The organism is Streptomyces sp. NBC_01317 (genome assembly GCF_035961655.1).
In the GTDB taxonomy this organism is placed as follows: Bacteria; Actinomycetota; Actinomycetes; order Streptomycetales; family Streptomycetaceae; genus Streptomyces.
This window is the reverse complement of sequence record NZ_CP108393.1, coordinates 3,253,532-3,310,478: the sequence shown is the minus strand read 5'-3', so window position 1 is coordinate 3,310,478 and position 56,947 is coordinate 3,253,532. Positions and strand designations below refer to the sequence as shown.

The window sequence follows — 56,947 nt, the reverse complement described above, 5'->3', positions numbered from 1 at the left end:
CGCTCATGACCCGGAGCCTGCGGCTGATGAAGGCGTTCCGCCTGCGTTGAGAGGACCATGCCGTGGAGGACGATTCCGTGGATGACGATGCGGTGGATGACCATGCGGTGGATGACGACGTGGTGGACGACGGTGCGGGCGGCAGCGTGGACAGCGGCTTCGACTACGACGTCATCGTCGTCGGGTCCGGCTTCGGCGGGGCCGTCTCCGCCCTGCGGCTCACGGAGAAGGGCTACCGCGTCGGCGTCCTGGAAGCCGGCCGCCGCTTCACCCGCGCCACCCTCCCGAAGAACTCCTGGGACGTCAGGAACTACCTCTGGGCCCCCGCCCTCGGCCTCTACGGCATCCAGCGCGTCCACCTCCTCGGCCATGTGATGGTCCTGGCAGGCGCGGGCGTCGGCGGCGGCTCGCTCAACTACGCCAACACCCTGTACGTGCCACCCGCCGCGTTCTTCGAGGACCCTCAGTGGGCCTCGATCACCGACTGGGAGGGCGAGTTGAGGCCGTACTACGACCAGGCGCGCCGCATGCTCGGCGTCCGGCTCAACCCGACCGTGACCCCCTCCGACGTCCACCTGAAGGCGGCGGCGGAGGCGATGGGGGTCGGCGACACCTTCCATCTCGCCCCGGTCGGCGTCTACTTCGGGGACGGCGAGGACGCGGACGGTACGGTCACGGCGCGTCCCGGAGCCACCGTCGAGGACCCGTACTTCGGCGGCGCGGGCCCCTCCCGCCGGGCCTGTGTCGAGTGCGGCGAGTGCATGACGGGCTGTCGGCACGGCGCGAAGAACACCCTCAACGAGAACTACCTCTACCTGGCCGAGCGGGCCGGGGCCGTCATCCACCCCATGACGTCGGTCGTCGCCGTCACGGAGGACGGGACGGGCGGCCACCGGGTCACCACCGTCCCGACCGGCGCCCGGGGCAGGCGGGGGCGGCGGGCGCGTACCGTCCTGCGCGCCCGGCAGGTCGTGATCGCGGCGGGCACGTACGGCACGCAGACCCTGCTCCACACGATGCGGGACGAAGGACTGCTGCCCCGGATCCCGGCGCGGCTCGGCGAGCTGACCCGTACCAACTCCGAGGCCCTCGTGGCGCGCAGACCGACAACCGGCGCTACCGCGCGCGGCACGGCGCGCCCCGAGCCGACTTCACCCGGGGGGTCGCCATCACCTCCTCGGTCCACCCGAACGCCGACACCCATGTGGAGCCGGTCCGTTACGGCCGGGGCTCCAACGCGATGGGGGTGCTGTCCATACTCCAAGTCCCGTACAGCGAGCGGCGGGTGCGCGCGTGGCTCGGCAACGCGGCCACGCACCCGGTCCAGTTGATCCGTTCGCTCTCCAACCGCCGCTGGTCGGAGCGGACGATCATCGGGCTGGTCATGCAGTCGCTGGACAACTCCCTGACGACGTATCGCAGACCGGGCGGGACGGTCGGGAAGGGGCTGCTGACGGCCCGTCAGGGACACGGCGCGCCCAACCCGAAGCAGATACCGGAGGCGGCGCGGGCCGCCGGCCTCCTCGCCGAGGAGATCAACGGCTTCGCGGGCAGCAACGTCGGGGAGCTGATGGGCACCCCGCTCACCGCGCACTTCCTGGGCGGCTGCGCGATCGGCGCCTCGCCGGACGCGGGGGTCATCGACCCGTACCACCGGCTGTACGGACACCCGGGCATCTCGGTGGTCGACGGCTCGGCGGTCTCGGCGAACCTGGGCGTCAACCCGTCGCTGACGATCACCGCCCAGGCGGAGCGGGCGATGTCGCTCTGGCCCAACAAGGGCGAGCCCGACCCGCGTCCGGAGCAGGGCGCGGCGTACGTCCGGCTGGCGGCGGTCGCGCCCCGGTCACCGGCGGTCCCGGCGGAGGCGTTCGGCGCGCTGAGGCTGCCGTTCCTGGAGATGCCGAAGGTGCCGCCGAAGAAGGCCTGAGGCAGGCGTGGGCACGCGCAAAAGGCGCTGCACCCCCCTCCGAGTGCAGCGCCTCTTTTGTCAACGCATGCATGACCTGTGACACGACGGAATGGTTGTCGTCACGTTCACAGAAATTTTTAGTGTCGTACGTCACATCGCTGTGCCCCGGCGAGGACCCGGCCCGGAGGAGGGGCGGGGGCGAGGGGTGCGGAACGTACAGGACACACATCCGGGAGGCCGGCCGGCGCCGGGCGTCCCCGGGCCGGCCGGTCTTCGGTGACCGGGCTGCTGTCCCCTGCGTACCGGTCACGTGCGCCGGGGCGCGGTCCCACGACGTGCCGCACGGCACGCCACACGCCCCAGCAGAGCCACGCGTGGAGTCAACTCTTTCCTGCTCGGCCCGCCCCTGGGTGGCGCGGACGCACGGTCCAACGAAGTCCCGTACGGCCCGGTCACGCGCCGTACGGGTGAGGATGTGCCCGAACGCGTATACGACGGGCGGACACGACCACCTTCAGACACGGCCCCGGCTCAGTTCCAGCAACGTCATCGCCAGCGCCGTACCCGGCCTGCCCAGCGCGGCCCTGTAGCGGCCGAGGATCTCGTTCTCGCGGGACAGGTGGATCCGCCGGCCGCCCGAGGTCGTCCGGGCCCGCTGGACGGCGGCGGAGACCGCCATCCGTTCCTGGACCAGGCCGATGATCCGGTCGTCCAGCGCGTCGACGTGCTCCCGCGCGCCGCCGATGAGATCCGCCGCCCCGGGGGTCCTTGCGCCGGTGGTGTCCGCGCTCTCGGGGGAGGGAGTGGTGGGGTTCGTGAGCGTCATGAGGTCCTCGTTCGGGTCCTGCCCCGCCCGCACGGCCCCGAACGCACAGACGCCCCGGAGCCTGCCGGCCCGGGGCGCCTGGGAAGTCGCTTGTCAGTTCAAGCAGCACGACCATGGCAGCCGGACGGGCCGGTGCCATAGGTAAACATGAAGATCGACTGCTTGCGCATACGCGCATTCTAACGGGGTCCCGGGGCCCCGTTAGAATCGAGGGGAAATCGAGGGGAACCAGACCCCGCGCTCGTCACCGCCGGAAGGCCGCCCGTGCCCGCAGCACCCCCCGCCGCCCCCGACGTCGTTCTCGTCGTCGACTTCGGCGCGCAGTACGCCCAGCTCATCGCCCGCCGTGTCCGCGAGGCCCGGGTGTACAGCGAGATCGTCCCGTCCACCATGCCGGTGGCCGAGATGCTGGCCAAGAGGCCGAAGGCGATCATCCTCTCCGGCGGCCCGTCCTCCGTGTACGCGGAGGGGGCGCCGCGCCTGGACCGCGAGATCTTCGACGCGGGCGTGCCCGTCTTCGGCATGTGCTACGGCTTCCAGCTGATGGCGACGGCCCTCGGCGGGACCGTCGACAACACGGGGGCGCGTGAGTACGGCCGTACCCCCCTGCACGTCTCCCAGACCGGGTCCACGCTCTTCGAGGGCACCCCCGCCGAGCAGCCGGTCTGGATGTCGCACGGCGACGCCTGTTCCGCCGCCCCCGAGGGCTTCACCGTCACCGCGTCCACGGACGTCGTGCCGGTCGCCGCCTTCGAGAACGACGAGAAGAAGCTCTACGGCGTCCAGCACCACCCCGAGGTCATGCACTCGACGTACGGCCAGCAGGTCCTGGAGCACTTCCTCTACCGGGGCGCCGGCATCGAGCCGACCTGGACCACCACCAACGTCGTGGACGAGCAGGTCGCCCTCATCCGCGAGCGGGTCGGCACCAAGCGCGCCATCTGCGGGCTGTCCGGCGGCGTGGACTCCGCCGTCGCCGCCGCCCTCGTACAGAAGGCGATCGGTTCCCAGCTGACCTGCGTGTACGTCGACCACGGCCTGATGCGCCAGGGCGAGACGGAGCAGGTCGAGAAGGACTTCGTCGCCGCGACCGGCGTCCAGCTCAAGGTGGTCGACGCCCAGGAGCGCTTCCTGGGCGCGCTCGCCGGGGTCTCGGACCCCGAGCAGAAGCGGAAGATCATCGGCCGCGAGTTCATCCGGGTCTTCGAGCAGGCGCAGGCGGAGATCGTCGCGGAGGCGGGCGCCGAGGGCGAGGACGTCGCGTTCCTGGTCCAGGGCACGCTCTACCCGGACGTCGTGGAGTCCGGCGGCGGCAGCGGCACCGCCAACATCAAGTCGCACCACAATGTCGGCGGGCTGCCCGACGACATCGAGTTCCAGCTGATCGAGCCGCTGCGCAAGCTGTTCAAGGACGAGGTACGGATGGTCGGCCAGGAGCTGGGCCTGCCGGACGAGATCGTCCAGCGCCAGCCGTTCCCCGGCCCCGGGCTCGGCATCCGGATCGTCGGCGAGGTCACCAGGGAGCGGCTCGACCTGCTGCGCGCGGCGGACGCCATCGCGCGCGAGGAGCTGACCCTGGCCGGACTCGACCGGGAGATCTGGCAGTGCCCGGTGGTCCTGCTCGCGGACGTGCGCTCGGTGGGCGTGCAGGGGGACGGCCGGACGTACGGACACCCGATCGTGCTGCGGCCCGTCTCGTCCGAGGACGCGATGACCGCCGACTGGACGCGGATGCCGTACGACGTGCTGGCGAAGATCTCCACCCGCATCACCAACGAGGTCGCCGACGTCAACCGCGTGGTCCTCGACGTGACGAGCAAGCCGCCGGGCACCATCGAGTGGGAGTGAGCGGGGAGTGACGGGGCGGGAGCGGTGCCGCCCGGCCCCGCTCCCGTACGGTCCGCTTGCGCCCCTTCGTCCCGGTGGGACGATGAGGACATGAGTGATCCCAACGCACCGGTCATCGACGAGTTCCGCGCGCACCACGGAGTGCTGGGCGGTCACTTCGAGGGCAAGCACCTGCTCCTGCTGCACACGGTCGGCAGGAGGAGCGGCACCGAGCGGGTGACGCCCGTGGTGTACGCCACCCACCACGGCAGCATTCTGATCTGCGGCACCCAGGGCGGCGCGCCGGACGACCCGCAGTGGGTGGCCAACGTCGCCGCCGTAGACGAGGTGACGATCGAGATCGGCGAGCGGACGCTCCGGGCGAAGCGCACGGTCGTACGGCCCTCCGATCCGGACTGGCCCGAGCTGTTCGGCGTATGGGCGGACTACTGGCCGGACGCGCACGAGTACCAGAAGAAGACCTCGCGCAAGTTCCCGATCGTGTCCCTGGATCCCATCCACGACTGATCAGCCTGCGGGCAGCGGCGCGATCAGCCCTCGGACGGCGGCAGGTCCGCCGGGTCCATCGTGAAGTCGGCGAAGTCGAAGCCCGGCGCGACCACACACGTGACCAGCACGGGCTCGTCCCCGGCCGGCTCGGCCGACTGCCACGCCCCGGCCGGCACCAGCAGCTGAGGCCGCTCGCCCTTCTCCACGTCCGGCCCGAGCAGGTGCTCCTCGGCGCCCGACGGATCGTCCTGCGTACCGCCGATGTAGAGCCGCAGCGGCCCGCCCCGGTGCCACAGCCAGACCTCGTCCGAGCGCACCCGGTGGCGGCGCGACCGCTCGCCGGGGTGCAGCAGGAAGTAGATGCCGGTGGCGTGGGCGCGCGGTCCCGGATAGCCGTCGGGGGTGGCCGACCCGGTGGTCCGCCAGGTCTCTTTGAACCAGCCGCCCTCCACGTGCTTCTCCAGACCGAGCAGGGCGACCAGCGGTGAGTTGTCAGTCATGACGCCCATTGTGTCCCGCCGCCCCCGGCCGCACCGTGAACAACGTGACCGTCTCGTCACCCGCACCAACCGGCCCGAGGGCCCATCCTCACCCCTTTGTGCGGGACAATTCCCAGGCGTGGCAGGGAAGTTCACCGCATGGGAATTCACTGCACGGAAGTTCACTCCCGGGGAAGGGCGGCGTTCGGCGTGGCGGTGCAAGAGGCGAGACGGGGCGCGCACGGCGGAGGCTGTACGTGTGGTGATTGCCCGCACGGAGCACGCGAGGGCCACCGGCGGGCCGTGGCCGCGTTCCTGGCGAAGCGCGACGAACTGGCCGCCGGGCAGGGGCTGCCCGCCGCCGTCGCGCACTCCGCCGGCGCCTCCAGGCAGTGGGTCTCCGACGAACTCACCCAGTCCGCCCGTGCGGTGGCCGACCGCAGCCGCGAGGCGGGCGACGCCTGGCTGCACTCGGTCTGGCTGCGCACGCTCCAGGTCGTCTGGGGCGCCGTGGTGGTCCTCGCCCTGGCACAGACCGCGACCGCGATAGGCGCCGGCTGGACCGGTGCCCGTACGGCCGGGCTGCTCGCGGCCCTCGTGGCCGCCGGGCTCCTGACCGCCGCCGCCCGCCTGCACCGCGCCCGGGGCGGCCTGCTCGCGCCGCTGATCGGCGAGGACAACCGGCTCTCCACGTCCCGTACGGTCGCCTCCGCCTGGGTGCTGTTCGTCGTCTTCGCCGTCCTCGTCCTCGCGCTCCAACTCGCGGGCGCGTCCGGGACGTCCCGGCGCGACGACCTGATCGCCGGACTCGACCTGGCCCGGGGCGCGGGCCTGGTGACCGTGCTGGCCGTCGTCTGCGCCGTCGCCGTCCTCGTACGGCACGTCGTGTCGTCGCGGGTCCTCGGCCGGCGGCTCCAGAAGGTACGGGCCGAACGGCCGCGCCTGGCCGACCTGCTCTGTGACGACGCGGGGCGCGCCAGCTTCACCGACCTCCAGTACGCGCTGCTCAACGCGGTCGCCGTGGTCTTCTCCGCCGTCCTGCTGGCCCGGCGGCCGGGCCAACTCCCCGACCTGCCCTGGGCGCTCGCCCTGCTCGCCGCCGTCTCCGCCGCCACCTACTTCGCGGGCAAGTACGCGGAGGGCGGCCGGCCCGTCATCCTGTCGGTCGTCCGGGCCCGCGAGGCCGGAGACCTGGACGCCCCCATCCGTACCGGGGACGACATCGAGATCCGGGGCGCCGGATTCGTACCGCCGGGCGCGGGCACCCCGGACCGGCTGGCCGGGATGGTCGTCAGGATCGGCGCGGTCCACGTACACGTGCCGCTCGTCCCCGTGCCGGGCGGGTTCGCCAACCCGTCGGACACGACGCTGACCGTGCCTGTTCCGGTGGAGGTGGAGCCCGGTACGGTCGACGTGCAGGTCGTGACAGCGGCCGGGGTGGAGACCAACCGGGTGAGCGTCGAGGTCATGGACTGAGCGGGGCGCGGCGGTCTCCCTACGGTTTGTCCCTTTGATCGCTGAGTGCCGGGCGCGTCCTGTGCGTATGCATGTGCGAGGCGCGCACGGACATTCGTCCCTGCGGCGGCGGGACAGGGAGAGGCGGGACCGGCGATGGCACACAACTACCGGACAGAGAGCTACGGACGGATCGGCGGCATCGGCACGGGAGGCGGCGGTGACCGGCCGGGCGGCCTGAAGGAGCTGGCGACGCGCCACGCGCTGCTGCCCCTGAGGCTCTTCCTGGGCATCACCTTCCTCTACGCGGGCATCGACAAGCTCACCACCAGCGGCTTCTTCGCGGCGTCCGGGGCCGGTTCGGTCGGCGAGATGATGCACGGGGTACGGGACAGCGCGGCCGTACCGGCACTGGTCGACCTCGCCCTCAAGAGCCCCTCGGGATTCGGGTACGCGATCGCCCTCGGTGAACTCGCCGTGGGCCTGGGCACGCTGTTCGGCCTGTTCGGGCGGGTCGCCGCGCTCGGCGGTGCGTTCATCTCGCTGAGCCTGTGGCTGACCGTCAGCTGGCAGAGCACCCCGTACTACTACGGCAACGACCTCGCCTACCTCATGGCCTGGCTGCCGCTCGTGCTCGCCGGCACGCCCACCTTCTCGCTGGACGCCGTCCTCGCCGACCGCCGGCGCCGCATGCGGTAGTCGACCAGGGCCACCACCGCGGCCACGAAGAAGCCGCAGAAGAGGACGGGGAAGACCGCGAACCACGGGATCGGCCAGGCGCCCGCCGCGTCGCCCGCGTAGGCGACGGCCGCGCCGAGCACCGTCACGCCCGCCACCAGCCGTCCCGGCCTCAGCTCATGACGCGGCACGGGTCACCTCCACCTGTCCGAAACCGACATAGACGTCCAGCACGATCGTGCCGGCCGGGTCCGCGCCGGCCCGCGGCGCGAGCGTGCTGCTCTGTTTGTTGCCGAGGGAGATGTCCACGTCGTTCGGCGGCCGTCCCGGCAGCCTCAGGTCCCCGAGGCCCGCCTCGGCCCGTACCACCACCGTCGCCCCGCGCGGGACGACCACCTTCAACTGCCCGGCGCCGACCTCCGCGTGGGTACGGACCGTCCGCCCGGCCGGGACCGAGAGGCCGCCCAGATCGAGCGTGCCGACCCCGGAGCCGAGCTGGTAGCGGGGCTGCACGACGCTGTACGAGACCGGTGTCCAGGTCTCGCGGCCCCACTCCGTGGTGATGTCCTTGGGAATCGAGGCGGACGCGGCGAGCAGGCCGCCCGTGACCACCGCGAGGAACAGCGTGCCCAGGCCCGTACGGCCCAGGAACGCGCTCACCGCGAGCCCGGTCCCGAAGACCGCGAGCGCCGCCGACAGGCCGATCTGGAGGCTCGTACCGAGGGGCTGGGTGTCCCAGGACAGGCCCGTGCCGAGACCGCCCGCGACCAGCGCCAGCAGGAAGACCGCACCGCCGATGCCGCGCGGCCCAGGGGGACCGAGGGGGCGGGACGGGGCCGGGTCGTCCCGGCCCGGCCAGGGGGTCTCGGCCACGCCCTCCGGGCCCCACAGGTAGTCGCCGCCGACCGGACCCGTGGTGCCGTCCTTCACGATCGGGTCCCGCCACCAGGACGGACCGCCGGGCGAGGGCGGCGCCTTCGTCTCGGGCGGCGCCTCCGCCACCGTGTGCGCCGTCGCCGCGTCGAGCGGGCCGCCGGCGGGCGCGGCCCCCCGGCGCCGCCGGGACCAGACCGCCGAACCGGCGACCGCGATCGAGAGCATCGCCGCGAAGCCCAGCGTGCCCCCGTTGCCCACCATCGACAGGAACAGCCCGCAGCCGATCAGCGCGAGCAGCACCGCGATGAGGGAGGCGCCGTCGACCCGTCCTGACAGGAGCCTGCGGCCCTCGTTCTCGTCCTCGCCCTCCTGCGGGATCAGCAGCCACGCGAAGCCGTAGAAGATCAGACCGATACCACCGGTCACCGAGAGCACCCCGACGACGATCCGGAAGATGACCGGGTCGACGTCGCAGTACCGGCCGAGGCCCCCGCACACCCCGGCGAACACCTTCTGGCGCGGGCTGCGCGTCAGGTGCGGACCGGGCGCCGTGCCGGGGGACGCCGGGGAATCCGGGGACTCCGGGAATCCGGGAGACGCCGGAGAGCCCGGGGCGGACTCGGGAGGCGCGGCAGGCGCGGGAGGCGGCTGGGGCGGCGGCGGGGTCATAGCTCCATGGTGACCGCGCGCACGCCGTGCCTCCACCCGCTCCGACCCTGGCCTCTCCCTGATATTCGCGGCAGGGCTCTCCGCCGGGTACGGCTCGGGCCGCGTCCGGCCTCAGGGTCGGCTCAGGGTCCTGTCAGGGACCCGACCCTGATGCCAGGAGCCGCGCCGCCGTGTGACCATCAAAGGCATGCCGGCCGCCCCGCCCCGCTCAGCCCCGCCCTCGTATCCCCGCGCCCCCGCGCCGGAGGACCAGCCGACGCGCAAGCTCTACCGCAGCGCCGACGGCCGACTCCTCGGCGGGGTGGCCCGCGGGCTCGCCGGGCACATGGGGCTGCCGGTCGTGTGGGTACGGCTCGTCTTCCTCGGCCTCTTCTTCGCCCAGGGACTCGGCGTGCTGCTCTACGCGGTCTTCTGGATCGTCGTCCCGCTCGGCGTCGGCGGTACGGCGACCGAACCGCGCTCGCTCTTCGAGACCAGCCCCGACGGCCGGCGGCGGCTGCGCAAGCCCGACAAGGGGCAGGTCTTCGCGCTGGTCGCGCTGGTCATAGGCGCCGGGGTGTTCATCGGCAACGTCAACCTGGGCCGCAACCACGCCGACCGCTACATCTGGCCCACCCTGCTGATCGGCGCGGGCGTCGTCCTGGTCTGGCGCCAGGCCGACAACGCGCGCCGGGCGCGCTGGACCGAGGTCGGCCGCCGCCGCAGGCTGCTGCAACTGGCGCGCGGCTTCGCGGGCGTGGCCCTGGTCGGCCTCGGGCTGGCCGTCTTCATGGTGGTCAGGGGCGCGGCGGCCCAGCTCGGCAACGTCCTGACCGGCGCGATCGCCGTCGTGGCCGGGGTCGCGCTGCTCCTCGGGCCCTGGCTGGTCCGGATGACCCAGGACCTGTCCGAGGAACGGCTGATGAGGATCCGCGCCCAGGAGCGCGCCGAGGTCGCCGCACACGTGCACGACTCCGTCCTGCACACCCTCACGCTGATCCAGCGCAACGCGGACGAGCCCGGCGAGGTCCGCAGGCTCGCCCGCGCCCAGGAACGCGAGCTGCGCGCCTGGCTCTACAACCCGGAGGGCACGGGCAAGGAGGAGGCGGACGAACCGGCCACCCTCGCCGACGCGGTGAAGCGGACGGCGGCGGAGGTCGAGGACTACCACGGGGTCCCGATCGAGGTGGTCGTCGTCGGCGACTGCCCGCTGGACGACCGGCTGGCCGCGCAGATGCAGGCCGCGCGCGAGGCCATGGTCAACGCCGCCAAGTACGGGGGCGACGGCGGGGCGGTGCAGGTCTTCGCGGAGGTGGACGGGCGTACGGTCTTCCTCTCCGTACGGGACCGGGGGCCCGGGTTCGACCTGGACGCGGTGCCGGACGACCGGATGGGGGTACGGGAGTCGATCATCGGGCGGATGCAGCGGCACGGGGGGACGGCGCGGCTGCGGGCGGTACCGGACGGGGGCACGGAGGTCGAGCTGGAGATGGAGCGGGCGGACTGAGGACTGAGCGGACTGAGGGGGACACGCCCCGGCGGCGGGACCGTACCGTACGGACGAGGACACGAAGCAGGGCGACGGCGAGGGGACAGGGACGATGAGCAGCGAAGGCGTACAGGCCGAAGGCACCGCGGGGACGCCGGGGGGCCCGGCGGAGGGCGGCGGCGGGCGGCACGCGCGCGTGGTGCTCGTCGACGACCACCGGATGTTCCGTACCGGAGTCCGGGCCGAGATCGGCCGCACCGAACAGACCGGCGTCGAGGTGGTCGGCGAGGCGGCCGACGTCGACCAGGCGGTCGCCGTGATCACGGCGACCCGCCCCGAGGTCGTCCTGCTCGACGTCCACCTGCCGGGCGGCGGCGGCGTCGAGGTGCTGCGCCGCTGCGCGCCGCTGATGGCGGCGGCGGAGAGCCCGGTGCGGTTCCTGGCACTGTCGGTGTCGGACGCGGCGGAGGACGTCATCGGGGTGATCAGGGGCGGCGCCCGCGGCTATGTCACGAAGACGATCACCGGCGCCGACCTGGTCGACTCGATCTTCCGGGTGCAGGACGGCGACGCGGTCTTCTCGCCCCGGCTGGCCGGGTTCGTCCTGGACGCCTTCGCGTCCTCGGACGCGCCGCCGGTGGACGAGGACATGGACCGGCTGACGCAGCGGGAGCGGGAGGTGCTGCGGCTGATCGCGCGGGGGTACGCGTACAAGGAGATCGCGAAGCAGCTCTTCATCTCGGTGAAGACGGTCGAGTCGCACGTCTCGGCGGTCCTGCGCAAGCTCCAGTTGTCGAACCGGCACGAGCTGACGCGGTGGGCGACGGCGCGCCGGCTGGTCTGAGGACCGGCTGTCCGTACGCGGGTGTCCGCGGATCAGTCCGAGCACTGCCACTGGGTGACGTACGCGTGCCCCCGGGCGTCCAGCAGGACCCCGCGGATGCATTCGCCGGGCTCGGTGTCGAGGTGGCCGCTCAGCGCGGCGACCCCGTCGCGCGTGCGCCGCGTACCGAACCAGTCCGCGAACGCGGTGACGCGGTGGTCCTTGCGCTGGTAACCGAGGCGTACGGCGAGGCCGGGGCCGCCGTCGTGCTGGACGTACCGGGTGGTGAACCCGCCCTCGCCGCCGATCGGCCCCTCGATGCACAGGCGGCCCCCCGAGAGATCACCGCAGCCCCGGGGGGTGACGCCGACGGGCGCGAGGACGAAGAGCGCACCGGCGCCGAGAACCGTGGCCCGCACGGCGGCTCTCCGTCCTCGGCGTGTCACACGTATCACGGCTTCCCCTTCACGGGCTCACGGACCGGTTCACCGGCTCAGGGGCTCACGGACCGGTGGGCATCCGCGCTCATCGTGACCCGGGGGCGGGGGAGCGGCATCCCGGCGGGGGCCAGTCCGGCGACGGCGGGGTGGTCGGGGACGCGGTGAGTGCCGGTGAGTGCCTGGCGGGCCGCGCTACACGGGGCGGGTGGCGCCCGCGAACGGCATTTCGTCGATCGGGGCGATCCGGACGTTCGTGCCGGTCCGGGGGGCGTGGATCATCTTCCCGTCGCCGACGTAGATCCCGACGTGACTGATGCCCGAGTAGAAGAACACCAGGTCACCGGGGGCGAGCTGGGAGCGGGGGACACGCTGTCCCGCGTTGATCTGGGTGTACGTGGTCCGGGGGAGGGAGACGCCGGCCGCGGCCCAGGCGGCCTGGGTGAGCCCGGAGCAGTCGAAGGAGCCGGGGCCGGTGGCACCCCAGACGTACGGCTTGCCGATCGCCGCGTACGCGAAGGCGACGGCCGCGGCGGCGCGGCTGCTGGGCGCCTGCGAGGCGGGGCGGGAGGCGGAGCGGCCGGCACGGGTGAGGGCGCCGTCCGTCCGCGCGGCCCCGTACCGCACCTGCTGGTCCTGGGCCCCCGCCGACTCCTGCTCGGCGTACCGGGCGCGTTCCTGGGCGGTGAGCGTGTCCAGGAGGTCCTCGGCGGCGGTGAGGCGCTTCTGGACGGTGGTCTTCCGCGCGGCCACCTCGTTCTGACGGGCCTTGAGGTCCACGAGCCGGTCGTCGGCCCGGATCCGTAACTCCGCGATCGCCGCCAGTTCCTTGCGGATCCGCGTGACCGTCGAGGCCTGGTGCGCGGCGGTCCGTTCGGCGAGGGCGGCGGCCTGGAGGAACGTGTCCGGGTCCGAGCTGAGCGCGAGCTGCACCGTGGGGGTGAGGCCGCCGGCCCGGTACTGGGCGGTGGCGATCGAACCGAGCGCCGCGCGCGAGGTGTTGAGCCGCTCCGTCCGCCGCGTGGCCTCGTCGCGCAGCTCGTTCAGCGCGTCGCGGGCGTCGTCGGCCTTCTCCTTCGCCCCGTTGTACTTCTCGGTGGCGGCCTCGGCCTGCTCGTAGAGCCTGTCGACCTTCGACTTGACCTGAGCGGCCGTCAGGCGCGGTTCCGCGTGGGCGGATCCGGCCGCGGCTCCGGCCGTCGCCGTCGCGGCGCCCGCCAGGGCGAGAGTCGCGGCGGTACGGCCGGCGGGGCCGGTGAGCGGGCGCTGTTTGTGTTTCCGGTGCGCTGCCACGAGGGCGTCCACTTCCTTACTGGTCCAACATCGCACGTTTGGGGCCGTGCGGGCCGGGTGGCGGGGGGTCGGCCACCTGGAGAAGGACGCTAGGTGAAGGTCACGGCGCGGTGTCGGCATGGCGGGAATTGGCAGCGGGTGGACTTTTTGAAGCGTTTTATGTCCGTACGATCTGCCGCACGCGCCCCTTTTCCGATCAGGACCGGACGGAGCGGGTGGATCGGAGGGACCGGACAGATCAGGTGGAGCGGTCCGGTGTCGCGGCCTTCACGACGGCGGCAGTTGAATGGTGAGCCTGTCGGCAGGCACGTGCTCGATGCGGGTCCAGCCCCGCCAGCCGCGCTCCTCCAGGATCGCCAACAGCCGCGCGGCGCTCGGTGAGGACTCGACCACGGTCGCGTCCAGCAGGTCGGCGAACTGCTCGTCGACGGTGTTGTCGCCCCCCACCTCGCCGGCCTCCACCGCGCGAATCATCAGGCGCTCCATGAGGTCGGCGACCTCCACGACGCGCGGGTCGTCGGCCGGCCAGTCGAGCGCCCCGCTGAGAAGGCCGTAGAGCTTCACCATGTCGGGGTCGTCCAGCTCCTGGTGCTTCTTGGCGATCACGGAGTCGATCAGGTGCGGCACCTGCGCGGCGATCATGATCCAGGCGTCCCGCTCCTTCTCGATGTACCGCTCCTCGACGCCGAGACCCCGCACCCGGTCGAGGTAGTCCACGACGCTCCGCGGGAGCGCCAGGTGCTCCCCGGCGGCCAGCCGGGCGAGCCGGCCGCGGGTGTCCTTCAGCCGCCGGATCTCGGCGCGCAGATCCTTGTCGATCTCCCGCACGCCGTCGGCGAAGTCCTCCGGGCCGGCGTTGAGGAGTTCCTGCACCCTGGCCAGCGGCACGCCGGCATCGGCCAGGGTGCGGATCCGGATCAGCCGTACGACCGCGCCGGCGTCGTAGGTCCGGTAACCGGACCGGTCGCGTTCGGGCTCAGGCAGCAGGCCGATCCGGTGGTAGTGGCGTACGGCCCGCACCGTCACCCCGGCGTACGCCGCGAGCACGCTGATGGTGAGCATGGATCTCAGCCTGCCTCAGGCGATCTTCCGGCGATAGGCGGCCATCGCGAAGCCGTACGCCACGACCAGGATGCCGACGCACCAGAGGAGGGCGGTCCAGATGTCGTCGCCGACCGGCCGCTGGGCGAACAGGTCGCGGATCGTGTTGACGATCGACGTCACCGGCTGATGCTCGGCGAACCAGCGCACCGGCCCGGCCATGGTCTCCGTGGGCACGAACGCCGAGCTGATGAACGGCAGGAAGATGAGCGGGTAGGCGAACGCGCCCGCGCCCTCGACCGACACCGCGGAGAGGCCGGCGATCACGGCGATCCAGGTCAGCGCCAGGGTGAACAGGAACAGGATGCCGGCGACCGCGAGCCATTGCGGCACTCCGGCCCCCGTGCGGAAGCCCATGAGCAGCGCGACATCCACGACGATCACGAGCGAGATCAGGTTGGCGACCAGCGAGGTGAGGACGTGGGCCCACAGCACACCCGACCGTGCGATCGGCATGGACTGGAACCGCTCGAAGATTCCGCTCTTCATATCGGTGAAGAGCCGGTAGGCGGTGTACGAGATGCCTGACGCGATGGTGATCAGCAGGATGCCGGGCAGCAGGTAGGTCACGTACGAGACCGACCCGGTGTCGATCGCGCCGCCGAACACGTAGACGAACATCAGCATCATGGCGACCGGCGTGATGACGGTCGTGATGACGGTGTCGACGCTGCGGGTGACATGGCGCAGGGTCCGCCCCGTGAGAACGGCGGTGTCGACGAAGAAGTACGCGGTCATTTCTGCCCCCTAGCCGTTCGTGCCGACGGCGTCGCTCTTGTCGCCGGTCTTGTTCTCGTGCCTGTTCTCGTCCTTGGTGCCGTCCTTGTTGTCGTCCTTGCTGTCGCCGCCGATCAGCGCGAGGAAGATCTCCTCCAGGGTCGGCTGCTTCTCGACGTACTCGACGGTGGCGGGCGGGAAGAGCCGCTTGAGCTCGGCGAGGGTGCCGTGCACGATGATCCGCCCCTGGTGGAGGATCGCGATCCGATCGGCCAACTGCTCGGCCTCCTCCAGATACTGCGTGGTGAGCAGCACCGTCGTGCCCTGGCCGGCGAGTTCCCTGACCGCGTCCCACACCTCGACGCGCGCCTCGGGATCGAGCCCGGCCGTCGGCTCGTCCAGGAAGATCACCGACGGATTCCCGATGAGGCTCATCGCGATGTCCAGCCGGCGGCGCATCCCACCCGAGTACGTGGACACCTTCCGCGCGCCGGCGTCCGTCAGCGAGAAACGCCTCAGCAGGCCGTCCGCGATCGTGCCCGGGTCCTTGAGGTGGCGCAGCCGGGCGACGAGGACGAGGTTCTCCCGACCGCTGAGGATCTCGTCGACGGCCGCGAACTGCCCGGTGAGACTGATGGACTCCCGTACACGCGCCGGTTGTACGGCGACGTCGAAGCCATGGACGTCGGCCGTCCCCGCGTCGGCCTTGAGGAGCGTGGCGAGGATTCTCACGGTCGTGGTCTTGCCCGCCCCGTTGGAGCCGAGCAGGGCGAAGATGGTGCCCCGCGCCACGTCGAAGTCCACGCCGCGCAGCACGTCGAGTGCCCCGTACGACTTCTCCAGACCCCGCACGCGAATCGCCGGAGCGGCGATCGATCGGCTTGCCATGGTCATCTGCCTCCTTCGAGGAGCTTCCGCTCGACTGTGCGGAAGCTCCTGCCGGAAGGATGGAGGGTTGACCCCGCGTCAAGGTCAAGCCCGCGCCGGCCACGGCATCCCGGCGGGCTCCGTCAGGCGGGGCGGACGCTGCCGTGGATGGGCAGGTAGTAGATCGACTCCTCGCGGACGTTCGCGCCCGGCTCGGGGGCGTGGATCATCATGCCGTCGCCGGTGTAGATCCCGACGTGGCTGATGTCGTCGTAGAAGAAGACCAGGTCGCCGGGGAGCAGGTCCTGGGTGGTGATGTTCGTGCCCGCGCCGACCTGTTCCCAGGTGGTACGGGGCAGGTCCACGCCCGCGACCCGCCAGGCGGTCTGGGTCAGGCCGGTGCTGTCGTACGAACTGGGGCCGGTGGCGCCGGACACGTACGGCTTCCCGATCTGTGCGCGCGCGAACGCCAGGACCTTCGCGGCCTTGGTGGCGTACGTGCTGTCGGGCGCGGGGGCGGGGGTGGTGACGAAGGGCGTGGTGAGGGTGACGGGGTCGGGCTGCGCGGGGACGGCCGACAGGAGCGGGGCGAGAGGGGCGAGGGGCGGCTGGAGGGTCTGCGCCTGAGCTTCCAGGAGCTGCTGCGCCTGCGCCTGCTGGGCCAGTGCCTGGTCCAGGGCCTCCTGCGCCTCCGCGCGGGCCTGTGCGTCCAGCTGGGCCTGGGCCGCCCGGGCCTGGGCCTGGGCCTCGGCTTCCGCCTGGGCCTGGGCCTGGGCCTGCTGGGCTTGCGCCTCCAACTGCTGGGCCAGCTGTGCCTGTGCCTGCTGTTCCTCGCGGAGGCGTGCCGCCTCCTCCTGGGCCCGTACGTCCGCCAGGCGCCGCGCCTCCTCGTCCTGCGCGCGCTCCAGCGCGGCCAGCCGGGCCGTCTCCTCCTGGACCAGCCGCGACAGCAGCGCCCGGGCCGTGACCAGCTTCTCCTGGACGGTCAGCTTCTTGAGGCGCAGCGCCGCCTGCGGCTCGGCGCCCTGCGCGCGGGACGGTACGGGTGCCTGCGCCGGTACGGCCCGGGGCGCCCGCGTCGGCTGCGGCGGGACGAGCTGCGGCGGGACGAGTTGTTGCGGTACGGGCTGCTGCGGTACGAGCCGGGTCGGCGCCGGCCGGACCGGCGCGGGGCGGGGGACCTGGGGGCCGTCGGCGTACGTCATCGCCGCGGCAGGCCGTATCGCGTCCCCCTGGCGGGGCGCCGCGCGGCGCGGCTGCTGACGCGGCACCGCCTGCGCGGCCCGCGTCTCCCCGGTGGTCTCCGCCGCCGCTTCCTTGGACCTGGCGGCCCTGTCGGGCTTCGCGGTCTTCGCGGTCTTCGCGGGCTCCTTGGCCTGCTCGTACTGCCGCGTCGTACTGCCGGCCTGCCGGTACAGCGCGTCGACCTTCTTCTGCACGTCCTCCACGGACGGCTGCGACACGGCGGAGGGCGCGGCATCGGCGCTCTGGGCCGAGAGGAGCGTGACAGAGGCCAGCGCTGCCGTGGTGAGCCCGACGGCGGGGGAGGTGGAACGGACTCCGCCGGTGCCGCGGGACTTGCGATGCGATGCCAAGATCGGCATTCCTTCCGGTGGACCGCAGAGGGACGTGCGGATGCCTGGTCAAACACGCTAGCCAAAGTGTGGCGCTCATGTGAAGGACGATGGCCGATATGCCCGATACATTTTCGTGACCTTTGCGACGGCGACCGCATGAACCGCGTTCGAGTCGCTTTTCGGGAAGTGTACGATTACTTTCGGTGACTGTTCGACGGTGGTCGTCCGACCACCGGGCGCGGCCGGGTTCCCGAGGCGGACGCGGACTGTCAGTGCGGCGCTCTAGACTCAAAGAGCGATGAGCAGCCTCTTTGACGACAGCTTCCTGGCGGACCTCCAGCCCTCCGGGGACGAGCATCCGCCACCGCCCGAGGACCAGGACCGGCAGCCGCCGGAGCCGATCCCCGACGACCTCTTCGGAGGTGTATTCGACGTGCCACCGCCCCGCGACCCGTACCACCGTGACGGCGCCCCGCGCACGGTCGTGGACCCGGCCACGCTGCTCGAAGGGCTCAACGAGGAACAGCGCGCGGCCGTCGTGCACACCGGTTCCCCGCTGCTCATCGTGGCCGGCGCGGGATCGGGCAAGACCCGGGTCCTGACCCACCGGATCGCGCACCTGCTGGGCACCCGCAGCGTGCACCCCGGCGAGATACTGGCCATCACGTTCACGAACAAGGCCGCGGGCGAGATGAAGGAGCGGGTCGAGCAGCTCGTCGGCCCGCGCGCGCGGGCCATGTGGGTGCTGACCTTCCACAGCGCGTGTGTACGGATCCTGCGGCGCGAGTCCAAGAAGCTCGGGTTCACGTCGTCCTTCTCGATCTACGACGCCGCCGACTCCAAGCGCTTGATGGCCCTGGTCTGCCGTGATCTGGACCTGGACCCCAAGCGGCACCCCCCGAAGGCGTTCAGCGCCCAGGTCTCGAACCTCAAGAACGAGCTGATCGACGAGGAGACCTACGCCGACCGGGCCGCCGACGGTTTCGAGAAGACGCTCGCCGAGGCCTACCGGATGTACCAGTCGCGCCTGCGCGAGGCCAACGCGCTGGACTTTGACGACATCATCATGACCACCGTCCACCTGCTCCAGGCGTTCCCGGACGTGGCCGAGCACTACCGGCGGCGCTTCCGGCACGTCCTGGTGGACGAGTACCAGGACACGAACCACGCGCAGTACACCCTCGTACGGGAGCTGGTGGGCCCCTCCGGCGAGGGCAGCGACCCGGCCGAGCTGTGTGTGGTCGGTGACGCCGACCAGTCCATCTACGCCTTCCGGGGCGCCACGATCCGTAACATCCTCCAGTTCGAGGAGGACTACCCGGACGCGAAGACGATCCTGCTGGAGCAGAACTACCGCTCGACGCAGACGATCCTCAGCGCGGCCAACGCGGTCATCGAGCGCAACGAGAGCCGCCGGCCCAAGAACCTGTGGACCAACGCGGGCGCGGGCGCCCTGATCACGGGTTATGTCGCCGACACCGAGCACGACGAGGCGCAGTTCGTCGCCGAGGAGATCGACCGGCTGACGGACGCCGGCGACACCAAGGCGGGCGACGTCGCGATCTTCTACCGTACGAACGCGCAGTCGCGTGTCTTCGAGGAGATCTTCATCCGGGTCGGCCTGCCGTACAAGGTCGTCGGCGGAGTGCGGTTCTACGAGCGCAAGGAGGTCCGCGACGTGCTGGCCTATCTGCGCGTGCTGGCCAACCCCGAGGACACGGTGCCGCTGCGCCGGATTCTCAACGTGCCCAAGCGCGGCATCGGGGACCGCGCGGAGGCGATGATCGACGCGCTCTCGCTGCGGGAGAAGATCACCTTCCCGCAGGCGCTGCGGCGCGTGGACGAGGCGTACGGCATGGCGGCCCGCTCGTCGAACGCGGTGAAGCGCTTCAACACGCTGATGGAGGAGCTGCGTACGGTCGTGGAGTCCGGCGCGGGACCCGCGACGGTCCTGGAGGCCGTGCTCGAACGGACCGGCTATCTGGCGGAGTTGCAGGCCTCGACCGACCCCCAGGACGAGACCCGGATCGAGAACTTGCAGGAACTGGCCGCGGTGGCCCTGGAGTTCGAACAGGAGCGGGCGCAGGCCGAAGGGGCCGCTGCGGCGGACGCGGCGGCCGGTGACGGGACGGGCGGTGACGCGCCTGGTGGTGTGCCCGCCGCCGCCACGACCGGCACGCTCGCCGAGTTCCTGGAGCGGGTGGCGCTGGTCGCGGACTCCGACCAGATCCCCGACGAGGACGTGGACGGCTCCGGTGTCATCACGCTGATGACGCTGCACACGGCCAAGGGCCTCGAATTCCCCGTGGTGTTCCTGACGGGCCTGGAGGACGGCGTCTTCCCGCACATGCGGGCCCTCGGCCAGGTGAAGGAGCTGGAGGAGGAGCGCCGCCTCGCGTACGTGGGCATCACGCGTGCCCGCGAGCGGCTCTACCTGACCCGGTCCGCCATGCGGAGCGCCTGGGGGCAGCCCGCGTACAACCCGCCGTCGCGGTTCCTGGAGGAGATCCCGGGACACCACCTGGAGTGGAAGCGGACGGGCGCGCAGATCCCGGCGGGCCCGACGTCCGGGATCACGTCCTCGCTGTCGTCCGGCGGCGCGCGCTCGCGGTCCGGCGGCGCGTCCGGCTTCGCCACGCGGCGTACGGCCGACAAGCCGGTGATCGCACTGGTGGTGGGGGACCGGGTGACGCACGACCAGTTCGGGCTCGGCACGGTCATGGCGGTCACGGGGACGGGCGCGGACGCGCAGGCGACGGTCGACTTCGGGGACGAGAAGCCCAAGAGGCTGCTGCTGCGGTACGCGCCGGTCGAGAAGCTGTAGCGGGCGGTACGCACGGGGCGAGCCCCGGCCCGACCCCGTCGGGGCCGGGCCGGGGCTCGCCCGCCGCTGTGTGCTCTACTGCGGGCTGAGGCCGTGGCTCTGGAGCCAGGGCAGCGGGTTGATCGCCGCGCCGCCGCCGGGCCGTACCTCGAAGTGCAGGTGGGGGCCGGTGGAGTTGCCCGAGTTCCCCGAGTAGGCGATGACGTCGCCCGCCTTGACGGTGCCGGAGCGGAACTTCGTACTGCTGAGATGGCAGTACCACGTCTCCGTACCGTCGGGAGAGGTCACGATGGCCATGTTCCCGTAGGCCGAGTTGTACTGCGTGCGGACGGTGCCGTCCGTCGCGGCCATCACCGGCGTGCCGTACGCGACGGGGAAGTCGATCCCGGTGTGCACGGACATCCAGTTGACGCCGGCCTGGCCGAAGTAGGCGCTCAGTCCGTGCTGCGACACGGGGAGGGCGAACTTGGGGCGCGCCGCTTCCTTGCGCGCCGCTTCCTCCAGGCGTTTCTGCTTCTCCGCCTCCTGCCGGGCCGCGAGGTCGATGCGCTCCTGTGTACGGCTGGCGCGGTCGCCGAAGTCGCGGGCGTCGGCGCTCATGGCCGTGACCTGGCTGTCGACCCGCGCGTTGGCGGCGGCGATCTTCTTCGCGGAGCTGACGTCGGCGGCCTGGGTGGCGACCGTGTTGTCCTGCTTCTCCTCACCGGCGAGGTCGCCGACGGAGGCGGCGGCGATGCCCGCGACGCCCATGACACAGGCGGAGGGGACGGCGACGGTGAGGAGGGCGGAGCGCTTGGCGGGGGTACGGCGGCGGCCCCGGCTGCCGTTGCCGCCGCTCGTGGAGCGGCTGACCGGGCGCGGGGTGAGGACGATCGCGGGCGCGGTCATGGTTTCTTCCATGTGCACGCTGTGCGGGGCGGGTACGGGCTCCGCGAGCGGATCGCTGTCGTCCGCCACGCCGTCCCCGGCGTCGTCCTGGAAGCCCTGGTCCGTCAGAGTCAGATCGGTGTGGGCGTCCTGCGTGTCGGGGTCGGGGCTGTACGGCGTGTCGTGGCCGTACCCGGCGTCCGCCTCGTACGCGGTCCCGGGCCGGTAGTGCTCCTCGGGCTGCTGGTACGGCGTTCCGTCCTGGTACGCGGCCTGCTGGTACGGGACTTCCTGCCCGTTCCACGCCGTGGCGTCGTACGCGCCGGTCTCGTACACGGGTGCCACCCACTGGGCGGTCGCGTCGTACCCGTAGGGCTGACCGGCCTGCAAGGCGCTGACGTCGAACTGCGCCGTCGCGGGGTGGCCCTGGGGGTCGTAACCGAAGGTCCCGGTCGTTGCGGTGGTGAACTGCCCCGACGTGTCGACCGGGTTCAGGGGGTCCTGCCGGGTCAGCGGATCCGCCTGGTTCCAGGCGTCCGCGTCCCACTGTCCCGTGGTGTCGTACTGCGGCGCCGCGTAGCCGTCGTACGTGACCGTGCCGACTCCGGCCGTACCGACCGCCTGGTGCGCACCCGAGTCCCACTGGGCGCTGTCGTACTCGCCGGTGGCCTGGGGGGTTTCGTAACCGCCCGGCAGGTTGCCGAAGAGAGGGTCGGTCTGGAAGCTGCCGTTCTGGTACCCGTCGTGCGTGGTGTACCCGGCGTTGGTGTGCTGGTCGTTCACCAACTTCTCTCTCGCCTCGGCAGCAGAACCTTCCGGGGGCCGACCCTGATGGTGGGTGGGAACCCCGGAGCAAAGCAATGGCCGCGACTGTACCCGGCGCTGTGCGACGCCGACAATCTTCGGCAAGTTTTAGGTTTCGCGGAAACGGGCATTCGGCCGTGTTTCGGGGGAGGGCGGGCACAGCTTTGGCCCTACGTTCGAGGGGTGTTCGAGAAAAATGGGGAAGGTGGCGGCCTCCGGACCGCGACACCGCTTGCCGCCTAGGCGACGGACGAGTCGCCGTCCTGGCCGCCGGACGCCCGGGTGTCCGCGGCCCCCGCTTCGAACTCCTCGGACTCCAGGGCGTGTCGGACACCGGACACGACCGCCGGGTGGACGGGCAGGGCGAGATGGCCGACGCCGGTGACGCGGACGTTCCGGCTGAGGAGGTCGGGATGGGCGACGCGGGCCGCGCCGATCGGGGTCATCAGCTGGTCGAGGTCGCTCCAGAAGCTGACGAACCGGGTACGGCAGCCGGGCGCCGGGCGCCGCAGCTCCTCGATGAGGGGCGAGCCGGGCCGCATCTGCCGTACGACGGGGTGGGCGCTCATGAGGGGCGCCACGGCCGTGCCCTCGTGCGGGGTGCCCAGGGTGACCAGCGTCCGTATCCGGGTGTCGCCGCCCAGACACTGTACGTAGTAGCGGGCGATCAGGCCGCCGAGGCTGTGTCCGATGATGTCGACCTGGGCGTGCCCCGTGCGGGCGCAGATCTCCTCGACGTGCCGGCCGAGCAGCTCGGCGGCGGCCCGGACGTCGCAGGTCAGCGGCGAGTAGTTGAGCGAGACGAGGTGGCGCCAGCCGTGCCGGGAGAGGGAGCGGCGCAGGAGGAGGAAGACCGAGCGGTTGTCGATGAAGCCGTGCAGCATCACGACGGGGGGCCGTGAGCGGCCCTCGGTGGGGAGCCGGGCGGTCCCGGGCGTCAGGTCGGGGGCGCGGCGCTCCTGGGCGATTCCGGTCGGGTAGAGGATCAGGTGGCCGGTGAGGATGGCCAGGTCGAGGGTGAGGGCCCGCAGCAAGGGCTGGAAGGGGATCTGCGGCAGTGACCGGAGCGGCCCCAGCGGCCCGAGCGGCACGGAGAAGGGCAACACCCTCATTGACAGACCTCCCGGACGACGCGCGGGGCCCCACGTGTGATTTCCCCCTCGCGGGCCTTCGCGAAACAGCCGGGTGCGGGATGCTGGGGATAACGTTCGTTCACTACTCCGGGCCCGGGCGGGCGCGGGGACCCGTGCCAACGACGGCACAGTCGGTTGTGGAGGCAGTGATGGGTGTGACCGGTCCGATCCGCGTGGTGGTGGCCAAGCCGGGTCTCGACGGGCACGATCGCGGGGCCAAGGTGATCGCGCGTGCGCTGCGTGACGCCGGGATGGAAGTCATCTACACCGGTCTCCACCAGACCCCCGAACAGATCGTGGACACGGCGATCCAGGAGGACGCCGACGCGATCGGCCTGTCCATCCTCTCGGGCGCCCACAACACCCTCTTCGCGAAGGTCATCGACCTGCTCGGCGAACGGGACGCACTGGACATCAAGGTCTTCGGCGGCGGCATCATCCCGGAGGCGGACATCGCCCCCCTGAAGGAGAAGGGCGTGGCGGAGATCTTCACCCCGGGCGCGACCACCACGGCGATCGTGGACTGGGTCAACGCGAATGTCCGCCGGCCGACGGGGGCGTGACGCCCTGTCGGGCGGGGGTACGGGTCCCGGCGGCCCGGCGGCCCGGTGACGGGACGCCGGTCGTGGCGGTCGGCGACAGGGGCCCGGTGGCCGGCCGTGGCGGCCCGGTGATCCGCAGGCCGGTCGGGGAGTGGCCGGGCGTCTCAGCCGCCCGGCGCCGCGACGGTGGGGTCCTCCGGGTCCGTGGGGGAGCCCGCGGGCCGGGTAGTGGCCGGGGGTGGTGCCAGCTCCGTTTGCATCGTGGCGCGCAGGCGCAGCGTCGAGACCAGGCGTTGGAACGCCTCGGACCAGTAGCCGCCGGCCCCCGGGGACGCGGACTCCGTTTCGTCCGGGGTGGCCGTGAGCAGTTCCAGACGGCTTGCCTCGGACGGGTCCAGGCAGCGTTCGGCCAGCCCCATGACCCCGCTGAAACTCCACGGGTAGCTTCCCGCCTCCCGGGCTATGTCCAGCGCGTCGACCACCGCGCGGCCGAGCGGGTCCGCCCAGGGCACCGCGCAGACGCCCAGCAGCTGGAACGCCTCCGACAGGCCGTGCGCGGCGATGAACGCCGCGACCCACTCCGCCCGCTCCCCGGGCTCCAACGCGGCCAGCAACTTGGCCCGCTCCGCGAAGGACGACGTACCGGGGCCGGTCGCCGGCGGGGCGGAAGGCGGGCCGAGGAGCACCCGGGACCAGTGGGCGTCACGCTGGCGGACGGCGGCCCGGCACCAGGCCGCGTGCAGTTCGTCCCGCCAGCCGTCCTGCACGGCGAGCGTGACGATCTCTTCCGGCGGCCGGCCCCCCAGCCGCTCCGGCCAGACGGCGAGCGGGGCCGCCTCGACCAACTGGCCCAGCCACCAGGACCGTTCACCCCGGCCGGCCGGGGGCACGGCCACCACGCCGTCCCGCTGCATGTCCGCGTCGCATTCGTGCGGCGCCTCTACGGCGATCGTCGGCCCGTCCCCCGTACGGTCCAGGCTCACGCAGGTCGCCGCCCGCGCCGCCATCCGGCCCGCGAGCGCGGAGTGGGGGAGGGCGGAGAGCAGTTCGGCCGCGGTGGAGCGGACGTTGCGGCTGCGGTCCGACAGCGCCTGCTCCAGGAACGGCTCGTCCACCCCCGACAACCCCGTACGCAGCGAGTCGAGGAACATCAGCCGGTCCTCGGCCCGTTCGGTCGACCACGTCGAGCCCAGCAACTCCAGCGCCGCCTCGGACCCCGCCGCCCGTACGGCTCCGAGCAGGGTGACGCGCTCCACGAACAGGCCCTCCTGCCAGAGCGCCCTGACGGCCTCCGCGTCGCGAACGTCGGGCAGCGCCGAGCCGCCGGGCGCGCCCCGCAGGGCGAACTTCCAGTCCGGATTGAGCCGCGCCAGCCAGAGCCCGCGCGGCCCGGCGAACGTGAGGGCGCCCGGCCGCAGATCGGTTCGGGCCCGCGCCGCGTCGAGCAGCGCGGGCAGTACGGAGGCGGGCGCCCGGTAGTCGTACGTGCCCGCCGTGGCCAGCCACTGGGGCAGCAGCTCGGTGAGGTCCGGCGCCGTACCGCGCCGGCCTCCCGCGCCGGCGGGCGCCGCCCGGTCGGCGAGCAACTGGACCAGCCGCTGCCGGGCCGGCTCGGGCAACGGCCTGCGGGTGTCCCGGGGCGCCGGCTCGGGACGCGCCGCCGCACGCGCGGGAAGCAGCCCCGCCCGACGGCGGACGGTGTGGAAGGCGGCGGAGTCCAGCAGCGCGGCGGGCGCGTCCTTGCCGGACGCCAGGATCCCGGCGGGCGGGGTGCGGCGGTCCGTACCGAGCAGCGCCGAGACGACGAGGTCCTCCCACGACGTGCCGTGCGCATCGGGGACAGCCGAACCCGCCCCGCCGGGAGCGGTGTCCGTGCGGTCGGAAGCGGCGCTGTGCGTACGGTCCGAGGTGGCGGAGTTCGTACGGTCCGAGGTGGCGGCGGTGTCGGTCATCGGGTTCTCCATCGGGTCCTCCGAACGGGCTTGGCGAGAAGGGACGGTGGCGGATGGGGTGAGGTGAGAGGGGCGAGGTGGATGGGATGGCTTGAGCGGGTCGGGGTGGGTATCGGCCGGGTGAGGCGCGGCGGAAGCCGTGGAGCGGGGGCGAGGAGCCCGTACGGCAGGAAGTGGTGGCGCGGGACACGAGGAGCCCGTGCGGCAGCGAACGGTGGCGCGGGACGCGAGGAGCCCGTACGGCAGGAAGTGGTGGCGCGGGACACGAGAGCCGGTACGGCAGCGAACGGTGGCGCGGGACGCGAGGAGCCCGTGCGGCGGGAAGTGGTGGCGCGGGACGCGAGAGCCGGTACGGCAGCGAACGGTGGCGCGGGACGTGAGGAGCCGGTGCGGTGGGAAGTGGTGGCGCGGGACGCGAGGAGCCCGTACGCCAGGAGGTCGTGGCGGGGGCCGCAGAGACACCCGTACCGCCGGAAGCCGTGGCGCGGTGTGCGGGGCCGCAGGTCCGCCGGCGAAACGTGGCGTGGGACACGACCCCCGTGAGACCGGCCGGTGGAGGCGGGGTCGGACACGGGGACGCGGCGGGGGAGGTGGCGGGGGCGTCCACGGCGTCCGCCGTCAGCGCCGTGCCGCTGTGCGCGTGCGGCTCGGCCGGGGCGGGCAGCACCGCCGGACGCCGTCACGTTCCCCCGCGCGGCCACGCGCACCCGCGCCCCGTCCTGCCCGGTGGCCCCGTCCCGCGCCGGTCACGTGAGCGCCGCTGTCCCCATCCCCATCCCCATCCCCGTCGCCTCCGGCGACCACGGCCCGCGCGGTCACGTCAGCGCCACCGTCCCCGTCGCCTCCGGCGACCACGCCGCCAGGGGATGGAACCCCCGGTGCCCGCACTCCCCGAAGACCGTGACGGGACCGCCCCCGGAGAGCGCGGCCAGCTTCCACAGCCCCGGCCGTGAGAGCACGGACGCAGCCAGGGGCAGCGCCCCTTCGCCGTCCGCGTCGGCCACCTGCCAGCCGCCGCCCGCGTCCGGGACAGGGACGGGTATGACATCGGCCAGCGTCACCGGCCACGACTCCAGCCAGGGGTCGTCCCGCAGCGCCGAGCCGTACGCCGCCAGCGCGTCGGACGTCGACCCGCCGGGCGGCGGCCCGTCCACCGGCGAGGGCGCGCCGAACTGCTCGCCCCAGTCGGCGCGCAGCTGACCCCCGCCCCCGTGCGGCGTGACCTCCGCGTCGAGCACCGCGCCCACCGGCAGGGACAGCTGCGGAGACCTGCCCGCCGCCCCGAAGGACAGCACCAGCGCCCAGCGGCCCGAGCCCCGGCCGTGGAGCCAGAGGCGGCGGGTGACGACCTTGCCGTCCGAGGTGTCGTACTGCGCCAGGACCAGCCAGTGGTCCCGCACCGGCGCACCGGACGACGGCGACGGGAGACCGATCCGGGTACGGACCGTCGTCGCCAGCGGCTCCGGCACCCCGTCGAGCCCCAGCCAGCCCGCGTTCAGCAGGTGAAGCAGCGACGACTCCTCCAGCAGCCGCGCCGGCCAGCCGGGACCCGAGCCCGGTATCGCGCCCAACTCCCGCACCCGGCCCGCCAGACCGGGCGCCTGCGCGTCGACCATCCGGGCCGCCGTCTCCTCCCACAGCCCGTACCCCGCCTGCTCCGCCGAGGCGAGACCGCCCCGCAGCAGATCCGCCAGCCGCTGCTCCAACTCCACCGCCCCCGCCGTGATCCGCCCCGCCCGGCGCTCCGCCCTGCGCCGCGCCGCCTCCGGATCGGCGGCCCGCGCCGCCCCGCCCCCGGCAGGGCCGCCCTCGCCGCCGCTCCGCTTCCCCCGCGCGTCGAGCCACTCCCGCGCCCAGTCCGGCGCCTCGGCCTCCCCCACGGCCGTCTCGTCCGCCGCCCGGAGCAGCAGCAGCCCGAGCGCGTGCTTGCACGGGAACTTCCTGCTCGGGCAACTGCACTTGTACGCGGGACCCGTGGTGTCCACCACCGTCCGGTACGGCTTGCTGCCGCTGCCCTTGCACAGGCCCCACACCGCCCCCGCGGCGCTGCTCCCCGCCTCCGACCACGGCCCGGCCGTGCCCAGCTTGTTGCCCGCCTTGCGTGATGAGTCGTCAGGAGCCAGAGCCAGCACCTGTTCCGTCGTCCAGCGCACCCCCGCTTTATTCATGTGTACGACGGTAGAACCCCCCACTGACAATCCGTCTGACCAGCGGATTCGCAAGCGGAGAAGCGGTCGCGCTTTGCCTTCTCTTTGCTATCGTGGTAGCTCCGCACTACCCATGCCCACCAGGGGGACCCTTGATGAACCGCACCGTCCGAGCCGTTGTCACCACCGCCGCGGTCACCGGCCTCGCGTTCGGTCTCGGCGCCTGCTCCGAGGCCGCGGACCGGGTGGACAAGGCGGTCACCGACGAGGTCGACAAGGCCGTCAACGAGGAGATCGACAAGGCAGTCACCGACGAGATCGACAAGGCAGTCACCGACGAGATCGACAAGGCCGTCAACGAGGAGTACGAGGTCACGTACGAAGTGACCGGCACGAACGTCGACTCGATCGACTACCACGCCAGTGGCGGCACGGCGACCGACCCCAAGATCGAGACGGTCGACAAGCCCACCCTGCCCTGGAAGAAGACCGTCACGCTCAGGGGCATCACGCCGCCCGGCGTCATCCCGAGCGCGCTGGACGTGGCCGGCGCCGAGGTGAAGTGCACGATCACCTACAAGGGCAAGGTCATCAAGGAGGCCGAGGGCGCGGGACCCGTCTCCGTCGGCGGCTGCATCACGGTCTCGCCGATCGTGCAGTGACCGTGAGCTAGGCCGCCGTTACCTCTCCGACCTGCGACGACGACCGATTGTCAGTGGCGTGGTGCACGGTGGAACCCACACCCGGTCCATCGATCTGGAGGGGGATCCATGACCGTGCCCGAGACCACGGACACCACTGGCGGCGAGGTCCTGCGACCGCACGCCGAGCACGCGTTCGCCGACGAGCTCAGGGCGCTGGGCGCGGCCGACGACCGGCCGCGGCCCGCCCGTTGGCGGCTGTCGCCCTGGGCCGTGGCCCTGTATCTCCTCGGCGGCACGCTTCCCGACGGAACGGTGATCACGCCCAAGTACGTGGGCCCGCGGCGGCTCGTGGAGGTCGCGGTCACCACGCTCGCCACCGACCGGGCGCTCCTGCTGCTCGGCGTGCCGGGCACCGCGAAGACGTGGGTGTCCGAGCACCTGGCGGCGGCCGTCAGCGGCGACTCGACCCTGCTCGTGCAGGGCACGGCGGGCACGCCCGAGGAAGCCGTCCGGTACGGCTGGGACTACGCGCAGTTGCTCGCCCACGGCCCGAGCCGTGACGCGCTCGTGCCGAGCCCGGTGATGCGGGCCATGTCCGAGGGCATGACCGCGCGCGTCGAGGAGCTGACCCGTATCCCCGCCGACGTACAGGACTCGCTCATCACGATCCTGTCCGAGAAGACACTGCCGATCCCCGAGCTGGGGCAGGAGGTGCAGGCGGTCCGCGGCTTCAACCTGATCGCCACGGCCAACGACCGCGACCGGGGGGTCAACGACCTGTCGAGCGCCCTGCGCAGGCGCTTCAACACCGTGGTCCTGCCGCTGCCGGCCACCCCGGAGGCCGAGGTCGACATCGTCTCCCGGCGCGTCGGCCAGCTGGGGCGCTCGCTCGACCTGCCGTCCGGCCCTGAGGGCATCGACGAGATCCGCCGGGTCGTCACGGTCTTCCGTGAACTGCGCGACGGTGTCACGGCGGACGGTCGCACCAAACTCAAGTCCCCGTCCGGGACGCTCTCCACGGCGGAGGCGATCTCGGTCGTCACCAACGGCCTCGCGCTCGCGGCGCACTTCGGCGACGGCGTCCTGCGCCCCGGCGACGTCGCGGCCGGCATCCTGGGCGCGGTTGTCCGCGACCCGGCGGCGGACCGGGTGATCTGGCAGGAGTACGTCGAGACGGTGGTCCGGGAGCGCGACGGCTGGAAGGACTTCTACCGCGCCTGCCGCGAGGTGAGCGCATGACGGCCCGGGGGCCGCTGCTGCTGGGGGTCAGGCACCACGGGCCCGGGTCCGCGCGGGCCGTGCTGCGGGCGCTGGACGCGGCGGCGCCGGGGGTGGTCCTCGTCGAAGGGCCTCCCGAGGGGGACGCGTTGGTGGCGCTCGCCGCCGACGAGGCGATGCGACCGCCGGTCGCGCTCCTGGCGCACGCCGTGGACGATCCCGGGCGTGCGGCCTTCTGGCCGATGGCCGAGTTCTCGCCCGAATGGGTCGCGCTCCGGTGGGCGCTGGCCCATGGCGTACCGGTCCGGTTCATCGACCTGCCCGCCGCCCACTCACTCGCGCTCCCTTCCGAGGAGGGGGACGGGGAAGCGAAGGAAGGCGGCGAAGAAGGAGAAAGGGAAGGCGGCCGAGAAGGAGAAAGGGACACCAGCGGCGACACCGGCGGGCTCCGGATCGATCCGCTCGCCGTGCTCGCCGAGGCCGCCGGGTACGACGACCCCGAGCGGTGGTGGGAGGACGTGGTCGAGCACCAAGGGGCCGGCCGTACGGGCGATCCGTTCGCGCCGTTCGACGCGGTCGCCGAGGCCATGGGCGCCCTGCGCGAGGAGTACGGCTCCGGAGGGGACCGCCGCGACCTCGTCCGCGAGGCCCACATGCGGGTCCATCTGCGAGCGGCGCGCAAGGAGTTCGGGGACGACCGGGTCGCCGTCGTCTGCGGCGCCTGGCACGTCCCCGCCCTCGCCGGGACGTACACCGCCACCGCGGACCGCGCGCTGCTCAGGGGACTGCCCAAGGTCAAGGCGGAGATGACGTGGGTGCCCTGGACCCACCGCAGGCTCGCCCGGCACAGCGGCTACGGCGCCGGGATCGACTCCCCGGGCTGGTACGGGCATCTCTTCGCCGCGCCCGACCGGCCCGTGGAGCGGTGGCTGACCAAGGTCGCCGGTCTGCTGCGCGACGAGGACCGGATGGTGTCCTCCGCCCATGTCATCGAGGCGGTCCGGCTCGCGGAGACCCTCGCCGTGATGCGCGGCCGCCCGCTCGCCGGGCTCACGGAGACCACGGACGCGATCCGGGCCGTCATGTGCGACGGGTCCGACGTGCCCCTCGCGCTCGTCCAGGACCGGCTGGTCGTCGGCGACGTCCTGGGCGAGGTGCCCGACGCGGCGCCCGCCGTGCCGCTCCAGCGCGACCTCGCCAAGGCCCAGCGCGCCCTGCGCCTCAAGCCGGAGGCGCACGAACGCGAACTGGACCTCGACCTCCGTAAGGAGACCGACGCGGCGAAGAGCAGGCTCCTGCACCGGCTGAGGCTCCTCGGTGTCGGCTGGGGCGTCCCCGGCGTGGGACGGGGCAGCACCGGTACGTTCCGGGAGAGCTGGCGGCTGTGCTGGGAGCCCGAGCTGTACGTGAAGGTCGCGGAGGCCGGCGTCTGGGGCACGACCGTGCGCTCCGCCGCGACCGCCAAGGCCGAGTCCCGGGCGGTGTCGGCGACCGCGCTCGCCGAGATCACCGCGCTGGCCGAGGAGTGCCTGCTGGCCGAACTGCCGGACGCGCTGCCCGTCGTGATGCGCGCCCTCGCCGACCGCGCCGCCCTCGACGCGGACGTCGGCCATCTCGCCCAGGCGCTGCCCGCCCTGGCCCGCTCGCTGCGGTACGGGGACGTACGGTCCACGGACACCGCCGCGCTCGGCGAGGTCGCGGCGGGGCTCGCCGAGCGCGTCTGCGTCGGCCTGCCGCCCGCGTGTGCCGGGCTCGACGCGGACGGCGCGGCCCAGATGCGGACGCACCTGGACGGCGTCCACACGGCCATCGGCCTGCTGCCCGCCGTCCGGGACGGCGATCTGGCCGCGCGCTGGGGAGCCGTCCTGCTCAAGCTCGCCGGGCGGGACACGATCCCCGGCGTCATCCGGGGGCGGGCCGCCCGGCTGCTCCTGGACGACGGCCGGCTTCCCGAGGACGAGGCGGCCCGCTTCATGGGGCTCGCGCTGTCCCCCGGCACCCCGCCGGCCGACGCGGCGGCCTGGATCGAGGGCTTCGTCGGCGGCGCGCCCGGCGGCGGCATGCTCCTCGTCCATGACGCCCGGCTGCTGGGCCTGGTCGACACCTGGCTGACCGGCGTCCCCGCCGAGGCGTTCACGGACGTGCTGCCGCTGCTGCGCCGCACGTTCTCCGCGTACGAACCGGGCGTCAGGCGCACGCTGGGCGAGCTGGTCCGGCGCGGCCCCGCCACCGCCCCGGCGACCGGCACGGCCGCACCGTACGAAGCGGCCGCCCCCGGCTTCGCCACCACGCTCGACGCGGCACGCGCGGACGCCGTCCTCCCGGTGCTGCGCCTCCTGCTGGGGCCGGGCGCAGGACACCTACGGGCACAGGCCCTCGTACCGGAACAGGCCCACGCGACGACGGAAGGGAAGCGATGACCACGGACCGTACGGAATCCGCCGTCGACGAGCGGCTGCGCCGCTGGCGCCTGGTGCTCGGCGGGGACGGAGCGAGCGGCACCGACGGCACCGGCTGCACCCTCGCCGGCACGGACGCGGCGATGGACGGCGCGCTCGCCGCCCTCTACGGCTCCGGCAAGGCAGGCGGCACCGGGGGCGGCGCGAGCCGCAACCGGTCCGCCGGGCTCGGAGCCTCCGCGCCGTCCGTGGCCCGCTGGCTCGGCGACATCCGCACGTACTTCCCCAGCTCCGTCGTCCAGGTCATGCAGCGCGACGCCATCGACCGGCTCGGACTCTCCGCGCTCCTCCTGGAGCCGGAGATGCTGGAGGCGGTCGAGGCCGACGTCCACCTGGTCGGCACGCTCCTGTCGCTGAACAAGGCGATGCCCGAGACGACGAAGGAAACGGCACGCGCGGTCGTCCGCAAGGTGGTCGAGGACATAGAGAAGCGGCTCGCCACCCGCACCCGCGCCACCCTGACCGGCGCGCTCGACCGGTCCGCGCGGATCAACCGGCCGCGCCACCGGGACATCGACTGGGACCGCACCATCCGGGCCAACCTCAAGAACTACCTGCCCGAGTACGGCACGGTCGTCCCCGAGCGCCTCATCGGGTACGGACGCGCCTCACAGGCGGTGAAGAAGGAGGTGGTCCTCTGCATCGACCAGTCGGGCTCGATGGCCGCGTCCGTCGTGTACGCGTCGGTGTTCGGCGCCGTCCTGGCCTCGATGCGCACGCTCGACACCCGGCTCGTCGTCTTCGACACCGCCGTCGTGGACCTCACCGACCAACTGGACGACCCGGTCGACGTCCTCTTCGGCACCCAGCTCGGCGGCGGTACGGACATCAACCGCGCCCTCGCCTACTGCCAGGCCCGCATCACCCGCCCCGCCGACACCGTGGTCGTCCTGATCAGCGACCTCTACGAGGGCGGGATACGCGACGAGATGCTCAAGCGGGTGGCGGCGATGAAGGCGTCGGGGGTGGAGTTCGTCGCGCTGCTCGCGCTGTCCGACGAAGGCGCCCCCGCCTACGACCGGGAGCACGCGGCGGCCCTCGCCGCGCTCGGCGCGCCCGCCTTCGCCTGCACCCCCGACCTGTTCCCCGAGGTGATGGCGGCGGCGCTGGAAAAGCGTCCGCTGCCCGTCCCCGACACGGCGTAGGAGGCTCTGTGACAGGTATCACCGCTCAGGTGCGATCCGCGATTTAGGGACCTACCGCCCACGGGGATAACCTGCGAGACGGACATGCCGCGTACCGGACAGCGTGTACGCCTCCCTCAGTGACGGTGCAGTCACGTTGCCCTTCGCGGCACGCCCACGCCGACAACGAACCCGCGATCACCAGGCTGCGGATTTCAGAACACAAAGGGACGGACACGCGTGGACCTGTTCGAGTATCAGGCGAGGGACCTCTTCGCCAAGCACGGTGTACCGGTGCTGGCCGGTGAAGTCATCGAGACGCCTGAGGCGGCCCGCGAGGTGACCGAGCGTCTCGGCGGCAAGGCTGTCGTCAAGGCGCAGGTCAAGGTCGGTGGACGCGGTAAGGCGGGCGGCGTGAAGCTCGCCGCGGACCCGGACGAGGCCGTCGAGAAGGCCGGCCAGATCCTGGGCATGGACATCAAGGGCCACACGGTCCACAAGGTGATGCTGGCCGAGACCGCGGACATCGCGGAGGAGTACTACGTCTCCTTCCTGCTCGACCGCACCAACCGCACCTTCCTCGCCATGGCCTCCGTCGAGGGCGGTGTCGAGATCGAGGTCGTCGCCGAGGAGAACCCCGACGCGCTCGCCAAGATCCCGGTCGACGCCTACGAGGGCTGCACCCCGGAGAAGGCCGCCGAGATCGTCGCCGCCGCGAAGTTCCCGGCCGACATCGCCGACCAGGTCGCGGACGTCCTCCAGAAGCTGTGGACCGTCTTCATCAAGGAGGACGCGCTCCTGGTCGAGGTCAACCCGCTGATCAAGTCGGGCGACGGCAAGATCATCGCGCTGGACGGCAAGGTCTCGCTCGACGAGAACGCCGACTTCCGGCAGCCCGACCACGAGGCGCTGGAGGACAAGGCCGCGGCGAACCCGCTGGAGGCCGCCGCCAAGGCCAAGAACCTCAACTACGTCAAGCTCGACGGCCAGGTCGGCATCATCGGCAACGGCGCGGGTCTGGTCATGTCGACCCTCGACGTCGTCGCGTACGCCGGTGAGGCCCACGGCGGCGTGAAGCCGGCCAACTTCCTCGACATCGGCGGCGGCGCGTCCGCCGAGGTGATGGCGAACGGCCTGGAGATCATCCTGGGCGACCCGGACGTCAAGTCCGTGTTCGTCAACGTCTTCGGTGGCATCACCGCCTGCGACGAGGTCGCCAACGGCATCGTGCAGGCCCTGGAGCTGCTGAAGTCCAAGGGCGAGAACGTCGAGAAGCCGCTGGTCGTGCGTCTCGACGGCAACAACGCGGAGCTGGGTCGCAAGATCCTGTCCGACGCCAACCACCCGCTCGTGCGGCGCGTGGACACCATGGACGGCGCGGCCGACAAGGCCGCCGAGCTCGCCGCAGCAGCGAAGTAAGGACGAGGGAAACCACAACCATGGCTATCTTCCTCACCAAGGACAGCAAGGTCATCGTCCAGGGGATGACCGGCGCCACGGGCATGAAGCACACGAGGCTCATGCTCGCCGACGGCACGAACATCGTCGGCGGCGTCAACCCCCGTAAGGCCGGCACCTCCGTCGACTTCGACGGTACCGACGTACCCGTGTTCGGGTCCGTGGCCGAGGCCATCGAGAAGACCGGCGCCGACGTCTCCGTCGTCTTCGTCCCGCCGGCCTTCGCCAAGGCCGCCGTGGTCGAGGCGATCGACGCCGAGATCCCGCTGGCCGTCGTGATCACCGAGGGCATCGCGGTGCACGACTCCGCGGCGTTCTGGGCGTACGCGGGCGTGAAGGGCAACAAGACCCGGATCATCGGCCCGAACTGCCCCGGCCTGATCACCCCCGGCCAGTCCAACGCCGGCATCATCCCGGGCGACATCACCAAGCCCGGCCGCATCGGTCTCGTGTCCAAGTCCGGCACGCTGACCTACCAGATGATGTACGAGCTGCGTGACCTCGGCTTCTCGTCCGCCGTCGGCATCGGTGGCGACCCGGTCATCGGTACGACGCACATCGACGCGCTCGCCGCGTTCGAGGCCGACCCCGACACCGACCTGATCGTGATGATCGGCGAGATCGGCGGCGACGCCGAGGAGCGTGCGGCCGACTTCATCGCGAAGAACGTCACGAAGCCGGTCGTCGGCTACGTCGCGGGCTTCACCGCGCCCGAGGGCAAGACCATGGGCCACGCGGGTGCCATCGTCTCCGGCTCCTCGGGTACGGCCCAGGCGAAGAAGGAAGCCCTGGAGGCCGCGGGCGTGAAGGTCGGCAAGACGCCGACCGAGACCGCGCAGCTGGCCCGCGCGATCCTCGCGGGCTGACACAAGGCTGACCCAGGCTGATTCGGCCTGGTACCGGCTGACGCAGGCCGAGGCTCCTCAGGTCGCCGGACGGGCGGGAAAGCCCGTCCGGCGACCGGGGCGTGAGTGCCCGCCCCTGCGCCCGGTGTCCGCAGAGGCCGGGTGTCAGAGGGTGTCAGAGGGGCAGCGGTACCAGCCTTTCCGGACCGCTGAACGGTGTGTCGCGCAGCCGGTCCCGCAGGGCCAGGTCCCGTTCGCTCCACGCCTCGGGACCGTTGGTGACCGGCGCCCCGCCGACCTGCCGCGGGGCCGCCAGCGGCTCCCAGTACCGCGTCGGCGCGGTGGCCAGCGTGAAGCCGGTCGCCCCCACGATCAACGCCGTGAAGGCGATCGCCGTCCGCGTCCACAACCGGGCGCGGCGCTCCGCGCTCCTCCGTACGGCCTGCGCCGGAGGGATGGCCGGCGGGGTCACGGCCCGCGTGAGCGCCCCCAGCCGCCCGTGCAGTGCGTCCGGGTCCGCCAGTTCGGGCAGCCGGTCGGCCACCGCCTCGCGCGCGTGCAGCAGCCGCCGTGCCGTCCCCAGCGTGCTCGCCTCCGTCTCCGCCGCTGTCTCCGGCAGGTCCAGGCCCAGCCCGTCGTACAGCATCAGGACACGGCGGTACTGCGGCGGCAGCTCCAGCAGCGCCTCACGCAGCGCCCGCCCGTCCCGGCCGTCCCGCTGACCGGTGATCAGGTCGGCGCGCCGGTGGGCGCGGCGGAACCGGTGCCAGGGCGACAGGGCGTACTCGTACGCGGCAGCCCGTACCCACCCGGCCGGATCCCGGTCCACCGCGACCTCGGGCCAGCGCCCCCACGCCTGGTGGAAGGCGCGCTCGACGGACTCCTGGGACAGACCGTGCCGCCCGGTCAGCAGATACGCCTGTCGTACGAGGGAGGGCGCGGTGTGGGTGTACAGCGCGTCGAAGGCCTGCGCGGGCGTGAACGGGCCGGCCCCCGGCGCCTCCGTGCCTGCGTCATGGGCCTCTGGAGAACGGGTGAAAAAGTACATAAGCATATATTGAGCGACACCACGGTCATTAGCTTGTTACCCGGATAAAGCGCGTGTCGTTGGCAGCATGGCGCCGTGACCCAAGTGACCGATCGCAGCACGACGTTGTCCTCGGCCTCGGCGGCGGAACGGGGCCGGGCCGCCGCGCTGACCGCGTCCTTCCTCCGCGGAGCCATCGCCGCGGGCCTCGGCCTCGGGGCGCTCGCCGTGCTGGTCATGGCGATGTGGATCACCTCGCCCTACCCCGACAGCGGTGCCCGTGGCGCCCTGCACGTGGCCGCCGCGCTCTGGCTGCTCGCGCACGGCGTCGAGCTGGTGCGGCCCGATTCCATGTCAGGGGCTTCCGCGCCGCTCGGCGTTGTCCCCCTGCTGCTCGTGGTCCTGCCGGTGTGGCTCACCCACCGCGCGGCCAGGGACGCCCTCGAACCGGAGGAGGGCAGGCCGCAGCTCACCGCGCTCGGCGCCGTGGCCACCATCTCCGGCGGATACCTGCTGGTCGGCGGCGCCGTCGTGTTCTACGTGTCGGGCGGCCCGCTCACCGCGCATTGGCTGCGCGCGGCGCTCCTGCTGCCCCTGGTGACCGTGGTCTCCTCGGCCGTCGGCGCGTGGTCGGGCAGCGGCCGGCCGGTCGGCCCGCTGCCCCTGTGGCTGCCCGCCGGGGTACGGGAACGCCTCGTCCGTACCGTCTGGGCACCGCCCGCCCGCCGCAGGACCGCCGTCGCGACGCGGGCCGCCGCCGCGGCCGTCCTGGCGCTGCTGGGCGGCGGAGGGCTGCTCGTCGGGGCGTCGCTGGTGTGGCACGGGGGCGCGGCGCAGGTGTCGTTCACCCATCTCGCGGGGGACTGGTCGGGGCGGTTCGCCGTCCTCCTGCTGGGCCTGGCGCTGGTGCCGAACGCCGCCGCGTGGGCCGCCGCCTACGGCCTGGGCCCCGGTTTCGCACTCGGTGCGGCGGCCACGGTCACCCCGCTGGGGATCACGGGCACCCCCGCGCCGCCGTCGTTCCCGCTGCTCGCCGCCGTACCGGAGGGGCACGGGACACCGCTGCACTGGGCTGCGGCGGGGGTGCCGGTGGTGGCGGGGGTGGTGGTCGCGTGGTTCACGGTACGGGTGGCGGCGCCGCCCTTCTCCGTACGGGAGGAGGCGTGGAGCCTGCGCGCGACGGCGGCGACGGCCGCGCTCGGGGGCGCGCTGGGCGCGCTGTTGACGGGGGTTCTGGCCAGGGCGGCGGGCGGGCCGTTGGGCAACGCGGACCTGGCCGTGTTTGGCCCCGTGGGGTGGCTGACGGGGCTGGCGGCGCTGGGGTGGCTGGTGGGGGTGGGGGTGCCGGTGGCGGTGGTGCTCAGGGCGTGGCGGCTGCGCGAGCGGCGGGTGAAGGTGGAGGTGGAGGCGGGCGCGGGGGTCGGAAGCGGGAGCGTGGCGTGGTGGGCGCCGTGGCGCCGGACGGCCGCACCGGTGGTGGCGTCGGCGGAGGTCGCGTCGGACGAGGGGAAGCAGGCCGACGGGAAGCAGGCCGAGAAGGACCGGGCGAAGGAGGACGGGAAGGTGGCGACGACCGGTGGGGCGGGTGCCGTCGTCCCCACCGATCCGGCTCCTGACCTGGAGTCGTACGACGTCCTGCCGGCCGACGCCTGGCACGACCGGGGGACACGGGAGGCGCGGTGGGCCGCGATCAAGGACGCGTCGGGCGGCCTGATGGCCGACTTCCCGGCCGTACCGCTGGTCCCCCCGCCCCCGGAACCGGAGCCCGTACCCGAGCCCGTAACGGCGTCGGAGCCGCCCTCCGGCGAGGAGGACGGCTCCGAGGAAGAGCGGCGGGAACGAATCCCGGTTCAGGAACCGAAGCCGGACCCTGAGGCCGATCCGGAACCGGAACCGGAACCGGAGCCGGTCGCGGACCCGGATCCCGGTCAGCCCGGCGTCACTCCTTGACGCCGTACATCGGCCGCAGCGTGTCCGGCAGCTGGCTGTTGCAGGACAGCTTGGCCTCCTGCGTGAGCGAGTCGTTGACGCACGTGAAGTAGTCGCGGTACGCGAGCTGTACGGAGAACGTCACCGCCACGATCGCCAGCGCCAGGCCGGCCGTCACCAGGCCGCTCACCGCGGCCGTCTTCTGCTGGCGGTTCTGGTTCGGGTTCGCCGCCGTGCCGGGCGCGGGGGTCTGCGCCTCGGGAGCGGAACGCGCCGCAGTCGCGTCCGTACGGAAGGCCGCGCCGGGGCCCGGCGCCGCGGAGCTGTCGGTCGCGCCCGGTCGGGGCTTGTTGCGCAGGGAACTGATGCCCCAGTAGACGCCCAGCGCACCGAGCAGCAGCGCGATCTCCGTGAGGTCGAAGAGCGAGAAGAAGAAGGCCCACATCCCGGCGAGCAGCGCGTAGCGGGCACGCCGCTGGAAGGGGTCGGTCGGGTCCCAGCGCAGGCCGCCGCGGCCTCCCTCGGAGCCGTCCTGCCGGCCGTTCCCGGGGCTGTTCTGCTCGTTCTGCCCGTTGCCCTGATTCCCGGGGCGGCTCCCGAAGCCGCCCGAGGAGCGGCCGGGCTGGCGGCTGCTCCACTGGCTGCCCCAGCCGCCGCGGTCGCCCCGGTCGGAGTCGGACCCGCCGTCGCCGGACCCGCCGTTCTCGGGCAGGCGGGGCCGCCACGGCTGGTCGGGCCGGTCGGCGGGCGGCGGCGCGAACGGATTGTCGTCGGAGGACCCGCCGGACCCACCGGACGACCCCGCGGACCCGGAGGAACCTGAAGCCCCCGCCGTACCCGAAGCCCCCTCCGTACCCGAGGAGCCGGACGGCCCGTCCGACCCCTGGGAACCGCCCGGAGCCCCCGAGGCCCCCGTGGAAGAGGACTGGCGTTCCCGCAGCAGCAGCACCGGCCCGGAGGGCGGCGGGAGGTGGAGTGCCGTGCGGCGGCGTCGGTCCTGCATCTGGTGAACGTCTTCCCCTCAGACCCAGCGCGCGGGGGTCTTGTGTCGTATGGGCCGTCCCGGAGACGGAACCCTGTCCCCAGACGCTACCTCCCGGCCACGCCCCCGTCCCGTGGGGGCCGCTCGGTGTGCCGGTATCGTTGCTGACGGTCGGCTCCTTCGTAGAGTTCCCCGTATCGGGGATCGTGACTCGTTCGTACGACCGCACAACACCGCCGACCACACCGGCCCCGCACGCTCGGCGAGGCCGTGCCCGCTTCCAGAAAGGCGCCCACCGTGGCCTCCCTGCCCCCCACCGGTCTGCCTCCCACCGGCCGGCCGGCCCGGCTCGTGGTCCTGGTCTCGGGTTCGGGTACGAACCTCCAGGCGCTGATCGACGCGATCGGCGCCGACCCCACGGGTTTCGGGGCGCGGATCGTGGCCGTCGGCGCCGACCGCGACTCGATCGTGGGACTCGAACGGGCGGAGCGCGCCGGAGTGCCCACCTTCGTGTGCCGGGTACGGGACCACGGGACGCGCGAGGCCTGGGACGCGGCGCTCGCCGCGGCGACGGCGGCGTACGAGCCGGACCTGGTGGTCTCGGCCGGCTTCATGAAGATCGTGGGGAAGGAGTTCCTCGCGCGCTTCGGCGGCCGGTTCGTCAACACCCATCCTGCTCTGCTGCCCAGCTTTCCCGGTGCCCACGGCGTACGCGACGCGCTCGCGCACGGCGTGAAGGTGACCGGCTGCACCGTCCACTTCGTCGACGAAGGCGTCGACGAGGGCCCGATCATCGCGCAGGGCGTGGTGGAGGTCAGGGACGAGGACTATTCGGACGACGGCGTCGCGCTCCACGAGCGCATCAAGGAAGTCGAGCGACGCCTGCTCGTCGATGTCGTGGGGCGTCTGGCCCGGCACGGCTACCGCATTGAGGGACGAAAGGTAACGATCCAGTGACCGCCGAAGGTACGAAGCGGCCGATCCGCCGCGCGCTGGTCAGCGTCTACGACAAGACGGGCCTGGAAGAGCTGGCCCGTGGACTGCACGAGGCCGGGGTCACCCTGGTCTCCACCGGTTCCACCGCCGCGAAGATCGCCGCCGCCGGGGTGCCGGTCACCAAGGTCGAGGAGCTGACGGGCTTCCCCGAGTGCCTGGACGGGCGTGTCAAGACACTGCACCCGCGTGTGCACGCCGGCATCCTCGCCGACCTGCGGCTCGACGCGCACCGTGAGCAGCTGGCCGAACTGGACATCGAGCCGTTCGAGCTGGTCGTCGTCAACCTGTACCCGTTCCGCGAGACGGTCGCCTCGGGGGCGACCGACGACGAGTGCGTGGAGCAGATCGACATCGGCGGCCCCTCGATGGTCCGCGCCGCCGCCAAGAACCACCCGTCCGTGGCGGTCGTCACCAGCCCGGAGCGGTACGGGGACGTCCTCGGGGCCGTCCAGGACGGCGGGTTCGACCTGACGACCCGTAAGCGGCTCGCGGCGGAGGCGTTCCAGCACACGGCCGCGTACGACGTGGCCGTGGCCTCCTGGTTCGCCGCCGACTACGCGGCCGTCGACGCGGAGGCCGACAGCGGTTCCGCCGCGGACCGGCTGCCGGACTTCCTCGGAGCGACGTACCTCCGTAAGAACGTTCTTCGTTACGGCGAGAACCCGCACCAGCCCGCCGCGCTCTACACCGGCGCCGAGGGCGGCGGCCTGGCCGAGGCCGAGCAGCTGCACGGCAAGGAGATGTCGTACAACAACTACACGGACACGGACGCCGCGCGCCGTGCCGCGTACGACCACCCCGAGCCGTGCGTCGCGATCATCAAGCACGCCAACCCGTGCGGGATCGCGATCGGCGACGACGTCGCCGAGGCGCACCGCAAGGCACACGCGTGTGACCCGCTCTCCGCGTTCGGCGGGGTGATCGCGGTCAACCGCCCGGTGTCCGTGGAGATGGCCGAGCAGGTCGCCGAGATCTTCACCGAGGTGATCGTCGCCCCGGACTACGAGGACGGCGCGGTCGAGGTGCTGGCCCGCAAGAAGAACATCCGTGTGCTGCGCTGTGCCGACGCGCCGACGGCGCCGGTCGAGGTCAAGGCGATCGACGGCGGGGCGCTGCTCCAGGCCACCGACCGCTTCCAGGCGGCGGGCGACGACCCGGCGAACTGGACGCTGGCGACCGGCGAGGCGCTGTCCCCGGCGGAGCTGGCCGAGCTGGCGTTCGCGTGGCGCGCGAGCCGCGCGGTCAAGTCCAACGCGATCCTGCTCGCCAAGGGCGGGGCGTCGGTGGGGGTCGGCATGGGGCAGGTCAACCGCGTCGACTCCGCGAAGCTCGCGGTGGAGCGCGCGGGGGAGGAGCGGGCGCGCGGCGCGTTCGCCGCGTCCGACGCCTTCTTCCCCTTCCCCGACGGCCTGGAGATCCTGCTGGAGGCCGGGGTCAGGGCCGTGGTGCAGCCGGGCGGGTCGGTCCGCGACGAACAGGTGGTCGAGGCGGCGCGGAAGGCCGGCGCGACGATGTACTTCACGGGGACGCGCCACTTCTTCCACTGAGCGGCGCGATCGGCGGGCTCGACGGCCACGGCGCCGGGTCCGGTTCTTTTCTACGCACGGCAGAAGGCCGTAATACCCGCCTTTGGGAGGGTGTTACGGCCTTCTGCCATGACGGAGCCACAGAGCTCAGTACGTCTGAGGGTTGTTGCGGTTGAACCACGCGGCGCCGTCCGCCTTCGCCACGAATACGGTGATCAGGATGGCGAGGACCGTGTAGACCAGGCCGATCCCGATGAAGGGGTAGACCCCGAGGATCGCGGTGATCACACCGAACACGATCGTGGCGATACGGATGCCGTTGCCCCCCTTGCCGAGTTTCACGGCGAGGTAGACCGCGAACGCCAGCCACGCCACGGCGAAGACCACGGCAGCCCACAGCACGCCGCCCGAGTAGTCGGCGAGCTGCTGGAAGTCGACGTCGTCCTTGAGCTGCGCGTCGTTCTTGGCGGCGGAGACGCTGACGGCGCCGAGGGCGAAGAGAGCCGCACCGATGAGGTTGAGCCCCGCGATGACCCACAGCATCACGCGTGCGGCCTTCACCGAGCCCGGCATCTCGGTCGGGCCGGCGGGGAAGCCACCGCCGTACGGCTGGACCGGAGGGGCCTGCGGGTAGCCGTAACCCGGCTGGCCGGGCTGCTGGCCCTGCTGGGGGTAGCCGTAGCCGGGCTGTGCCGGTTGCTGGCCCTGTTGGCCGTAGGGGTTGTTCGGGTCGCCGAAACTCATGGCGGTCTTCCTCCGTTGGTGGTGCGGGGACGGCGGCCCACGCGGAGGAACATGACAAGACTGAGCGGTCTGCCCCCCGACGCTGTACCGCGCTCTGCGCGGTCATCGTGATATTTATCGGGACGTCTTGTCCAGGTGTTATGTGCAGGTGTTGTCCAAGCGCAACCTCCCGCCGCTGTTCCTTGCCCCCCGTGGGTCCCTGGTCGCGTGCCCGGCGCGCCCCGCGAGCGCCCGGACCGGGCCCCTAATTGGAACCGGGGTGGGTCCATCCGCGAGGATGGGGCCATGACCGCCCAGATTCTCGATGGCAAGGCCACCGCAGCCGCGATCAAGTCCGACCTGACCGCCCGCGTGGCGGCCCTCACGGCGCGGGGCGTCCTGCCCGGCCTGGGGACGCTGCTGGTCGGGGACGATCCCGGCAGCCGGTGGTACGTGAACGGCAAGCACCGCGACTGCGCGCAGGTCGGCATCGCGTCGATCCAGCGCGAACTCCCCGACACCGCGACCCAGGAAGAGATCGAGGCCGTCGTCGCGGAGCTGAACGCCAACCCCGAGTGCACGGGGTACATCGTGCAGCTGCCGCTGCCCAAGGGCATCGACACCAACCGCGTCCTGGAGCTGATCGACCCGTCCAAGGACGCGGACGGACTGCACCCCATGAGCCTCGGCCGGCTGGTGCTCAACGAGACGGGGCCGCTGCCGTGCACCCCGTACGGCATCATCCAGCTGCTGCGCCACCACGGCGTCGAGATCGCGGGCGCGCACGTGGTGGTCGTCGGACGCGGCGTCACGGTGGGGCGTTCGATCCCGCTGCTGCTGACCCGTAAGTCCGAGAACGCGACGGTGACGCAGTGCCACACCGGTACCCGCGACCTGTCGGCGCACCTCAGGCAGGCGGACATCATCGTGGCGGCGGCGGGCGTGCCGCACATCATCAAGCCCGAGGACGTGAAGCCGGGCGCGGCGGTCCTCGACGTCGGCGTCAGCCGGGACGAGCACGGCAAGATCGTCGGCGACGTGCACCCCGGGGTCGCCGAGGTGGCCGGCTGGATCTCGCCCAACCCGGGCGGTGTCGGCCCGATGACCCGCGCCCAGCTGCTGGTCAACGTGGTCGAGGCGGCCGAACGCGCCGTCGCCGCGGGCTGACCGGGTCCGAACGGGAAAGGGGCACCCATGGGTGCTGGTACGAGCGCGAGTGACACGCCGGAACCGAACGGTGTACGGCAGGCCGTCGCCGTGGAGCCGGGTGCCACGGGGGCGGCGGAGGCCGGCGCTGACGCGGGGGTGGGGCCGGACGCCGTTGTTGACGCGGGCGTGGACCTTGACGCGGGTGGGCGCGCGGGTGAGGGCCCCGATGTTGACGCGAACGTCGATCCGCGTGTGAGCGCGGGCGCGCGTACGGACGCGCGTGCGGACGCGGTTGCGGACACCGACCCGGACGAGGTCGCCGTACCCGCCGAGTCCACGTCCGGTGGCGATCCGGACGCCGACTCCCGTCCGGAGGAGTCCGACAGCGAGTCCGAGTCGCGCCGCTTCCCCGCCGTCACGACCGACACCGCGCGGCCCGAGGGCGGCGGCCGGGCCGCACCCCCGGACGCGCCCGCGCCCGCCCGGCAGTGGCCGCTGCTCAGCGTCCTCGGGACCGTCGGCCTCGGGCTCCTGGTCGTCGGCACACACCCCTTCGACGAGGCGTTCCGGATCGGCACGATCCTCATCGGCATCGCGCTGATCGGCGGCGCCGTCCTGCGCCGCGTCCTGCCGTCCGTCGGCATGCTCGCCGTGCGTTCGCGCTTCACCGACATGGTCACGTACGGCCTGCTGGGTCTGGTGATCATCATGCTCGCGCTGATGACGCAGCCCAAGCCGTGGCTGGAGATCCCGTTCCTGGAGGACATCGTCCACTCGACCGTGCCCTAAGGGCACATGAATCGGCCGGTTGCACGAGAACGGCGCTCGTCCCCTCCCCCGAGGGAGGACGAGCGCCGTTCGTCTGTGTCCGGGGTGTTTCCCTACATCATCAGCGTCATGGACGCGCAGGAGAGGATCAAGGGTTGCCTCCCGCCTGTGGCAGGGAGGTGACGATTCCGCCACGTGGCGCCCGTCCGCGTGCGGGACACCGCGTCAAGGCCGTGAGCCGTGCCACAAAGGGGGCGGCGATCCAGGGGCGCCGGGGTCCGATAGCCTGACCGCTGGATATCTCTTCACGTCAAGATTCGCATCGGGGTTGAGTCCGGAACCCCGACCGGCGCCGGGGAGATGTCCCGCACCAGGGGCAGGGACCCCCGCCACCCAGCTGTCTTACGGAGATCGCCATGACCCGCACTCCCGTGAATGTCACCGTCACCGGCGCGGCCGGCCAGATCGGCTACGCGCTGCTCTTCCGCATCGCCTCCGGCCATCTGCTCGGCGCGGATGTGCCGGTGAAACTGCGTCTCCTGGAGATCCCGCAGGGTCTCAAGGCCGCCGAGGGCACGGCGATGGAGCTCGACGACTCCGCGTTCCCGCTGCTGCGCGGCATCGAGATCACGGACGACCCGAACGTCGCCTTCGCCGGCGCCAACGTCGCGCTGCTGGTCGGCGCCCGCCCCCGTACGAAGGGCATGGAGCGCGGTGACCTGCTCTCCGCCAACGGCGGCATCTTCAAGCCGCAGGGCAAGGCCATCAACGACAACGCCGCGGACGACATCAAGGTCCTCGTCGTCGGCAACCCGGCCAACACGAACGCGCTGATCGCCCAGGCCGCCGCCCCGGACGTACCGGCCGAGCGCTTCACCGCCATGACCCGCCTGGACCACAACCGCGCGATCTCGCAGCTCGCCCGGAAGACGGGCGCGGCCGTCTCCGACATCCGCCGCCTGACCATCTGGGGCAACCACTCCGCGACGCAGTACCCGGACATCTTCCACGCGGAGATCGCCGGCAAGAACGCCGCGGAGACCGTCAACGACGAGGCGTGGCTGGCCGACACGTTCATCCCGACCGTCGCCAAGCGCGGCGCCGCGATCATCGAGGCGCGTGGCGCGTCCTCGGCCGCGTCCGCCGCCAACGCGGCCCTCGACCACGTGTACACCTGGGTCAACGGCACCGCCGAGGGTGACTGGACCTCCATGGGCATCCCGTCGGACGGCTCCTACGGCGTGCCGGAGGGCATCATCTCGTCCTTCCCCGTCACCACCAAGGACGGCGTGTACGAGATCGTCCAGGGCCTGGACATCAACGACTTCTCGCGGGCGCGGATCGACGCCTCGGTGAAGGAGCTCCAGGAAGAGCGCGACGCGGTGCGCGAGCTCGGCCTGATCTGATCCGGCCTGGTCCGATCTGATCGTCAACATATTCAGGCCCCGATCCGCCGACATACCCGGGCGGATCGGGGCCTTGTGCGTTCCCCGACGTGACCCCGCGTACTTTCGGACAGGGAAACCGCATGCTTACCGCCCCTTCGGGCAGGCGCCCCGCTCGCCAGTTCTCGCTGGTGGAGGACGTTCTGTAAGGGAAGGCAAGACCCGACGTGTCGGCACAACAGACCATTCATGTGGGCGGGGAGTGGCGCAAAGCCGTCTCCGGTGCCACACGCGACATCCTCGACCCCGCCGACGCGACGGTCCTCGCCGTGGTGTCCGAGGGCGGGACCGAGGACGCGGACGCGGCGGTCGCCGCGGCGCGTACGGCGTTCGACGAGGGCTCCTGGCCCCGGACCCCGGTCGCCGAGCGGGCCGCGCTGCTGCGCCGTACCGCCGATCTGCTGATCCGTAACCGCGAGAGCGTCGCGCTGCTGGAGAGCCGGGACTCCGGGAAGACCCTGGAGGAGGGCCGCGTCGACGTCGACTGCGTCGCCGAAACGTTCCGCTACTTCGCCGACCTGGTGATGAACGAGAGCGGCGGCCGGGTCGTGGACGCGGGTTCGGACACCGTCCACAGCGTGGTCGTCCACGAACCCGTCGGCGTCTGCGCGCTGATCACCCCCTGGAACTACCCGCTCCTCCAGGCCAGCTGGAAGATCGCACCCGCCCTCGCCGCGGGCAACACCTTCGTCGTCAAGCCCAGCGAACTCACGCCGCTCACGACGGTCGACCTCATCGACCTGCTCGCCGAGGCCGGCCTGCCCGCCGGGGTCGCCAATCTGGTCACCGGCGCGGGCGCCACGGTCGGCGCCCGGCTCGCCGAACACCCCGACGTGGACCTGGTCTCCTTCACCGGCGGCCTGAGCAGCGGTACGAAGGTGATGCGGGCGGCGGCCCCCGGCGTGAAGAAGGTCGCCCTGGAGCTGGGCGGCAAGAACCCGAACGTCGTCTTCGCCGACGCCTGCGCCACCGAGGAGGGCTTCGACACCGCCGTCGACCAGGCGCTGAACGCCGCCTTCATCCACAGCGGCCAGGTCTGCTCGGCCGGCTCACGGCTGATCGTCGAGGAGTCGGTACGCGAGCGCTTCGTCGGTGAACTGGCCCGGCGCGCCGAGCGCGTACGGCTCGGTCGCGGCACGGAGAAGGACGTGGAGTGCGGACCGCTCGTCTCCGACCGGCAGTTGGCGAAAACGGAGGAGTACGTCGCCTCCGCGCTCGCGGAAGGCGCGGTCCTGCGCTCCGGCGGCAAGCGCCCCGAGCCCTCCGGTGTCCGGTCCGCCGACGGCTACTTCTACGAGCCGACCGTCCTCGACCAGTGCCATCGCGGGATGCGGGTCGTACGGGAAGAGGTCTTCGGGCCCGTGCTGACCGTCGAGACCTTCCGGACGGAGGACGAGGCCGTGGCTCTCGCCAACGACACCCAGTACGGCCTGGCCGGCGGTGTCTGGAGCGCCGACCCGGGCCGGGCGCGGCGGGTCGCCGGGCGGCTGCGGCACGGGACCGTATGGATCAACGACTTCCACCCCTACCTCCCGCAGGCGGAGTGGGGCGGCTTCGGCAAGTCCGGGATCGGGCGGGAGCTGGGGCCGGCCGGGCTCGCCGAGTACCGCGAGGCCAAGCACATCTACCAGAACCTCGCGCCACGCCCCGTGCGCTGGTTCGCCGGCTGATGGGTGCCCCGGTCCGTGCCGCAGAGCAGCAGGCCGAGGAAGGGTGAGGACCTGTTCCCGGTGGTCGTCGCGCCGCGGCGGTGGGGCGAGGCGCATTTCTTCGACCGCGGGGAGGCGCACTCCGAGCTGCCGGACCGCGTACAGGAACGGCCGCTGCGGCCCGTCGAGATCCACGCGGCGGACGGCCGGCGGCTCGGCCCCGGCGGCACCCACGTACGAAAAGTGGGTGCCGCCGGGGCCTGAGCCGGTCTGTCACCGCGCTGTTCAGCGCTTCCCGTCGGAGCGCTTGCGGTGCAGCGTGAACTTCTCGAAGACCGACAGGTCTCCGTCGGGCTTGTTCACGTTGTAGTACGTGACGTGCAGGGTCGTGGTGTCACCGGCGTGCCGGCCGGGGTCGACGGTGAACGACGCGAAGCCGTACGGGTGGTCGACGTCGCGGACCCCCGTCCAGACGGCCTGCTCCTTGACGTACGTCGAGGTGCGCTTGGAACCGGCCGGCGCGGACGCCGACACCGCCGTGATCACCTTCGCGGTCCCGTCCTTGAAGAAGGACTGATTGGTCGTCCCGGAGACGCCGCCGCCACCGAGGATCATGTGCACGGTGCCGTGGGTGGTGTCGATGGCGTCCGTCGCGGACGACACCGGGTTGGGCGTGAGCGTCTCGCTGCCGGAGACCACCCCGCGAACGGCCAGGGAGCGCTCGTAGTTGTGCTCGTGTCCGCAGAGGACGAGGTCGACGCCGTACTTGTCGAACAGCGGCCCGTACTTCTGCCGCAGCCCGAGGTCGGCGCCGTTGGCGTCGGTGGAGCTGATCATCACCTGGTGCATGGCGACGACCACCCAGTCGATGTCACGGGAGGAGCGGGCGGCCCGCAACTCCTTCTCCAGGAAGGCGAGCTGGCGGCCACCGGAGTAGCCGCTGATGTACACGTCACCGCCGTCCTGGAGGGCGTTGTCGTCGTTCTGGAGCACGATCACCCGCACCGAGCCGGCCGTGAACGCGTACCAGAGGTTGTCGAGTTCGGCGTCCGTCTCCGTGGAGGGCAGGTCGAAGTACGTCTGGTACGCGCCGAGCCCGAGGGGGCCGTTGGCCTTCTCGATCTCGTGGTTGCCGGCCGCCGGCATCCACGCGCGGAAGCGCGCGGAACGGGTGTTGTTGGTGAAGAAGTTGTTCCAGGTCCGCACGCGGTCGACGTCGAGATTCGCGTAGCAGAGGTCGCCGTTGAGCAGGTGGAAGAGGGGCGCCACCTGCTCGATGCCCGTGACGATGTCCTTGGTGGCGGGGGTCGAGTTGGCGTCCATGACGCTGGTGCCGTCGGCCGACCAGGTCACCTGCGGCGCCGACTGGTCGCCGAAGCTGGTGAAGGTCAGCGGGGCCCGCCCGCGCGGCGCGGTCCTGAACACGGCGCTGTCCGGGGTCGCCCCCTCGTGCGAGGCCATGTACACGTAGTCCGTACCGGGCTTGAGGCGGGACAGCTCCGCGTGGTGCACGTACACGACCCGGCCGGACTTGCCGTCGGTGTACGTACGGGTCCTGGCGACCGTGCTGGAACCGAAGCCGTGCTCCGGCGTCCCGTACATCACGCGGGGCCGCTTGACCGGGCCGTCGGTGAGCCAGGAGACGACCATCTGGCTGCTGGGGTCGGCCCCGAAGGTCAGGTGCAGGCCCTGCACCGGCGGCGCGCCGCCCGCGTCGGCCGTCGGGTGGAAGGCGGGGGAGCCGAAGGAGGTGTCGGCGGCGGCCGGGGTGGCGCCCAGCAGCGGAAGCGCGGCGGCGCCGGCGCCGGCCGTTCCCAGCAGGCCCAGCGCGTGGCGGCGGCTGAGGCCGTCGGGGAGGTCCGCCGAATCGTTCGATGTGGCCATCGTTGTTCCTTTCGGGGGTGTTTCGGCAAGCACGCGAACACTCGTCCGCGTCCGCGACCACCCGATGAACACGACCTTGCGGAGGCACGACAAAACGCGCCGCAGCCTTCCGGTCACCAAACGGCAGGAGTTGACCCCATTCGTCGCCGCCTTCGTCAGCCCCCGGACACGTCCCGGCCCCGGAGTTGGTCCGCGATCGCCCGGACCGCCGTCATCGCCCGGCGCTGGAACCCCGGGCCGAAGGTGACGCGGGTCGCGCCGAGCCGGCCGCACTCGGCCACGGCGGGGCCGTCCGGTGTCGCGAGGGCGTTGACGGGTCCGTCGACCCCGGCGCGTACGGCGGCAAGTGCCCTGGCCGGTGCGGTGATCGGATAGACGCAGTCCGCGCCGGCCGCCACGTACAGCCGGGCCCGCGCCACCGCTTCGGCCGGATCGGCGACCCCGCGGAGGAAGGTGTCGACGCGTGCGTTGACGAAGAGGTGGCCGCCGGCCTCCGCCCGTACCTCCGCCAGCCGGTCCGCCTGCCGCCGCGCGTCCTGGAGGACACCGCCCGACGAGTCCTCCAGGTTGCAGCCCACGGCTCCGGCGTCCAGGAGCCGGGCCACCAGCTCCTGGGGCGGCAGACCGTACCCGTCCTCGATGTCCGCCGAGACCGGTACGGAGACGGCGCGCGTGATCCGTGCGATCGCGGCGAACATCTCGTCCGCCGGGGTAGCGCCGTCCTCGTATCCGAGCGAGGCCGCGACCCCGGCGCTCGGCACGGCGAGCGCCGGGAAGCCCGCGTCCGCGAACGCCCGGGCACTGGCCGCGTCCCAGGGGCCCGGCAGGACGAGCGGGTCACCGGGGGCGCGGTGGTGGTGCAGGGCGCGGAAGGCCGAGGCTGTCATCGGGGCTCGTATTCCAAGGAATGGCGGGGATGCGGGGACACGCCGATACGGGGGTCCGTGCCGGCTCAGCTCTTGGGCGAGCCCGGCGTGTAGTGCCCCGGGACCGCCCGGGTCGCCACCGAGAACCGGTTCCAGCTGTTGATCACGGTGATCGCCGCGATCAGGTGGGCCAGTTCGGTCTCGTCGAAGTGGGCGGCGGCCGTCTCGTACACCGCGTCCGGCACAAAACCGTCCGTCAGGACGGTGATCGCCTCGGTCAGTTCGATCGCCGCGATCTCCTTGGGCGTGTAGAAGTGCCGCGACTCCTCCCACGCGCTCAGCTGGATGATCCGCTCCACCGATTCCCCGGCCGCCAGCGCGTCCTTCGTGTGCATGTCGAGGCAGAACGCGCAGTGGTTGATCTGCGACGCACGGATCTTGACCAGTTCGAGCAGGGTGGGGTCGACGCCCTGCCGGGCCGCCGCGTCCAGGCGGACCATGGCCTTGTAGACCTCGGGGGCGAGCTTCGCCATGGCCAGGCGGGGGGTGTGCTCGGGGGCGTACGTGTGGGTGTGGGCGGTGGTCCTGATCGCTTCGCTCGTCGTCATGCCACCGACGATAGGCAACCGGTGGCACAGGCGTATGGTCCACTTCCATGACGGATTCCTGGGCCAATACGACACCCGGCGAGGAGCCCGGCGAGGCGCGCGACACACCGGGCGATCACATCCCGGGCGACCACACCCCCGACCACCGCACCCCACCGGACCACCGCACCGTCCTGGGCACCGACCTCCACCTGGAGCTGCGCGGCCCCGGACTGCGTACCGGCCTCATGGACGCCCTGCGCGAAGCCGTACGCACCGGCCGGCTCGCCCCCGGCATCCGGCTGCCCTCCTCCCGCTCCCTCGCCGCCGACCTCGGCATCGCGCGGAACACCGTCGCCGACGCCTACGCCGAGCTGGTCGCCGAGGGCTGGCTCACCGCCCAGCAGGGCTCGGGCACCCGCGTGGCCCGCCGCGCCGCGCCCCGTACCCCCGCACCCGCCGCGCCCAGGACCCGCCCCGCCCACCGCAGGGCCACGTACAGCCTGATGCCCGGCGCCCCCGACCTCGCCGGATTCCCCCGCGCGCAGTGGCTCAGGGCCGCGCGCCGGGCGCTGACCGACGCGCCCCACGAGGCGTTCGGGTACGGCGACCCGGCCGGCCTGGCCGAACTGCGTACCGTCCTCGCCGACTACCTGGCCCGGGCACGCGGGGTGTACGCGGCCCCCGAACGGATCGTCATCTGCTCCGGCTTCTTCCACGGGCTGACGCTGCTGGGCACGGTCCTCAGGGCGCGCCGGGTGCGCGCGGTGGCCGTCGAGTCGTACGGCCTGCGTCAGCACCGGAAGGTGTTGACGGACGCGGGCCTCCGCACCCCCGCGCTGCCGCTGGACGGGTACGGCACCCGGACCGGGGAGCTGGCGGGTGTACGGGGCGCCGGGGCGGTGCTGCTGACCCCGGCGCACCAGTTCCCGACCGGGGTCGCGCTCCACCCCGACCGGCGCGCCGCCGCCGTCGACTGGGCGCGCGCGACCGACGGGCTGATCCTGGAAGACGACTACGACGGAGAATTCCGCTACGACCGCCAGCCCGTCGGCGCCCTCCAAGGCCTCGATCCGGAGCGGGTGGTCTACCTCGGCACCGCGAGCAAGTCCCTGGCGCCGGGGCTGCGGCTCGGCTGGATGGTGCTCCCCGAGGGGCTGGTGGCGGAGGTGACCGCGGCGAAGGGGGAGGTGGACTGGGCGTCGAGCGCGCTGGACCAGCTCACGCTCGCGGAGTTCATCGCCTCGGGCGCGTACGACCGTCATGTCCGCTTCATGCGGCTGCGCTACCGGCGCCGCCGCGACCAGCTCGTGGAGGCGCTCGCCGGGCGGCCCGACATCCGGGTGACGGGCATCGCCGCCGGGCTGCACGCCGTGGTCGAGCTTCCCGCCGGCACCGAACGGTCCGTGATCGAGGCGGCGGCCTGGCAGGGACTCGCGGTCAGCGGTCTGGCGCGTTTTCGCCACGAGACGGCGGAGCCGGGACCGGACGCGCTGGTCGTCGGTTACGGAACACCGCCGGTCAGCGCGTGGGCGGGCGCGCTGGACGCGCTGTGCCGCGCGCTGCCGTGACCGCCGATGTCGTGAAAAGTGTGGTGACAGCACGGGCCCCCGAGCCTAAGATCTTCTGTACGGCATCGCGTGTCGGTCACCGTCCGGGTGAGGCATGGAGGTAGCCCGTGAGTTGCCTTACGGAGGCAATCCACTGTGTCGGTCCAGTTGAATCACACCATCGTCCACTCCCGTGACAACCGGGAATCCGCGACCTTCTTCGGTCGCGTCATGGGGCTCGAAGTAGGCTCCGAGTGGGGCCCGTTCATCCCCGTCGAGCTGAGCAACGGCGTCACCCTCGACTTCGCGACCATCCCGGCGGAGTCGATCGTCACGCAGCACTACGCGTTCCTGGTCAGCGAAGAGGAGTTCGACGAGATCTTCGGCCGTATCCAGGGCGAGGGACTCACCTATTACGCCGACCCGCACCGCAAGCACCCCGGCGAGATCAACCACAACGACGGCGGGCGCGGTGTCTACTTCCTCGACCCGGCGGGCCACGCGCTGGAGTGCATCACGCGCCCGTACGGCGGGTTCGTGAACTAGGGCTCCGGGTCGCCCTCGTGGGGCAGGGCCTAGGCTGGGTGGCGGTTCGATCGACAGTTCGTACGGACGAGCCTGTGTACGGTTCCGGAGCCGGGGCCGTACACAGGCTCGTGTCGGTATCCGAGGGGGAGGACGGCGCATGGCCGCGCGGCAACGGAGACTGAGGTCGAGCGGGGTAGTGCTCGGCGGCATGGGGATGCTGGCGCTCACGCTCACCGCGTGCGGTTCCGACCCGGACAAGCGGTGCGTCGACCGCGTGACCCACGAGAAGCTGCCCAAGTACGAGTGTGACGACGACAACGGCCGTGGCGGGTACTACTACGGCGGCTCGTTCAAGAACGGCAAGGCCCAGGGCGGCAGCTTCGACAAGTCGGCGGTCGACCGGGGCGGCTTCGGCCATTCCGGCTCCGGCGGCGGCTGACCGGCGCCCCGGCGCCCCGGCGCCCCGGCGCCCCGGCGCCCCGGAGACCCGCTGACGAGCCCGGAGACCCGCTGATGAAACGTCACACCGTCACACCCCGCCCCGGCTGGCAGCGGACCGTCGAGGAACAGGGCGTCATCTACCCGCTCACCCGCCACCCGGACGGGTCCCTGCGCCCGTACTGGGACGAAAGCGCCTACTACAGCTTCACGCTGCCCGAGGTCGAGGCGCTCGAAGAGGTCGTCGAGGAACTGCACACGATGTGCCTGGGCGCCGCCGCGCACATCGTGGAACACGACCGGTTCGCCGACCTCGGCATCACCGATCCCCGACTCGCCGCGCTGATCGCCGAGTCCTGGCGCCGCCGCGCCGAACTGCCCACCCTCTACGGCCGCTTCGACCTGCGCTACGACGGTACGGGCCCGGCCAAGATGCTGGAGTACAACGCTGACACCCCCACCTCGCTGGTCGAGGCCGCGAGTGCCCAGTGGTTCTGGATGGAGGAGCTTTTCCCCGGCGCCGACCAGTGGAACTCCCTCCACGAACGGCTGGTCGACGCCTGGCGCAACCAGGCGTCCCTCCTGCCGCCCGGCCCCGTGCACTTCGTCCACTCCGACGGGGACGAGCTGGGCGAGGACCTGATGACGGTCGCGTACCTGCGCGAGACCGCCGCGCAGGCCGGCCTCGCCACCGACGCGCTGTCCGTCGAACGGCTCGGCTGGGACGGGCTGTCCGGCCGCTTCGTGGACGAGCGGCTGCGGTTCGTCCGCAGCTGCTTCAAGCTCTACCCGTGGGAGTGGCTGACCACCGACCGGTTCGGCCCGCACGTCCTGGACACCCTCGACAACGGCGGCGGCACCGGCACCACCTGCTGGATCGAACCCGCCTGGAAGATGCTCCTCTCCAACAAGGCGCTCCTCGCGATCCTCTGGGAACTCCACCCCGGCCACCCGAATCTGCTGGCCGCCTATCTCGACGGCCCCCGCGAACTCGCCGACAAGGGCGGCTACGTCGCCAAACCCCTGCTCGGCCGCGAGGGCGCGGGCGTCACCCTCCACGAACCGGGCGGCCCGCCCGCCGCGCCCGACGAACCCTCCTGCTACCAGGAGTTGGCGCCCCTGCCCGACTTCGACGGCAACCGCGTGGTGCTCGGGGCATGGGTCGTGGAGCACGAGGCGGCGGGGCTCGGCATCCGCGAGTCGTCGGGCCCGGTCACGGACGAGTACGCCCGCTTCCTGCCGCACGTGATCCTCTAGGCCGGCGCGCGGTGCCCGTTATTCCGCGAGTACGGCCCTGAGCTGGTCGAGCCCCCAGTCCAGGTCCTCCTTGCTGATCACCAGCGGCGGCGCCAGCCGGATCGTCGAGCCGTGCGTGTCCTTCACCAACACCCCCCGGTCCATCAGCCGCTCGGAGATCTCCCGGCCCGTGCCCAGCGCCGGAGCGATGTCCACCCCGGCCCACAACCCCCGCCCCCGCACGGTCTCCACGGCCCCGCCGCCCGCCAACAGCCCCAGCTCCCGGTGGAGATGGTCGCCCAGCTCCGCCGCCCGCCGCTGGAACTCCCCGGTCTCCAGCATCGCCACGACCTCCAGCGCCACCGCGCACGCCAGCGGATTGCCGCCGAACGTCGAACCGTGCTCACCGGGCCGGAACACCCCCAGCACCTCCGCCGAGGACACCACCGCCGACACCGGCACCACCCCGCCGCCCAGCGCCTTGCCCAGCACGTACATGTCGGGCACCACCCCCTCGTGCTCGCACGCGAAGGTCTTCCCGGTCCTGCCGAGGCCCGACTGGATCTCGTCCGCGATGAAGAGGACGTTCCGCTCGCGCGTCAGTTCCCGTACCGCCGCGAGGTAGCCCGGCGGCGGCACCAGCACCCCCGCCTCACCCTGGATGGGCTCCAGCAGGACCGCCACCGTGTTGTGCGTGATCGCGGCCTCCAGCGTGGTGAGATCGCCGTACGGGACGATCTCGAAGCCCGGGGTGTACGGACCGAAGTCCGCCCGCGCCTCGGTGTCCGTGGAGAAGCTGATGATCGTGGTCGTCCGGCCGTGGAAGTTGTTCCCCGCCACGATGATCTTCGCGCGGCCGTCCGGCACGCCCTTGACCTGGTACCCCCACTTCCTGGCGGTCTTGACCGCCGTCTCCACGGCCTCCGCGCCCGTGTTCATGGGCAGCACCATCTCCATGCCGCACAGCTCCGCCAGCCGCGTACAGAACTCGGCGAAACGGTCGTGGTGGAACGCCCGCGACGTGAGCGTCACCCGCTCCAGCTGCGCCTTCGCCGCGTCGATCAGTCTTCTGTTGCCGTGACCGAAGTTGAGCGCCGAATACCCGGCGAGCATGTCGAGGAAGCGCCGCCCCTCGACATCGGTCATCCACGCGCCGTCCGCCGTGGCGACGACGACCGGGAGCGGGTGGTAGTTGTGCGCGCTGTGAGCCTCCGCCGAGGCGATGGCGTTCTCCGTTGTCGACACGGGTACTCCGTTCGTCCGGGACGGCGGGTCCGGTCGTCCGTGACGGTCGTCCGTCACGGGGTCGTCCGGGACAAGCTGTCCGGCGCGGGCAGGGACAACCTCCAGTTTCTCCCGTCCTTCGCCACTTGGGCCGGGAAACCTCCGTCCCGGCGTGCCCCGGCGGGAAAACCTCTAGGCTGGCCGTACCGTACGGCGACTGGCGAACGCGGAAACGACCGCGGGGGAGCCGTACGGTGCGACACGTACGAGGTGCCGTCCGCCTGGGCGCCCCGGGACAACGACCCAGCAGCGGTTCGCCCCGGAGGACGCCATGACACCCACGCCCCGCCATCCCGCACTGTCGGCCACCGACCCCGGCCTGGCCGCCCTCGTCGGCGCCGAGGAGCGGTTGCAGGCCGAGACCCTGCGCCTGATCCCCAGCGAGAACTACGTCTCGTCCGCCGTCCTGGAGGCCTCGGGCACCGTCCTCCAGAACAAGTACAGCGAGGGCTATCCAGGCCGCCGCTACTACGAGGGCCAGCAGGTCATCGACCAGGTCGAGCGGCTCGCCGTGGACCGCGCCAAGGCCCTCTTCGGCGTCGAGCACGCCAACGTCCAGCCCTACTCCGGATCGCCGGCCAACCTCGCCGTCTACCTGGCCTTCGCCGAGCCCGGCGACACCATCATGGGCATGGCCCTCCCGATGGGCGGCCACCTGACCCACGGCTGGAGCGTCTCGGCCACCGGCCGGTGGTTCCGGGGGGTCCAGTACGGCGTACGCCAGGACACCGGCCTGATCGACTTCGACGCGGTCCGCGAGCTGGCCCTCAAGGAGCGCCCCAAGCTGATCTTCTGCGGCGGTACGGCCCTGCCCCGCACGATCGACTTCGCCGCCTTCGGCGAGATCG

The 56,947-nt window shown here is 72.3% G+C and carries 49 protein-coding genes, 1 pseudogene and 1 riboswitch (2 of these 51 cut by a window edge); of the genes and pseudogenes, 29 read left to right on the top strand and 21 right to left on the bottom strand.

The genetic code is table 11. The features are described from left to right. Positions 1 to 50 carry the end of a succinic semialdehyde dehydrogenase gene (locus OG349_RS13895; RefSeq protein WP_327234919.1) on the top strand. 1,567 nt of this gene lie to the left of the window's left edge, so the window shows 50 of its 1,617 coding nt (coding positions 1,568-1,617); its start codon lies beyond the left edge, outside the window; its stop codon occupies positions 48 to 50. Between the two features lie 69 nt (positions 51 to 119). After that, positions 120 to 1,930 (top strand): annotated as a pseudogene (locus OG349_RS13890) (GMC oxidoreductase). 496 nt (positions 1,931 to 2,426) lie between these two features. On the opposite strand, the gene OG349_RS13885 reads toward OG349_RS13890, so the two are convergent. After that, positions 2,427 to 2,738: a chorismate mutase gene (locus tag OG349_RS13885; RefSeq protein WP_327234918.1), complete on the bottom strand. Its 312-nt coding sequence runs from the start codon at positions 2,736 to 2,738 to the stop codon at positions 2,427 to 2,429. A 264-nt stretch (positions 2,739 to 3,002) separates the two neighbouring features. Between OG349_RS13885 and guaA the strand changes: the two genes are divergently transcribed. Together guaA and OG349_RS13875 are read left to right on the top strand one after the other, a co-directional pair. Next, positions 3,003 to 4,586: a glutamine-hydrolyzing GMP synthase gene (gene guaA / locus OG349_RS13880; protein WP_327234917.1), complete on the top strand. Its 1,584-nt coding sequence runs from the start codon at positions 3,003 to 3,005 to the stop codon at positions 4,584 to 4,586. A 90-nt stretch (positions 4,587 to 4,676) separates the two neighbouring features. Continuing rightward, positions 4,677 to 5,093 carry a nitroreductase/quinone reductase family protein gene (locus OG349_RS13875; protein ID WP_327234916.1) on the top strand — a complete coding sequence of 139 codons (417 nt, stop codon included), beginning with the start codon at positions 4,677 to 4,679 and terminating at the stop codon, positions 5,091 to 5,093. Between the two features lie 23 nt (positions 5,094 to 5,116). Here OG349_RS13875 and OG349_RS13870 read toward each other — a convergent pair whose 3' ends face one another. After that, complete coding sequence (locus OG349_RS13870) at positions 5,117 to 5,575, bottom strand: cupin domain-containing protein (protein WP_327234915.1); 459 nt, start codon at positions 5,573 to 5,575, stop codon at positions 5,117 to 5,119. A gap of 189 nt (positions 5,576 to 5,764) precedes the next feature. Here OG349_RS13870 and OG349_RS13865 point away from each other — a divergent pair, with 189 nt between their 5' ends. Beyond that, positions 5,765 to 7,030: a hypothetical protein gene (locus OG349_RS13865; protein ID WP_327234914.1), complete on the top strand. Its 1,266-nt coding sequence runs from the start codon at positions 5,765 to 5,767 to the stop codon at positions 7,028 to 7,030. A gap of 135 nt (positions 7,031 to 7,165) precedes the next feature. Then, positions 7,166 to 7,708 carry a DoxX family protein gene (locus OG349_RS13860; protein ID WP_327234913.1) on the top strand — a complete coding sequence of 181 codons (543 nt, stop codon included), beginning with the start codon at positions 7,166 to 7,168 and terminating at the stop codon, positions 7,706 to 7,708. Here OG349_RS13860 and OG349_RS13855 read toward each other — a convergent pair. Together OG349_RS13855 and OG349_RS13850 are read right to left on the bottom strand one after the other, a co-directional pair. Beyond that, entirely contained in the window at positions 7,615 to 7,878 is a 264-nt protein-coding gene (locus OG349_RS13855; RefSeq protein WP_327234912.1) for a hypothetical protein, read from the bottom strand. The two genes, OG349_RS13860 and OG349_RS13855, sit on opposite strands and share 94 nt — an antisense overlap. Next, entirely contained in the window at positions 7,865 to 9,232 is a 1,368-nt protein-coding gene (locus OG349_RS13850) for a PspC domain-containing protein (RefSeq protein WP_327234911.1), read from the bottom strand. The genes OG349_RS13855 and OG349_RS13850 overlap by 14 nt, the downstream gene beginning before the upstream one ends. Positions 9,233 to 9,419: 187 nt before the next feature. Between OG349_RS13850 and OG349_RS13845 the strand changes: the two genes are divergently transcribed. Next, positions 9,420 to 10,718, top strand: coding sequence for a PspC domain-containing protein (locus OG349_RS13845; protein WP_327238569.1), 1,299 nt, complete (start codon positions 9,420 to 9,422; stop codon positions 10,716 to 10,718). Between the two features lie 94 nt (positions 10,719 to 10,812). Beyond that, complete coding sequence (locus OG349_RS13840; RefSeq protein ID WP_327234910.1) at positions 10,813 to 11,544, top strand: response regulator transcription factor; 732 nt, start codon at positions 10,813 to 10,815, stop codon at positions 11,542 to 11,544. 32 nt (positions 11,545 to 11,576) lie between these two features. On the opposite strand, the gene OG349_RS13835 is transcribed toward OG349_RS13840, so the two are convergent. The 6 genes from OG349_RS13835 to OG349_RS13810 form a co-directional block, all read right to left on the bottom strand. Continuing rightward, positions 11,577 to 11,942: a hypothetical protein gene (locus OG349_RS13835; protein ID WP_327234909.1), complete on the bottom strand. Its 366-nt coding sequence runs from the start codon at positions 11,940 to 11,942 to the stop codon at positions 11,577 to 11,579. A gap of 213 nt (positions 11,943 to 12,155) precedes the next feature. Continuing rightward, positions 12,156 to 13,253 carry a C40 family peptidase gene (locus OG349_RS13830; protein WP_327234908.1) on the bottom strand — a complete coding sequence of 366 codons (1,098 nt, stop codon included), beginning with the start codon at positions 13,251 to 13,253 and terminating at the stop codon, positions 12,156 to 12,158. 267 nt (positions 13,254 to 13,520) lie between these two features. Continuing rightward, positions 13,521 to 14,315, bottom strand: coding sequence for a helix-turn-helix domain-containing protein (locus tag OG349_RS13825; RefSeq protein WP_327234907.1), 795 nt, complete (start codon positions 14,313 to 14,315; stop codon positions 13,521 to 13,523). A gap of 15 nt (positions 14,316 to 14,330) precedes the next feature. Then, complete coding sequence (locus OG349_RS13820) at positions 14,331 to 15,092, bottom strand: ABC transporter permease (RefSeq protein ID WP_327234906.1); 762 nt, start codon at positions 15,090 to 15,092, stop codon at positions 14,331 to 14,333. Positions 15,093 to 15,101: 9 nt separating this feature from the next. Beyond that, positions 15,102 to 15,959: an ABC transporter ATP-binding protein gene (locus OG349_RS13815; protein ID WP_327234905.1), complete on the bottom strand. Its 858-nt coding sequence runs from the start codon at positions 15,957 to 15,959 to the stop codon at positions 15,102 to 15,104. Between the two features lie 122 nt (positions 15,960 to 16,081). Beyond that, positions 16,082 to 17,542: a C40 family peptidase gene (locus OG349_RS13810; RefSeq protein WP_327234904.1), complete on the bottom strand. Its 1,461-nt coding sequence runs from the start codon at positions 17,540 to 17,542 to the stop codon at positions 16,082 to 16,084. Between the two features lie 271 nt (positions 17,543 to 17,813). Here OG349_RS13810 and OG349_RS13805 point away from each other — a divergent pair, with 271 nt between their 5' ends. After that, on the top strand, positions 17,814 to 20,339 hold the full coding sequence (locus tag OG349_RS13805) for an ATP-dependent DNA helicase (RefSeq protein ID WP_327234903.1): 2,526 nt from the start codon (positions 17,814 to 17,816) through the stop codon (positions 20,337 to 20,339). Positions 20,340 to 20,414: 75 nt separating this feature from the next. Here the strand turns inward: OG349_RS13805 and OG349_RS13800 are convergent, their stop codons facing one another. Both OG349_RS13800 and OG349_RS13795 read right to left on the bottom strand, forming a co-directional pair. Then, a complete protein-coding gene (locus OG349_RS13800) occupies positions 20,415 to 21,989 on the bottom strand; it encodes a M23 family metallopeptidase (RefSeq protein ID WP_327234902.1) in 1,575 nt (524 codons plus the stop codon). Positions 21,990 to 22,249: 260 nt separating this feature from the next. Next, positions 22,250 to 23,122, bottom strand: a complete 873-nt coding sequence (locus OG349_RS13795; RefSeq protein WP_327234901.1) for an esterase/lipase family protein — start codon at positions 23,120 to 23,122, stop codon at positions 22,250 to 22,252. A 170-nt stretch (positions 23,123 to 23,292) separates the two neighbouring features. On the opposite strand from OG349_RS13795, the gene OG349_RS13790 reads away from it, so the two are divergent. Next, complete coding sequence (locus tag OG349_RS13790; protein WP_327234900.1) at positions 23,293 to 23,706, top strand: cobalamin B12-binding domain-containing protein; 414 nt, start codon at positions 23,293 to 23,295, stop codon at positions 23,704 to 23,706. Between the two features lie 143 nt (positions 23,707 to 23,849). On the opposite strand, the gene OG349_RS13785 is transcribed toward OG349_RS13790, so the two are convergent. Both OG349_RS13785 and OG349_RS13780 read right to left on the bottom strand, forming a co-directional pair. Continuing rightward, a complete protein-coding gene (locus OG349_RS13785) occupies positions 23,850 to 25,637 on the bottom strand; it encodes a DUF5691 domain-containing protein (RefSeq protein WP_327234899.1) in 1,788 nt (595 codons plus the stop codon). An 815-nt stretch (positions 25,638 to 26,452) separates the two neighbouring features. Further along, a complete protein-coding gene (locus OG349_RS13780; RefSeq protein ID WP_327234898.1) occupies positions 26,453 to 27,805 on the bottom strand; it encodes an SWIM zinc finger family protein in 1,353 nt (450 codons plus the stop codon). Between the two features lie 134 nt (positions 27,806 to 27,939). Between OG349_RS13780 and OG349_RS13775 the strand changes: the two genes are divergently transcribed. From OG349_RS13775 to sucD, 6 genes are all read left to right on the top strand, one after another. Then, on the top strand, positions 27,940 to 28,446 hold the full coding sequence (locus OG349_RS13775; protein WP_327234897.1) for a hypothetical protein: 507 nt from the start codon (positions 27,940 to 27,942) through the stop codon (positions 28,444 to 28,446). A gap of 108 nt (positions 28,447 to 28,554) precedes the next feature. After that, positions 28,555 to 29,667, top strand: coding sequence for an ATP-binding protein (locus tag OG349_RS13770; protein WP_327234896.1), 1,113 nt, complete (start codon positions 28,555 to 28,557; stop codon positions 29,665 to 29,667). Then, positions 29,664 to 32,066 (top strand): DUF5682 family protein, encoded by a 2,403-nt coding sequence (locus OG349_RS13765; RefSeq protein WP_327234895.1) that lies wholly within the window; start codon positions 29,664 to 29,666, stop codon positions 32,064 to 32,066. Before OG349_RS13770 ends, OG349_RS13765 begins: the two co-directional genes overlap by 4 nt. After that, entirely contained in the window at positions 32,063 to 33,250 is a 1,188-nt protein-coding gene (locus tag OG349_RS13760; RefSeq protein ID WP_327234894.1) for a VWA domain-containing protein, read from the top strand. Before OG349_RS13765 ends, OG349_RS13760 begins: the two co-directional genes overlap by 4 nt. A 219-nt stretch (positions 33,251 to 33,469) precedes the next feature. Continuing rightward, complete coding sequence (gene sucC, locus OG349_RS13755) at positions 33,470 to 34,648, top strand: ADP-forming succinate--CoA ligase subunit beta (protein WP_327234893.1); 1,179 nt, start codon at positions 33,470 to 33,472, stop codon at positions 34,646 to 34,648. Positions 34,649 to 34,668: 20 nt separating this feature from the next. Next, positions 34,669 to 35,553: a succinate--CoA ligase subunit alpha gene (sucD, locus tag OG349_RS13750; RefSeq protein ID WP_327234892.1), complete on the top strand. Its 885-nt coding sequence runs from the start codon at positions 34,669 to 34,671 to the stop codon at positions 35,551 to 35,553. Between the two features lie 154 nt (positions 35,554 to 35,707). Here the strand turns inward: sucD and OG349_RS13745 are convergent, their stop codons facing one another. Beyond that, positions 35,708 to 36,580: a sigma factor-like helix-turn-helix DNA-binding protein gene (locus OG349_RS13745; protein ID WP_327234891.1), complete on the bottom strand. Its 873-nt coding sequence runs from the start codon at positions 36,578 to 36,580 to the stop codon at positions 35,708 to 35,710. 75 nt (positions 36,581 to 36,655) lie between these two features. Between OG349_RS13745 and OG349_RS13740 the strand changes: the two genes are divergently transcribed. Beyond that, complete coding sequence (locus tag OG349_RS13740; protein WP_327234890.1) at positions 36,656 to 38,509, top strand: cell division protein PerM; 1,854 nt, start codon at positions 36,656 to 36,658, stop codon at positions 38,507 to 38,509. Here OG349_RS13740 and OG349_RS13735 read toward each other — a convergent pair. Continuing rightward, positions 38,499 to 39,491, bottom strand: coding sequence for a hypothetical protein (locus tag OG349_RS13735; protein WP_327234889.1), 993 nt, complete (start codon positions 39,489 to 39,491; stop codon positions 38,499 to 38,501). The genes OG349_RS13740 and OG349_RS13735 overlap by 11 nt on opposite strands. 285 nt (positions 39,492 to 39,776) lie before the next feature. On the opposite strand from OG349_RS13735, the gene purN reads away from it, so the two are divergent. Beyond that, a complete protein-coding gene (gene purN, locus OG349_RS13730) occupies positions 39,777 to 40,427 on the top strand; it encodes a phosphoribosylglycinamide formyltransferase (protein WP_327238568.1) in 651 nt (216 codons plus the stop codon). Then, positions 40,424 to 42,013, top strand: a complete 1,590-nt coding sequence (gene purH, locus OG349_RS13725) for a bifunctional phosphoribosylaminoimidazolecarboxamide formyltransferase/IMP cyclohydrolase (RefSeq protein WP_327234888.1) — start codon at positions 40,424 to 40,426, stop codon at positions 42,011 to 42,013. The genes purN and purH overlap by 4 nt, the downstream gene beginning before the upstream one ends. Before the next feature lie 126 nt (positions 42,014 to 42,139). Here purH and OG349_RS13720 read toward each other — a convergent pair whose 3' ends face one another. Further along, on the bottom strand, positions 42,140 to 42,736 hold the full coding sequence (locus OG349_RS13720) for a hypothetical protein (protein ID WP_327234887.1): 597 nt from the start codon (positions 42,734 to 42,736) through the stop codon (positions 42,140 to 42,142). Between the two features lie 285 nt (positions 42,737 to 43,021). Here OG349_RS13720 and OG349_RS13715 point away from each other — a divergent pair, with 285 nt between their 5' ends. The 5 genes from OG349_RS13715 (at position 43,022) to OG349_RS13695 (ending at position 47,990) form a co-directional block, all read left to right on the top strand. Continuing rightward, a complete protein-coding gene (locus OG349_RS13715) occupies positions 43,022 to 43,882 on the top strand; it encodes a bifunctional methylenetetrahydrofolate dehydrogenase/methenyltetrahydrofolate cyclohydrolase (RefSeq protein WP_327234886.1) in 861 nt (286 codons plus the stop codon). Between the two features lie 27 nt (positions 43,883 to 43,909). Next, positions 43,910 to 44,653, top strand: coding sequence for a DUF3017 domain-containing protein (locus OG349_RS13710; protein ID WP_327234885.1), 744 nt, complete (start codon positions 43,910 to 43,912; stop codon positions 44,651 to 44,653). Positions 44,654 to 45,048: 395 nt separating this feature from the next. Next, positions 45,049 to 46,038, top strand: a complete 990-nt coding sequence (locus OG349_RS13705) for a malate dehydrogenase (RefSeq protein WP_327234884.1) — start codon at positions 45,049 to 45,051, stop codon at positions 46,036 to 46,038. Positions 46,039 to 46,244: 206 nt separating this feature from the next. Continuing rightward, a complete protein-coding gene (locus OG349_RS13700; RefSeq protein ID WP_327234883.1) occupies positions 46,245 to 47,747 on the top strand; it encodes an aldehyde dehydrogenase family protein in 1,503 nt (500 codons plus the stop codon). A gap of 15 nt (positions 47,748 to 47,762) precedes the next feature. Further along, on the top strand, positions 47,763 to 47,990 hold the full coding sequence (locus OG349_RS13695) for a hypothetical protein (protein WP_327234882.1): 228 nt from the start codon (positions 47,763 to 47,765) through the stop codon (positions 47,988 to 47,990). 21 nt (positions 47,991 to 48,011) lie between these two features. Here the strand turns inward: OG349_RS13695 and OG349_RS13690 are convergent, their stop codons facing one another. The 3 genes from OG349_RS13690 to OG349_RS13680 form a co-directional block, all read right to left on the bottom strand. After that, positions 48,012 to 49,610: a purple acid phosphatase family protein gene (locus OG349_RS13690; RefSeq protein WP_327234881.1), complete on the bottom strand. Its 1,599-nt coding sequence runs from the start codon at positions 49,608 to 49,610 to the stop codon at positions 48,012 to 48,014. A 155-nt stretch (positions 49,611 to 49,765) separates the two neighbouring features. Further along, positions 49,766 to 50,497, bottom strand: a complete 732-nt coding sequence (locus OG349_RS13685; RefSeq protein WP_327234880.1) for an isocitrate lyase/PEP mutase family protein — start codon at positions 50,495 to 50,497, stop codon at positions 49,766 to 49,768. Positions 50,498 to 50,562: 65 nt separating this feature from the next. Then, complete coding sequence (locus tag OG349_RS13680) at positions 50,563 to 51,084, bottom strand: carboxymuconolactone decarboxylase family protein (protein WP_327234879.1); 522 nt, start codon at positions 51,082 to 51,084, stop codon at positions 50,563 to 50,565. 227 nt (positions 51,085 to 51,311) lie between these two features. Here OG349_RS13680 and pdxR point away from each other — a divergent pair, with 227 nt between their 5' ends. From pdxR to OG349_RS13660, 4 genes are all read left to right on the top strand, one after another. Further along, positions 51,312 to 52,634: a MocR-like pyridoxine biosynthesis transcription factor PdxR gene (pdxR, locus tag OG349_RS13675; RefSeq protein ID WP_442806383.1), complete on the top strand. Its 1,323-nt coding sequence runs from the start codon at positions 51,312 to 51,314 to the stop codon at positions 52,632 to 52,634. Positions 52,635 to 52,769: 135 nt separating this feature from the next. Then, positions 52,770 to 53,159 (top strand): VOC family protein, encoded by a 390-nt coding sequence (locus OG349_RS13670; RefSeq protein ID WP_327234877.1) that lies wholly within the window; start codon positions 52,770 to 52,772, stop codon positions 53,157 to 53,159. A 139-nt stretch (positions 53,160 to 53,298) separates the two neighbouring features. Further along, entirely contained in the window at positions 53,299 to 53,580 is a 282-nt protein-coding gene (locus OG349_RS13665; RefSeq protein ID WP_327234876.1) for a hypothetical protein, read from the top strand. A 74-nt stretch (positions 53,581 to 53,654) separates the two neighbouring features. Then, on the top strand, positions 53,655 to 54,836 hold the full coding sequence (locus OG349_RS13660) for a glutathionylspermidine synthase family protein (RefSeq protein WP_327234875.1): 1,182 nt from the start codon (positions 53,655 to 53,657) through the stop codon (positions 54,834 to 54,836). Between the two features lie 18 nt (positions 54,837 to 54,854). Here OG349_RS13660 and rocD read toward each other — a convergent pair whose 3' ends face one another. Next, entirely contained in the window at positions 54,855 to 56,060 is a 1,206-nt protein-coding gene (rocD, locus tag OG349_RS13655) for an ornithine--oxo-acid transaminase (protein ID WP_327234874.1), read from the bottom strand. A 182-nt stretch (positions 56,061 to 56,242) separates the two neighbouring features. Then, positions 56,243 to 56,333, top strand: a riboswitch (ZMP/ZTP riboswitch). Positions 56,334 to 56,370: 37 nt separating this feature from the next. On the opposite strand from rocD, the gene glyA reads away from it, so the two are divergent. Next, positions 56,371 to 56,947, top strand: the 5' portion of a protein-coding gene (glyA, locus tag OG349_RS13650) for a serine hydroxymethyltransferase (RefSeq protein WP_327234873.1). The gene runs 692 nt beyond the window's last position; only the first 577 of its 1,269 coding nucleotides appear in the window; it begins with the start codon at positions 56,371 to 56,373; its stop codon lies beyond the right edge, outside the window.

Bases quoted from the DNA above. Each gene is read 5' to 3' on its own strand.
- OG349_RS13715 (WP_327234886.1), top strand. From the start codon at position 43,022: ATGACCGCCCAGATTCTCGATGGCAAGGCCACCGCAGCCGCGATCAAG.
- OG349_RS13815 (WP_327234905.1), bottom strand. From the start codon at position 15,959: ATGGCAAGCCGATCGATCGCCGCTCCGGCGATTCGCGTGCGGGGTCTG.
- OG349_RS13710 (WP_327234885.1), top strand. From the start codon at position 43,910: ATGGGTGCTGGTACGAGCGCGAGTGACACGCCGGAACCGAACGGTGTA.
- OG349_RS13780 (WP_327234898.1), bottom strand. From the start codon at position 27,805: ATGAATAAAGCGGGGGTGCGCTGGACGACGGAACAGGTGCTGGCTCTG.
- OG349_RS13875 (WP_327234916.1), top strand. From the start codon at position 4,677: ATGAGTGATCCCAACGCACCGGTCATCGACGAGTTCCGCGCGCACCAC.
- OG349_RS13805 (WP_327234903.1), top strand. From the start codon at position 17,814: ATGAGCAGCCTCTTTGACGACAGCTTCCTGGCGGACCTCCAGCCCTCC.
- OG349_RS13720 (WP_327234887.1), bottom strand. From the start codon at position 42,736: ATGAGTTTCGGCGACCCGAACAACCCCTACGGCCAACAGGGCCAGCAA.
- OG349_RS13735 (WP_327234889.1), bottom strand. From the start codon at position 39,491: ATGCAGGACCGACGCCGCCGCACGGCACTCCACCTCCCGCCGCCCTCC.
- OG349_RS13870 (WP_327234915.1), bottom strand. From the start codon at position 5,575: ATGACTGACAACTCACCGCTGGTCGCCCTGCTCGGTCTGGAGAAGCAC.
- pdxR (WP_442806383.1), top strand. From the start codon at position 51,312: ATGGACGCCCTGCGCGAAGCCGTACGCACCGGCCGGCTCGCCCCCGGC.
- OG349_RS13660 (WP_327234875.1), top strand. From the start codon at position 53,655: ATGAAACGTCACACCGTCACACCCCGCCCCGGCTGGCAGCGGACCGTC.
- OG349_RS13760 (WP_327234894.1), top strand. From the start codon at position 32,063: ATGACCACGGACCGTACGGAATCCGCCGTCGACGAGCGGCTGCGCCGC.
- OG349_RS13845 (WP_327238569.1), top strand. From the start codon at position 9,420: ATGCCGGCCGCCCCGCCCCGCTCAGCCCCGCCCTCGTATCCCCGCGCC.
- OG349_RS13785 (WP_327234899.1), bottom strand. From the start codon at position 25,637: ATGACCGACACCGCCGCCACCTCGGACCGTACGAACTCCGCCACCTCG.
- OG349_RS13850 (WP_327234911.1), bottom strand. From the start codon at position 9,232: ATGACCCCGCCGCCGCCCCAGCCGCCTCCCGCGCCTGCCGCGCCTCCC.
- OG349_RS13860 (WP_327234913.1), top strand. From the start codon at position 7,166: ATGGCACACAACTACCGGACAGAGAGCTACGGACGGATCGGCGGCATC.
- OG349_RS13825 (WP_327234907.1), bottom strand. From the start codon at position 14,315: ATGCTCACCATCAGCGTGCTCGCGGCGTACGCCGGGGTGACGGTGCGG.
- OG349_RS13795 (WP_327234901.1), bottom strand. From the start codon at position 23,122: ATGAGGGTGTTGCCCTTCTCCGTGCCGCTCGGGCCGCTGGGGCCGCTC.
- OG349_RS13840 (WP_327234910.1), top strand. From the start codon at position 10,813: ATGAGCAGCGAAGGCGTACAGGCCGAAGGCACCGCGGGGACGCCGGGG.
- OG349_RS13885 (WP_327234918.1), bottom strand. From the start codon at position 2,738: ATGACGCTCACGAACCCCACCACTCCCTCCCCCGAGAGCGCGGACACC.
- OG349_RS13810 (WP_327234904.1), bottom strand. From the start codon at position 17,542: ATGCCGATCTTGGCATCGCATCGCAAGTCCCGCGGCACCGGCGGAGTC.
- OG349_RS13665 (WP_327234876.1), top strand. From the start codon at position 53,299: ATGGCCGCGCGGCAACGGAGACTGAGGTCGAGCGGGGTAGTGCTCGGC.
- OG349_RS13705 (WP_327234884.1), top strand. From the start codon at position 45,049: ATGACCCGCACTCCCGTGAATGTCACCGTCACCGGCGCGGCCGGCCAG.
- OG349_RS13790 (WP_327234900.1), top strand. From the start codon at position 23,293: ATGGGTGTGACCGGTCCGATCCGCGTGGTGGTGGCCAAGCCGGGTCTC.
- OG349_RS13770 (WP_327234896.1), top strand. From the start codon at position 28,555: ATGACCGTGCCCGAGACCACGGACACCACTGGCGGCGAGGTCCTGCGA.
- OG349_RS13680 (WP_327234879.1), bottom strand. From the start codon at position 51,084: ATGACGACGAGCGAAGCGATCAGGACCACCGCCCACACCCACACGTAC.
- OG349_RS13685 (WP_327234880.1), bottom strand. From the start codon at position 50,497: ATGACAGCCTCGGCCTTCCGCGCCCTGCACCACCACCGCGCCCCCGGT.
- OG349_RS13690 (WP_327234881.1), bottom strand. From the start codon at position 49,610: ATGGCCACATCGAACGATTCGGCGGACCTCCCCGACGGCCTCAGCCGC.
- sucD (WP_327234892.1), top strand. From the start codon at position 34,669: ATGGCTATCTTCCTCACCAAGGACAGCAAGGTCATCGTCCAGGGGATG.
- OG349_RS13745 (WP_327234891.1), bottom strand. From the start codon at position 36,580: ATGTACTTTTTCACCCGTTCTCCAGAGGCCCATGACGCAGGCACGGAG.
- OG349_RS13775 (WP_327234897.1), top strand. From the start codon at position 27,940: ATGAACCGCACCGTCCGAGCCGTTGTCACCACCGCCGCGGTCACCGGC.
- OG349_RS13820 (WP_327234906.1), bottom strand. From the start codon at position 15,092: ATGACCGCGTACTTCTTCGTCGACACCGCCGTTCTCACGGGGCGGACC.
- OG349_RS13765 (WP_327234895.1), top strand. From the start codon at position 29,664: ATGACGGCCCGGGGGCCGCTGCTGCTGGGGGTCAGGCACCACGGGCCC.